Annotated in this window: 48 protein-coding genes and 1 riboswitch (2 of these 49 running past the window's edge); of the genes, 36 read left to right on the plus strand and 12 right to left on the minus strand. The window is 60.7% G+C overall.

Going from position 1 to position 57,671, the window contains the following annotated elements; all coding sequences use genetic code 11:
* Window positions 1-1,870, minus strand: partial view of a pyruvate dehydrogenase (acetyl-transferring), homodimeric type gene (aceE, locus tag HU806_RS13375; RefSeq protein ID WP_186611824.1) — the 5' portion only. Its footprint begins 776 nt before the window's first position; the window shows 1,870 of its 2,646 coding nt (coding positions 1-1,870); it begins with the start codon at window positions 1,868-1,870; its stop codon lies beyond the left edge, outside the window.
* A gap of 382 nt (window positions 1,871-2,252) precedes the next feature.
* On the opposite strand from aceE, the gene glnE reads away from it, so the two are divergent.
* From glnE to HU806_RS13455, 16 genes are all read left to right on the plus strand, one after another.
* Window positions 2,253-5,204 carry a bifunctional [glutamate--ammonia ligase]-adenylyl-L-tyrosine phosphorylase/[glutamate--ammonia-ligase] adenylyltransferase gene (glnE, locus tag HU806_RS13380; RefSeq protein WP_186611825.1) on the plus strand — a complete coding sequence of 984 codons (2,952 nt, stop codon included), beginning with the start codon at window positions 2,253-2,255 and terminating at the stop codon, window positions 5,202-5,204.
* Between the two features lie 169 nt (window positions 5,205-5,373).
* Window positions 5,374-6,408 (plus strand): lipopolysaccharide heptosyltransferase II, encoded by a 1,035-nt coding sequence (waaF, locus tag HU806_RS13385; protein ID WP_186611826.1) that lies wholly within the window; start codon window positions 5,374-5,376, stop codon window positions 6,406-6,408.
* A gap of 1 nt (window position 6,409) precedes the next feature.
* Window positions 6,410-7,468 (plus strand): lipopolysaccharide heptosyltransferase I, encoded by a 1,059-nt coding sequence (gene waaC, locus HU806_RS13390; RefSeq protein ID WP_186611827.1) that lies wholly within the window; start codon window positions 6,410-6,412, stop codon window positions 7,466-7,468.
* Window positions 7,468-8,592, plus strand: a complete 1,125-nt coding sequence (locus tag HU806_RS13395; RefSeq protein ID WP_186611828.1) for a glycosyltransferase family 4 protein — start codon at window positions 7,468-7,470, stop codon at window positions 8,590-8,592. The genes waaC and HU806_RS13395 overlap by 1 nt, the downstream gene beginning before the upstream one ends.
* Window positions 8,589-9,395, plus strand: a complete 807-nt coding sequence (gene rfaP, locus HU806_RS13400) for a lipopolysaccharide core heptose(I) kinase RfaP (protein WP_186611829.1) — start codon at window positions 8,589-8,591, stop codon at window positions 9,393-9,395. The genes HU806_RS13395 and rfaP overlap by 4 nt, the downstream gene beginning before the upstream one ends.
* Window positions 9,395-10,129, plus strand: a complete 735-nt coding sequence (locus HU806_RS13405) for a lipopolysaccharide kinase InaA family protein (protein ID WP_186611830.1) — start codon at window positions 9,395-9,397, stop codon at window positions 10,127-10,129. The genes rfaP and HU806_RS13405 overlap by 1 nt, the downstream gene beginning before the upstream one ends.
* A complete protein-coding gene (locus tag HU806_RS13410) occupies window positions 10,126-10,878 on the plus strand; it encodes a lipopolysaccharide kinase InaA family protein (protein WP_186611831.1) in 753 nt (250 codons plus the stop codon). The genes HU806_RS13405 and HU806_RS13410 overlap by 4 nt, the downstream gene beginning before the upstream one ends.
* Window positions 10,878-12,329 carry a lipopolysaccharide kinase InaA family protein gene (locus HU806_RS13415; RefSeq protein ID WP_186611832.1) on the plus strand — a complete coding sequence of 484 codons (1,452 nt, stop codon included), beginning with the start codon at window positions 10,878-10,880 and terminating at the stop codon, window positions 12,327-12,329. The genes HU806_RS13410 and HU806_RS13415 overlap by 1 nt, the downstream gene beginning before the upstream one ends.
* Before the next feature lie 88 nt (window positions 12,330-12,417).
* Window positions 12,418-13,290: a DUF3800 domain-containing protein gene (locus HU806_RS13420; protein WP_186611833.1), complete on the plus strand. Its 873-nt coding sequence runs from the start codon at window positions 12,418-12,420 to the stop codon at window positions 13,288-13,290.
* 249 nt (window positions 13,291-13,539) lie between these two features.
* On the plus strand, window positions 13,540-15,297 hold the full coding sequence (locus HU806_RS13425) for a carbamoyltransferase C-terminal domain-containing protein (RefSeq protein WP_186611834.1): 1,758 nt from the start codon (window positions 13,540-13,542) through the stop codon (window positions 15,295-15,297).
* Window positions 15,281-16,411: a glycosyltransferase gene (locus HU806_RS13430; RefSeq protein WP_186611835.1), complete on the plus strand. Its 1,131-nt coding sequence runs from the start codon at window positions 15,281-15,283 to the stop codon at window positions 16,409-16,411. The genes HU806_RS13425 and HU806_RS13430 overlap by 17 nt, the downstream gene beginning before the upstream one ends.
* On the plus strand, window positions 16,411-17,307 hold the full coding sequence (locus HU806_RS13435) for an antimicrobial resistance protein Mig-14 (RefSeq protein WP_186611836.1): 897 nt from the start codon (window positions 16,411-16,413) through the stop codon (window positions 17,305-17,307). The genes HU806_RS13430 and HU806_RS13435 overlap by 1 nt, the downstream gene beginning before the upstream one ends.
* An 8-nt stretch (window positions 17,308-17,315) precedes the next feature.
* Entirely contained in the window at window positions 17,316-18,719 is a 1,404-nt protein-coding gene (locus HU806_RS13440; protein ID WP_186611837.1) for a PIG-L family deacetylase, read from the plus strand.
* 63 nt (window positions 18,720-18,782) lie between these two features.
* Window positions 18,783-19,742 (plus strand): glycosyltransferase family protein, encoded by a 960-nt coding sequence (locus tag HU806_RS13445; protein ID WP_186611838.1) that lies wholly within the window; start codon window positions 18,783-18,785, stop codon window positions 19,740-19,742.
* Window positions 19,743-19,793: 51 nt separating this feature from the next.
* Window positions 19,794-20,558: a glycosyltransferase family protein gene (locus HU806_RS13450; protein WP_186611839.1), complete on the plus strand. Its 765-nt coding sequence runs from the start codon at window positions 19,794-19,796 to the stop codon at window positions 20,556-20,558.
* A 48-nt stretch (window positions 20,559-20,606) separates the two neighbouring features.
* Window positions 20,607-21,710 carry a glycosyltransferase gene (locus HU806_RS13455; RefSeq protein ID WP_186611840.1) on the plus strand — a complete coding sequence of 368 codons (1,104 nt, stop codon included), beginning with the start codon at window positions 20,607-20,609 and terminating at the stop codon, window positions 21,708-21,710.
* On the opposite strand, the gene HU806_RS13460 is transcribed toward HU806_RS13455, so the two are convergent.
* The gene (locus HU806_RS13460; RefSeq protein ID WP_186611841.1) at window positions 21,696-22,301 is read right to left on the minus strand and encodes a BUD32 family EKC/KEOPS complex subunit; all 606 of its coding nucleotides are present in this window, start codon (window positions 22,299-22,301) and stop codon (window positions 21,696-21,698) included. The genes HU806_RS13455 and HU806_RS13460 overlap by 15 nt on opposite strands.
* A 106-nt stretch (window positions 22,302-22,407) precedes the next feature.
* Between HU806_RS13460 and HU806_RS13465 the strand changes: the two genes are divergently transcribed.
* The 3 genes from HU806_RS13465 to hldE all read left to right on the plus strand — a co-directional run bounded on the left by HU806_RS13465 (window position 22,408) and on the right by hldE (window position 26,990).
* Window positions 22,408-23,580 carry an O-antigen ligase family protein gene (locus HU806_RS13465; protein WP_186611842.1) on the plus strand — a complete coding sequence of 391 codons (1,173 nt, stop codon included), beginning with the start codon at window positions 22,408-22,410 and terminating at the stop codon, window positions 23,578-23,580.
* Window positions 23,581-23,595: 15 nt separating this feature from the next.
* Complete coding sequence (msbA, locus tag HU806_RS13470) at window positions 23,596-25,401, plus strand: lipid A export permease/ATP-binding protein MsbA (RefSeq protein WP_186611843.1); 1,806 nt, start codon at window positions 23,596-23,598, stop codon at window positions 25,399-25,401.
* A 167-nt stretch (window positions 25,402-25,568) separates the two neighbouring features.
* Window positions 25,569-26,990 (plus strand): bifunctional D-glycero-beta-D-manno-heptose-7-phosphate kinase/D-glycero-beta-D-manno-heptose 1-phosphate adenylyltransferase HldE, encoded by a 1,422-nt coding sequence (hldE, locus tag HU806_RS13475; RefSeq protein WP_186611844.1) that lies wholly within the window; start codon window positions 25,569-25,571, stop codon window positions 26,988-26,990.
* Between the two features lie 155 nt (window positions 26,991-27,145).
* On the opposite strand, the gene HU806_RS13480 is transcribed toward hldE, so the two are convergent.
* The 4 genes from HU806_RS13480 to HU806_RS13495 all read right to left on the minus strand — a co-directional run bounded on the left by HU806_RS13480 (window position 27,146) and on the right by HU806_RS13495 (window position 30,572).
* Window positions 27,146-28,111 carry a metal ABC transporter ATPase gene (locus tag HU806_RS13480; protein ID WP_186611845.1) on the minus strand — a complete coding sequence of 322 codons (966 nt, stop codon included), beginning with the start codon at window positions 28,109-28,111 and terminating at the stop codon, window positions 27,146-27,148.
* A gap of 34 nt (window positions 28,112-28,145) precedes the next feature.
* Entirely contained in the window at window positions 28,146-28,958 is an 813-nt protein-coding gene (locus HU806_RS13485) for an aldo/keto reductase (RefSeq protein WP_186611846.1), read from the minus strand.
* On the minus strand, window positions 28,955-30,130 hold the full coding sequence (locus tag HU806_RS13490) for an NAD(P)/FAD-dependent oxidoreductase (protein ID WP_186611847.1): 1,176 nt from the start codon (window positions 30,128-30,130) through the stop codon (window positions 28,955-28,957). The genes HU806_RS13485 and HU806_RS13490 overlap by 4 nt, the downstream gene beginning before the upstream one ends.
* A 109-nt stretch (window positions 30,131-30,239) precedes the next feature.
* Complete coding sequence (locus tag HU806_RS13495) at window positions 30,240-30,572, minus strand: DMT family transporter (protein WP_186611848.1); 333 nt, start codon at window positions 30,570-30,572, stop codon at window positions 30,240-30,242.
* Window positions 30,573-30,674: 102 nt separating this feature from the next.
* On the opposite strand from HU806_RS13495, the gene HU806_RS13500 reads away from it, so the two are divergent.
* Window positions 30,675-31,565 carry a LysR family transcriptional regulator gene (locus HU806_RS13500; RefSeq protein WP_186611849.1) on the plus strand — a complete coding sequence of 297 codons (891 nt, stop codon included), beginning with the start codon at window positions 30,675-30,677 and terminating at the stop codon, window positions 31,563-31,565.
* Between the two features lie 22 nt (window positions 31,566-31,587).
* Window positions 31,588-32,868, plus strand: a complete 1,281-nt coding sequence (waaA, locus tag HU806_RS13505; protein WP_186611850.1) for a lipid IV(A) 3-deoxy-D-manno-octulosonic acid transferase — start codon at window positions 31,588-31,590, stop codon at window positions 32,866-32,868.
* 175 nt (window positions 32,869-33,043) lie between these two features.
* Here the strand turns inward: waaA and HU806_RS13510 are convergent, their stop codons facing one another.
* The gene (locus HU806_RS13510) at window positions 33,044-34,483 is read right to left on the minus strand and encodes a TolC family outer membrane protein (protein ID WP_186611851.1); all 1,440 of its coding nucleotides are present in this window, start codon (window positions 34,481-34,483) and stop codon (window positions 33,044-33,046) included.
* A 157-nt stretch (window positions 34,484-34,640) separates the two neighbouring features.
* Window positions 34,641-34,746, plus strand: a riboswitch (TPP riboswitch).
* Between the two features lie 176 nt (window positions 34,747-34,922).
* On the opposite strand from HU806_RS13510, the gene thiC reads away from it, so the two are divergent.
* Complete coding sequence (gene thiC / locus HU806_RS13515; RefSeq protein ID WP_186611852.1) at window positions 34,923-36,812, plus strand: phosphomethylpyrimidine synthase ThiC; 1,890 nt, start codon at window positions 34,923-34,925, stop codon at window positions 36,810-36,812.
* A gap of 191 nt (window positions 36,813-37,003) precedes the next feature.
* Complete coding sequence (cytX, locus tag HU806_RS13520; protein WP_186611853.1) at window positions 37,004-38,284, plus strand: putative hydroxymethylpyrimidine transporter CytX; 1,281 nt, start codon at window positions 37,004-37,006, stop codon at window positions 38,282-38,284.
* Here the strand turns inward: cytX and HU806_RS13525 are convergent.
* Window positions 38,253-38,999: a DUF3298 domain-containing protein gene (locus tag HU806_RS13525; RefSeq protein ID WP_186611854.1), complete on the minus strand. Its 747-nt coding sequence runs from the start codon at window positions 38,997-38,999 to the stop codon at window positions 38,253-38,255. The two genes, cytX and HU806_RS13525, sit on opposite strands and share 32 nt — an antisense overlap.
* Window positions 39,000-39,213: 214 nt before the next feature.
* Here HU806_RS13525 and HU806_RS13530 point away from each other — a divergent pair, with 214 nt between their 5' ends.
* The 5 genes from HU806_RS13530 to HU806_RS13550 all read left to right on the plus strand — a co-directional run bounded on the left by HU806_RS13530 (window position 39,214) and on the right by HU806_RS13550 (window position 43,534).
* Window positions 39,214-39,831, plus strand: coding sequence for an NUDIX domain-containing protein (locus HU806_RS13530; protein ID WP_186611855.1), 618 nt, complete (start codon window positions 39,214-39,216; stop codon window positions 39,829-39,831).
* Window positions 39,822-40,274, plus strand: coding sequence for a DUF1249 domain-containing protein (locus tag HU806_RS13535; RefSeq protein ID WP_003186471.1), 453 nt, complete (start codon window positions 39,822-39,824; stop codon window positions 40,272-40,274). The genes HU806_RS13530 and HU806_RS13535 overlap by 10 nt, the downstream gene beginning before the upstream one ends.
* Window positions 40,275-40,373: 99 nt before the next feature.
* A complete protein-coding gene (gene cpdA / locus HU806_RS13540) occupies window positions 40,374-41,189 on the plus strand; it encodes a 3',5'-cyclic-AMP phosphodiesterase (protein ID WP_186611856.1) in 816 nt (271 codons plus the stop codon).
* A 722-nt stretch (window positions 41,190-41,911) separates the two neighbouring features.
* Window positions 41,912-42,892, plus strand: coding sequence for an ImmA/IrrE family metallo-endopeptidase (locus HU806_RS13545; RefSeq protein ID WP_186611857.1), 981 nt, complete (start codon window positions 41,912-41,914; stop codon window positions 42,890-42,892).
* Window positions 42,893-43,534 carry a hypothetical protein gene (locus HU806_RS13550; RefSeq protein WP_186611858.1) on the plus strand — a complete coding sequence of 214 codons (642 nt, stop codon included), beginning with the start codon at window positions 42,893-42,895 and terminating at the stop codon, window positions 43,532-43,534.
* A 73-nt stretch (window positions 43,535-43,607) separates the two neighbouring features.
* On the opposite strand, the gene HU806_RS13555 is transcribed toward HU806_RS13550, so the two are convergent.
* Entirely contained in the window at window positions 43,608-43,817 is a 210-nt protein-coding gene (locus HU806_RS13555; RefSeq protein WP_186611859.1) for a DUF2158 domain-containing protein, read from the minus strand.
* Between the two features lie 355 nt (window positions 43,818-44,172).
* On the opposite strand from HU806_RS13555, the gene HU806_RS13560 reads away from it, so the two are divergent.
* From HU806_RS13560 to HU806_RS13590, 7 genes are all read left to right on the plus strand, one after another.
* A complete protein-coding gene (locus HU806_RS13560; RefSeq protein ID WP_186611860.1) occupies window positions 44,173-44,532 on the plus strand; it encodes a DUF6124 family protein in 360 nt (119 codons plus the stop codon).
* A gap of 566 nt (window positions 44,533-45,098) precedes the next feature.
* Complete coding sequence (locus HU806_RS13565) at window positions 45,099-45,707, plus strand: YqiA/YcfP family alpha/beta fold hydrolase (RefSeq protein WP_186611861.1); 609 nt, start codon at window positions 45,099-45,101, stop codon at window positions 45,705-45,707.
* Between the two features lie 41 nt (window positions 45,708-45,748).
* On the plus strand, window positions 45,749-47,653 hold the full coding sequence (gene parE, locus HU806_RS13570; RefSeq protein WP_053181455.1) for a DNA topoisomerase IV subunit B: 1,905 nt from the start codon (window positions 45,749-45,751) through the stop codon (window positions 47,651-47,653).
* The gene (locus HU806_RS13575) at window positions 47,653-48,639 is read left to right on the plus strand and encodes an esterase-like activity of phytase family protein (RefSeq protein ID WP_186611862.1); all 987 of its coding nucleotides are present in this window, start codon (window positions 47,653-47,655) and stop codon (window positions 48,637-48,639) included. Before parE ends, HU806_RS13575 begins: the two co-directional genes overlap by 1 nt.
* The gene (locus HU806_RS13580; protein ID WP_186611863.1) at window positions 48,636-49,157 is read left to right on the plus strand and encodes a retropepsin-like aspartic protease family protein; all 522 of its coding nucleotides are present in this window, start codon (window positions 48,636-48,638) and stop codon (window positions 49,155-49,157) included. The genes HU806_RS13575 and HU806_RS13580 overlap by 4 nt, the downstream gene beginning before the upstream one ends.
* Before the next feature lie 10 nt (window positions 49,158-49,167).
* On the plus strand, window positions 49,168-51,432 hold the full coding sequence (parC, locus tag HU806_RS13585) for a DNA topoisomerase IV subunit A (protein ID WP_186611864.1): 2,265 nt from the start codon (window positions 49,168-49,170) through the stop codon (window positions 51,430-51,432).
* Window positions 51,433-51,610: 178 nt separating this feature from the next.
* Window positions 51,611-52,315 carry a PqiC family protein gene (locus HU806_RS13590; protein WP_186611865.1) on the plus strand — a complete coding sequence of 235 codons (705 nt, stop codon included), beginning with the start codon at window positions 51,611-51,613 and terminating at the stop codon, window positions 52,313-52,315.
* Window positions 52,316-52,427: 112 nt separating this feature from the next.
* Here HU806_RS13590 and HU806_RS13595 read toward each other — a convergent pair whose 3' ends face one another.
* Entirely contained in the window at window positions 52,428-53,945 is a 1,518-nt protein-coding gene (locus HU806_RS13595) for an AhpA/YtjB family protein (RefSeq protein ID WP_186611866.1), read from the minus strand.
* Window positions 53,946-54,078: 133 nt separating this feature from the next.
* On the opposite strand from HU806_RS13595, the gene serB reads away from it, so the two are divergent.
* Complete coding sequence (gene serB, locus HU806_RS13600) at window positions 54,079-55,293, plus strand: phosphoserine phosphatase SerB (RefSeq protein WP_186611867.1); 1,215 nt, start codon at window positions 54,079-54,081, stop codon at window positions 55,291-55,293.
* 177 nt (window positions 55,294-55,470) lie between these two features.
* On the opposite strand, the gene HU806_RS13605 is transcribed toward serB, so the two are convergent.
* Complete coding sequence (locus tag HU806_RS13605) at window positions 55,471-57,234, minus strand: cyclic-di-GMP receptor FimW-related protein (protein WP_186611868.1); 1,764 nt, start codon at window positions 57,232-57,234, stop codon at window positions 55,471-55,473.
* A 125-nt stretch (window positions 57,235-57,359) separates the two neighbouring features.
* Window positions 57,360-57,671, minus strand: partial view of an archaetidylserine decarboxylase gene (gene asd, locus HU806_RS13610; protein WP_186611869.1) — the final stretch only. The gene runs 549 nt beyond the window's last position; only the last 312 of its 861 coding nucleotides appear in the window; its start codon lies off the right edge, out of view; the stop codon is at window positions 57,360-57,362.

Genomic DNA, 57,671 nt, shown 5'->3' on the forward strand with positions numbered 1-57,671 from the left:
TCCGGCCGGCTGTGCCGCCGATCAGGAAGCCACGGGTACGGCTGTCGCCAGCGGCCCAGGCCAGGTCGCCGATACGCTGGAAGCCGAACATCGAGTAGAAGATGTAGAACGGCAGCATCGGCTGGTTGTGGCTGGAGTACGAAGTACCGGCGGCAATGAAGGAGCTCATGGCGCCCGCTTCGTTGATGCCTTCCTCGAGGATCTGGCCCTTCTTGTCTTCGCGGTAGAACATTACCTGGTCTTTATCGACTGGCTCGTAGAGCTGGCCGACGGACGAGTAGATGCCCAGCTGGCGGAACATGCCTTCCATACCGAAGGTACGGGCTTCGTCCGGGATGATCGGGACGATGCGCGAGCCGATTTCCTTGTCCTTGACCAGTTGCGCGAGGATCCGCACGAAGGCCATGGTGGTGGAGATTTCACGGTCGCCCGAGCCGTCCAGGATTGCCTTGAGGGTTTCCAGTGGCGGGGTCGGGATGCTGAAGCTCTTGGCGCGGCGCTGTGGCACGAAACCGCCCAGTGCGGCACGGCGCTCAGCCAGGTAACGGGCTTCGGCGCTGCCTTCTTCGGGTTTGAAGAACGGCAGGTTTTCCAGCTCGCTGTCCTTGACCGGAATGTCGAAGCGGTCGCGGAACAACTTCAGGCTGTCGACGTCGACTTTCTTGGTGTTGTGCGCGGTGTTCTTCGCTTCGCCGGCACCGGTGCCATAACCCTTGATGGTCTTGGCCAGGATGACGGTCGGTTGCTCTTTGTGGTTGACCGCCTGGTGGTATGCCGCATAGACCTTGTACGGGTCGTGGCCGCCACGGTTGAGCTTCCAGATCTCGTCGTCGGACAGGTCGGCGACCATGGCCTTGAGTTCAGGCGAGTTGAAGAAGTGCTCGCGGACGAACGCGCCGTCCTTGGCCTTGTAGTTCTGATATTCGCCGTCGATGACTTCGTCCATGCGGCGTTGCAGGATACCGTCGACGTCCTTGGCCAGCAGTGGGTCCCAGAAACGGCCCCAGATGACTTTGTTGACGTTCCATTGGGCGCCACGGAACACGCCTTCGAGTTCCTGGATGATCTTGGCGTTGCCGCGAACCGGGCCGTCGAGGCGCTGCAGGTTGCAGTTGATGACGAAGATCAGGTTGTCCAGCTTCTCGCGGCCGGCCAGGGAGATCGCGCCCAGGGATTCCGGCTCGTCGCACTCGCCATCACCCATGAAGCACCAGACTTTCTGCTTGCCGGCCGGGATGAAGCCACGCGCTTCCAGGTATTTCATGAAGCGCGCCTGGTAGATCGCCTGGATCGGGCCCAGGCCCATGGATACGGTCGGGAACTGCCAGAAGTCCGGCATCAGCCAAGGGTGTGGGTACGAGGACAAGCCGTTGCCGTCCACTTCCTGGCGGAAGTTGTTCATCTGGTCTTCGGTGATGCGGCCTTCCATGAACGCACGGGCGTAGACGCCTGGCGATGCGTGGCCCTGGAAGTAGATCAGGTCGCCGCCGTGTTCGTCGGTCGGGGCCTGGAAGAAATAGTTGAAGCCGATGTCATACAGCGTCGCGCTGGAGGCGAAGCTGGAGATGTGACCGCCCAGGTCAGAATCTTTCAGGTTGGTACGCATGACCATGGCCAACGCGTTCCAGCGCACCAGCGAGCGAATGCGGCGTTCCATGAACAGGTCGCCAGGCATGCGTGCTTCGTGGGTAACGGGGATCGTGTTGCGGTACGGCGTGGTGATGGCGTAGGGCAGTTGCGAACCGCTGCGGGTTGCGAGTTCACCCATACGGGTCATCAGATAATGAGCACGGTCTTCGCCTTCTTTGTCGAGAACCGATTCCAGGGCGTCCAGCCATTCCTGGGTTTCGACGGGATCGAGGTCTTGCATGGCTTGCTCCAGGGCGGAAAGGCTACCAGAATCGGTTGCCTGAGTTTGCGACTGGCCTTGTGGGCAGACGATATAAATTCTTGGATTGCCGAAGGTTGTCTCGGCGGCGTGTAGTTTTACTACAAATCGTCGGCCGTTTCAGCCTTTCGAATGTATAGACGAGTAGTAAAACTACACCTGAGCGGCTCGTGGCCTCTCATTTCGTTGTGAGAATAATCGTTACTGTTGGTCTTTAGCCAACTCGAACAGGTAAAAACTTGATGCCGGCTGCCAATAAAATCAGATTTTCAGCTATTTATCATCTTTGTTCGACAGTCGATCAGGTAGTGTCTTTTGAAAAAACACTACATCCAGCCTTTCCCGCGCCGATCAAGGATAGACCATGAGCCTGCCCTCGCTAGCCCCAATATCGGAAACGGTACCGGCGATTCTCCAGTCATTGGTCAGTCGTGCCGAGCAGTCGTTCCGTGCGGCGGTCGCCTCTCTGGATCACGACCACGGGCTATCGGCCTGGACGGCGCAGCGTTGGGCCGAGTTCCACCGCATCGCCGCCGCCAGTGACTTTGTCATCGAGCAAAGTGTACGAGACCCTTCGATGCTATTGGAACTGGTGCGCAGCGGTGAACTGGACCGCAGCTTCGCCCCGGGTGAGATGCGCGCGCAGATTGCTGCCGCCGTGCAGGCCGCCGAGACCGAGGACGAACTGGGCCGCGTCCTGCGCCGCCAGCGAACCCGTCAACAGGTGCGGATCATCTGGCGCGACCTGATCCGCCAGGCGGACCTGGTCCAGACCTGTCGCGATCTTTCTGACATGGCCGATACCTGCATCGACCAGGCCTATCAATGGCTATACCAGCGCCTCAGCCAACAGTTCGGCACGCCCACCGGGCGACGCAGTGGCGAACCGCAGCACATGGTCATCCTGGGCATGGGCAAGCTCGGTGCGGTGGAGCTGAACCTGTCGTCGGACATCGACCTGATTTTCGCTTACCCCGAAGGGGGGGAAACCGCGGGCGTGAAGCGACCGCTGGATAACCAGGAGTTTTTTATTCGGGTCGGCCAGCGCCTGATAAAAGCCCTGGACCCGATGACGGTCGACGGTTTTGTGTTTCGCGTCGACATGCGCCTGCGTCCTTATGGTTCGGCCGGCGCGCTGGTGTTGAGCTTCAACGCGTTGGAACAGTATTACCAGGACCAGGGGCGCGACTGGGAGCGCTACGCCATGATCAAGGCGCGCGTCGTGGCCGGCGACCAAGTGGCCGGCGCGCAATTGCTCGACATGCTGCGCCCCTTCGTTTATCGCCGTTACCTGGATTTTTCCGCTATCGAAGCGCTGCGCACCATGAAGCAGCTGATCCAGCAGGAAGTGCGGCGCAAGGGTTTGGCCGACAACATCAAGCTGGGCTCGGGCGGCATTCGCGAAGTGGAGTTCATTGCCCAGGCGTTCCAGCTGATCCATGGCGGTCGCGACTTGAGCTTGCAGCAGCGCCCGCTGCTTAAAGTGCTGGGCACCCTGGAAGGCCAGGGCTATCTGCCGGCCAAGGTGGTTGACGAGCTGCGCCAGGGCTACGAATTCCTGCGTTATACCGAGCATGCGATCCAGGCCATCGCCGACCGCCAGACGCAGATGTTGCCGGACGGCCCGCAAGACCAGGCGCGCATCGCATTCATGCTGGGCTTCGCTGATTGGTCGACGTTCCATGAACAGTTGATGTACTGGCGCGGCCGCGTGGCGTGGCATTTCGGTCAGGTCATTGCCGACCCGGATGAGGAAGAGGGTAGCGAAGGCGAAGTCGCGGTGGGCGGCGAGTGGTTGCCGTTGTGGGAAGACAGCCAGGATGAAGAGGCAGCGTGTCGTCAATTGGAAGAGGGCGGCTTCGTCGATGCGCCCAAAGCCCTGAAGGCCCTGGCGGCCCTGCGTGCAAGTCCGCAACTGCGCGCCATGCAGCGCCTGGGGCGCGAGCGTCTGGATGCTTTCATTCCGCGCTTGCTGGCCCAGGCCGTGGAGCATGCGAATCCGGATCTGGTCCTTGAGCGAGTGTTGCCGCTGGTAGAGGCCGTGGCCCGCCGTTCGGCCTATTTGGTGTTGTTGACGGAAAACCCCGGCGCCCTGCGACGTTTGCTGACGCTGTGCGCGGCGAGCCCGTGGATCGCCGAGCAGATCACCCGTTTCCCACTGCTGCTCGACGAATTGCTCAATGAAGGTCGCTTGTTCAAGCCGCCCCTCGCGCCCGAGTTGGCAGCGGAATTGCGTGAGCGCCTGACGCGCATCCCCGAGGATGACCTCGAGCAACAAATGGAAGCCCTGCGCCATTTCAAACTGGCTCACCGCTTGCGGGTCGCGGCCTCGGAAATCGCCGGGAGCTTGCCGCTGATGAAGGTCAGCGATTACCTGACCTGGCTGGCCGAAGCGATCCTCGAACAAGTGCTGGCCTTGGCCTGGCGCCAAACTGTCGCCAAGCACGGCGTGCCATTACGCACCGACGGCAGCCTGTGCGATCCGGGGTTCATTATTGTCGGTTACGGGAAAGTCGGTGGCCTGGAACTGGGGCATGGTTCCGACCTGGACCTGGTGTTCATCCACGATGGCGATCCACAGGCGGAAACCGACGGCCCGAAACCCATCGACGGCGCCCAGTTCTTCACCCGGCTCGGTCAGCGGATCATTCACTTGCTGACGGCGCAGACCAACTCCGGGCAGTTGTATGAAGTGGACATGCGCCTGCGACCGTCGGGGGCGTCCGGGTTGCTGGTCAGTTCCCTTGGGGCGTTTGCCCGCTACCAGGAAAACGAAGCCTGGACTTGGGAGCACCAGGCGCTGGTGCGCGCCCGGGTTCTGGTGGGCAGCCAGGACGTCGGCCAGGCCTTCGAGAAAGTCCGCGTGCAGGTGCTGGGGCGCAAGCGTGATCTGGCGACGCTGCGCCAGGAGGTCAGCGAAATGCGCGCCAAGATGCGTGACAACCTCGGCAGCAAGGCCACCGCCGCCGGGACCGCGCCGAACGCCTTCGAGGCCACGGCGCCCTTCGACCTCAAGCAGGATGCCGGAGGTATCGTCGATATTGAATTTATGGTGCAATACGCGGCCCTGGCGTGGTCCGAGGAACACCCCACGCTGGTGCGCTACACCGATAACATCCGCATCCTGGACGGGTTGCAGGAGGTCGGGTTGATGCCGGCCGAAGATGCCACGCTGTTGCGCGAGGCCTACAAGGCCTACCGCTCCGCCGCTCACCGCCAGGCCTTGCAGAAAGACGCCGGGGTGATCACTGGCGACCAGTTCGTCGATGAGCGCCAGCAGGTGCTGCGGATCTGGCGTGAGCTGGGGCTGAGCTGAGCTGAGTATTGAATGTGGGAGCGCATGGTCGCGAGGGTGAAATGCGACGACATCGTTGAGCAGGGTCGCTCCCGCGGTTGTAGATTGAAGGCAGCAGGCAACGACCTAAGCCACAGTGATTCTCGAGGCGGGGAGGCGTAGGCCTCCCCGTATCGTTTTTGGAAAGCTCATGAATATTCTGATCGTTGGGCCCAGTTGGGTCGGTGACATGGTGATGGCGCAGACACTGTTCCAGTGCCTCAAGCAGCGTCACCCGCAGTGCGAAATCGATGTCCTGGCTCCGGAATGGAGTCGGCCGATCCTTGAGCGCATGCCCGAAGTGCGCAAGGCCTTGAGCTTTCCGCTCGGTCACGGCGTGCTGGAACTGGCGACCCGTCGACGCATCGGCAAGTCCCTGGCTGGCCAGTACGACCAGGCGATCCTGTTGCCCAACTCGCTGAAGTCGGCGCTGGTGCCGTTCTTTGCCGGCATTCCCAAGCGCACCGGCTGGCGTGGCGAGTTTCGCTACGGTCTGCTCAACGACGTGCGCACGTTGGACAAAGAACGTTATCCGCTGATGATCGAGCGCTTCATGGCGCTGGCCTACGAGCCTGGGGCGCAGTTGCCCATGCCCTACCCGCGACCGAGCCTTGCGATCGATCCAGTGACTCGCGAAGCGGCCCTGGCCAAGTTCGGCCTGACGCTGGACCGGCCGGTTTTGGCCCTGTGCCCAGGCGCCGAGTTCGGCGAATCCAAGCGCTGGCCGGCGGAGCATTACGCCCAGGTGGCCGAGGCGAAGATTCGTGAAGGCTGGCAGGTCTGGCTGTTCGGCTCGAAAAACGATCACTCGGTGGGCGAGGACATCCGCTCGCGACTGATCCCAGGCCTGCGAGAAGAATCGACCAATCTGAGCGGCGACACGTCCCTGGCCGAGGCCATTGATCTGTTGTCCTGCGCCGACTCCGTGGTCTCCAACGACTCCGGCCTGATGCACGTCGCGGCGGCGCTGAATCGCCCTCTGGTAGCGGTCTACGGCTCCACCTCGCCAGGTTTCACGCCGCCCTTGGCCGACAAGGTCGAAGTCGTGCGCCTGGGCATCGAGTGCAGCCCATGCTTCGATCGCACCTGTCGCTTCGGTCATTACAATTGCCTGCGCCAGCTCATGCCGCCGTCGGTAAACGATGCCCTGGAGCGTTTGCAGGGCACTCCCGTGGAGGTCCGTTAACTTGCGGGTATTGCTGATCAAGACCTCGTCGCTGGGGGATGTGGTCCACACCTTGCCGGCGCTGACTGATGCGGCGCGAGCGATTCCTGGTATCCGGTTCGATTGGGTGGTGGAAGAGGGTTTTGCCGAAATTGCTACCTGGCACCCGGCTGTGGGCAAGGTCATCCCGGTGGCGATCCGGCGCTGGCGCAAGAACCTCTGGCAAACCATCAAGAGTGGCGAATGGCGACGCTTCAAACAAAGCGTGCGCGCCGAAAAATATGACTTGGTGATCGATGCCCAGGGCCTGCTGAAAAGCGCCTGGCTGACTCGCTACGTCAAGGCACCGGTGGCCGGCCTGGATAAGCACTCGGCCCGTGAGCCAATGGCCGCGCGTTTTTACTCCCGGCGTCTGGCGGTGGCCCGTGGGCAACATGCGGTCGAGCGCGTGCGGCAGCTGTTCGCCCTGGCGCTGGGGTATGACCTGCCCAAGACCCAGGGCAGCTACGGCCTGAGTGTCGACCGGCTGGTGGAGTTGCCGCGCGCCTACCCTTACGTGGTATTCCTGCATGGCACGACCTGGGAGTCCAAGCACTGGCCCGAGCTTTACTGGCGCCAGCTCACCGAGCGCATGGGCCAGTTCGGCGTGGTGGTGAAATTGCCGTGGGGCAACCCTGCCGAGAAGGCCCGGGCCGAACGTATCGCCAGCGGGCTGCGCAACGCCCTGGTGTTGCCGAAACTGAACCTGGCCGGGATGGGCAAGGTGCTCGCCGGCGCCCAGGCGTGCGTGGCCGTGGATACGGGCCTCGGTCATCTGGCTGCCGCGTTGGACGTGCCGACCATTTCGCTACTCGGTCCCACTAACCCGGTGCTGACCGGGGCATATGGCAAGGGCCAGGTTCACCTCGCCAGCGACTTTCCCTGCGCGCCCTGCATGCAAAAACAATGTACGTATCCACCGACCGCCGAAGATGCCCGTCGGTTTGACCTGAAGCGCGAGCAGCCCCTGTGCTTCACCCGTGTAAACCCTGAGCGTGTTGCCAGCCACCTGAGCACGTTATTGGCTGAGGAGCCGCGCTGATGCAATTGGCTTTTGTCCTTTATAAATACTTCCCGTTCGGCGGCCTGCAGCGCGATTTCATGCGCATCGCCCTCGAATGCCAGCGACGCGGCCACCAGATCCGTGTCTACACGCTGATCTGGGAAGGTGACGTCCCGCCAGGCTTCGAAGTATTGGTGGCGCCGGTCAAGGCGCTGTTCAATCATCGCCGCAATGAGAAACTCAGTGCGTGGATGGAGGCCGACCTGGCCAAGCGCCCCGTGGACCGCTTGATCGGCTTCAACAAAATGCCCGGCCTTGACGTGTATTACGCCGCCGATGGCTGCTTTGAAGACAAGGCGCAGAACCTGCGCAACTCGTTGTACCGGCGTTGGGGCCGCTACCGGCATTTCGCCGAGTACGAGCGGGCCGTGTTCGCCAAGGATGCCAAGACCGAAGTGCTGATGATTTCCGAAGTGCAGCAACCGCTCTTCATCAAGCATTACGACACCCCGCTTGAACGCTTCCACCTGCTGCCGCCGGGCATTGCCCAGGACCGCCGCCGGCCTGCCGATGCCGATGAGATCCGCGCGGCGTTCCGGGCCGAATTCGGCCTGGCGGATGACGACTTGCTGCTGGTGCAGATCGGCTCGGGGTTCAAGACCAAGGGCGTGGATCGAAGCCTCAAGGCGCTGGCCGCATTGCCGGCGGAACTGAAAAAGCGCACCCGGCTGTTTGTAATCGGCCAGGACGACCCCAAAGTATTCCAACTACAGAGCGCTGCGCTGGGGCTCGGCGACAACGTACGGTTCCTCAAGGGCCGTAGCGACATCCCGCGTTTCCTGCTGGGCGCCGACCTGTTGATCCATCCGGCCTACAACGAAAACACCGGCACGGTACTGCTCGAAGCGCTGGTGGCCGGGTTGCCGGTGCTGGTCAGCGCGGTGTGTGGGTACGCCCATTACATCGCCGAGGCTGACAGTGGCCTGGTGCTGGACGAGCCGTTCGAACAAGCACAGCTCACCCAATACCTGGGCCGGATGTTGAGCGATGCTGGCGTGCGGGCGGCCTGGAGTCGCAACGGTCTGGCCTTTGCCGAGACGGCTGACCTCTACAGCATGCCGCAGCACGCGGCGGATGTGATATTGGCGGAGCACGCTGAATGAAACTGATGTTGGCCGAACCGTTCAAGACCCTTTGGGCTGGACGCGATGCGTTCGTCGAAGTCGAGGCGCTCAAAGGCGAGGTCTATCGTGAGCTGGAAGCCCGGCGCACCTTGCGCACGGAGGTGGACGGTCGCGGCTTTTTCGTGAAGATCCACCGCGGCATTGGTTGGGGCGAGATCTTCAAGAACCTCTTCACTGCCAAGCTGCCGGTACTCGGCGCAGGCCAGGAGTGGAAGGCGATCCAGCGTTTGCAGGAAGCCGGCGTACCCACCATGACCGCCGTTGCGTATGGCGAGAAGGGCAGCAACCCGGCGGACCAGCACTCGTTCATCGTCACCGAGGAGTTGGCGCCGACCATCAGTCTCGAAGACTTCAGCATCGACTGGCTCAAGCAGCCGCCGCAGCCGCCGCTCAAGCGTGCCCTGATCGCCGAAGTGGCGCGCATGACCGGCATGATGCACCGCGCCGGGGTCAATCATCGCGACTGCTACATCTGTCACTTTCTCCTGCACACCGACAAACCGGTGACGCCGGGGGATTTCAAGCTCTCGGTGATCGACCTGCACCGTGCCCAGACCCGGCCGGCCATCACCACCCGCTGGCGTAACAAGGACCTGGCGGCGCTGTACTTCTCGGCGTTGGACATCGGCCTGACCCGCCGCGACAAGCTGCGTTTCCTCAAGGGCTATTTCCAGCAGCCGCTGCGCCAGGTCCTGGCCGAAGAAGCGCCGTTGCTGGCCTGGCTCGAAGGCAAGGCCGACAAGCTGTATGCGCGCAAGCAGCGGTATGGGGATGCACTCTGATGTCGGGTTGGAATTTGGAGCCGGCCTACGCTGAGCTGGCAGAGGATTTCGGCAGTCTGGACGCAGTGTTCGCCCTTCAGGGGGAGCGCCTGACGCGCGATCCGCTGTCAGAGGTGATCCGCGTGCAGCGCAACGGCGTCAATTACTACGTCAAGCGCTACACGGGCGCCGGCAAGGGGCTGCGACGTTACCTGGGCAAGCCACGGGTCAAGTCTGAATGGCAGAACCTCAAGCGTTTCGCCAAGTGGGGCATTCCCACGGCCGAGATCGTCGCTTGGGGTCTGGAGCGGCGCGGTGCGGCCTATGATCGCGGGGCGATGATCACCCGAGAACTGCCACGCACCGAAGACCTTTCAGCCTTGGCCGAGCGACACGACCCGCGCCTGGCCGATCGCGCCTGGGTCGATGGCGTGAGCCGGCAACTGGCCGGATACACCCGGACCATGCACGGTCACCGCTTCACCCATAACGACTTGAAGTGGCGCAACCTGTTGATCGATGACCAGGCGCGGCTGTTCCTGATCGATTGCCCGAACGGTGATTTCTGGCGGGGCTTCTGGCTCAAGTACCGGATCACCAAGGACTTGGCCTGCCTGGACAAGGTGGGCAAATATCATTTGTCGGCCACCCAGCGCCTGCGTTTTTATCTTCAATACAGCCAGCGTGGTCGGCTCGATGCGTGTGACAAAAAACGCATTCGTCACGTGGTGAGATTTTTTGAGGGGCGTGAATGACCGATTACCTGGCCGCTGAAGATCGGGCCTTGCTGGAGCGCCATGGCCTGGACAGCTTCGAAGCCCTCTGGTCGCGCAAACTGGACGCGGTGGATGAGCCCAATACGCTGGGCGGGGGCTGGAGCAGCGTGTTCCGACTGGAGCTCGAAGGGCAGGGCTATTATCTCAAGCGCCAGAACAACTACCTGACCCGGACGTTATCGCACCCCTTTGGCGAACCCAGCTTTTCCAGGGAATTTCGCAACATCAGTCGATATCGCCAGCTGGGCATTCCGGCCTTGCAGGCGGTGTTCTACGGTCAGCGCAAAGTGGACGGTGAGGTGCGGGCGATCCTGTTGACCCGTGCCCTGGACGGATGGGATGACCTCGATTCGCTCCTGTTGCGCTGGTCGACCCTGACAGCGGCACAACGCACCACTATCCTTCAGGCCTGCGGGCATCTGGCGCGGCGCCTGCATGGCATGCGTCAGGTCCATGGCTGTTTTTATCCTAAGCATATTTTCTTGCAGGCCACCGAGAGCGGCTATCAGGCGCAGTTGATCGACCTGGAAAAAACTCGCCCGCTGGTGTTCGGACAGCGTGACCGGGTCAAGGATCTGGAGCCGTTGCTGCGCCGGGCCCGGGCCTGGAGTGAAGCCGATGTGCGCCTGCTGTTGTCTGCTTATCTGGGCCAGCCCGTTGACGGTGTGCTGGTTGATGAGTGGATAAACCGGCTAAGCGCGCGACGCACTCATAAGGAGGTTCGCTGATGCATTTATCCGAACTGAAAAGCGCCGGCCGCAGCCCGAGCCTGCCCCTGAGCCTGGAGCTGGCGGATGCCGCCGGCCCGGCGCAACTGCAGTTGTTGTCGCTGTTGCGGGTATTGCCAGGGCAACGCTACGTTGGCGCCGGCATCTGGCGTGGCCGGCCGGTGCTGGCCAAGTTGCTGGTGGGCAGCAAGGCGCCCCGGCATTTCCAGCGTGAACTGCAAGGCGTTCGCCTGCTGGCAGAGCAGGGACTGACGACGCCGTTGCTGTTGGCTGACGGCTTGAAGGAAGGCGAAGGCGGCTGGCTGCTGTTCGAGTTGCTGGAAGGCGCCGAGAGCCTGGGCGATGCCTGGAAGCAAGTCGAGCAGTTACCAATGCTGGCAGACGAACAAACGGCGGTACTGGCCGAGGCCTTGGGAGCGATAGCGCAACTGCACGGCAAAGGTCTGTGGCAAGAAGACCTGCACCTGGACAATCTGCTGCGTCATGGCGGCCAGCTCTATCTGATCGACGGGGCCGGTATTCGCGCCGAAACACCGGGGCAACCGTTGTCCCGGCAAAAAGTGCTGGAAAACCTGGGGATTTTTTTCGCCCAGCTTCCCAAAGCCCTCCAGCCGTTCAACGAAGAGCTGTTGGTGTATTACCTGCTGGGCAACGCCGAACACGCGCTGCCCATGGAAGCGCTGCAAAAACAGATCGATAAGGTGCAGGCCTGGCGCCTGAAGGACTTCCTCGAAAAAGTCGGGCGCGAGTGCAGCCTGTTCAGCGTGCGGCGCGGGGCGTTTGGCCTGCGGGCGATCCGGCGAGACGAAGAAACGGCCATGACGCCGGTGCTGGAGCAGGCCGATGCGTTGCTCGACCAAGGCCACCTGTACAAGACCGGCGGCGCGGCCAGCGTCGGCAAGGTCGAGGCGAGCGGCCGGGCCTTGGTGATCAAGCGCTACAACATCAAGAACTTCGCCCACTGGCTCAAGCGCTTCTGGCGCCCGAGCCGCGCCTGGCATTCCTGGCGCGAAGGCCATCGCCTGGCCTTCCTCGGCATCGCCACGCCCAAGCCGCTGGCGTTGCTGGAGAAACGCTTCCTGTGGCTGCGCCGCGGCGCTTACCTGGTCACCGAGCACTTGGCGGGGCCGGACATCATCGAGCGCTTCGGCCCCTACGTGGAAAGCGGTGAGGCGCCCGAACCTGAGTTGCTGGCGCTGGAACAATTGTTCGCCGACCTGATCCGCGAACGCATCAGCCATGGCGACTTCAAGGGCCACAACCTGTTCTGGCAACACGACCGCTGGGCGCTGATCGACCTCGACTCGATGTGCCAGCACCGCACCCAGGCCAGCTTCGCCCCGGCCTATGCGCGGGACCGGGCGCGATTCATGCGTAATTGGCCTGAGGGGAGTGCGTTGTATCGGGTGATTGATGAGCGGTTGCCTAGAGAGGTCGGGCATCAGCATTGAGCTAATGCGACACAATATTTAACGGATCAAAGTGTAGGTGTTCTGGTTTTGGTGTGTTCAGTACGCTTTGAGAAGGAGTCGTGACGCTATGCCAGATCATCCAGTGCCTGTTCAGCAATTTTCACTTTTTGAAATTGAGGCTGAAAAGATCGTTAGCGAGAATAAGCCTGCCGTCCCAGGTGGAAAATTCAGCGACTTCATCGTGTACGTGGATGAGAGTGGCGATCATGGAATGCAGACGCTGGATCCCAACTATCCGATGTTTGTACTGGCTTTTTGCGTTTTTCATAAGCGCCACTACTGCGAGAAGGTCATTCCTGCCCTGCAGAAGTTCAAGTTCAATCATATGGGGCATGATCTAATTGGGCTGCATGAGCTGGAAATCCGTAAGGAGAAAGGTGCTTTTTCCAGTCTTTTTGTATCCAGGCAGCACAAGCACGCCTTTCTTGATGAGCTGACCAGCATCATCGAAGAGAGCAATTTCATTCTGATCAGTTGCGTTATAGATAAGGCAAGGCTGCGTGATAGACAAGGCGGTGCGGATAATCCCTATCACGTTGCTTTGGGCTTCTGTCTGGAAACGCTTTACGAGTTTCTGAAGGAGAAGCTCCAGCACGAAGCATTGACCCATGTGATCGTCGAGCGAAGAGGGAAAAAAGAAGATAACGAGCTTGAACTGGAGTTTCGCCGTATGTGTGACGGTGCTAATCGTATGGGGATTCAACTTCCGTTTGATATTGTTTTCGCGACCAAGCAGGTTAATTCTACCGGCTTGCAACTGGCAGATCTCGTTGCAAGACCTATTGGCATGAGTGTCCTACGTGCCGGGCAGGAAAATCGGGCTTTTGATGTGCTCAAGCGTAAGTTTTATTGCAGCGGTGGGCGCGATAAGGCCGGAGAAGGTTTTGAAAACTGGGGATTGAAAATTTTCCCGCTTCCAGAAAGCGAAAAGCCCCGGTGAAACTCACCGAGGCTTAGACGCCGACCGGGATCCCCCAGTCCATTTGCGCGAAGTCTATGTTGGTAGTCATTAGCTGTCAATGGACATGCAATGGGTAACTCGCCACGAGCTTGCCGCTTGCAGCTAGAGGCTTGCCGCCGCTTTTAAGCTATAATCCCGCCCTTTAGCTGCCCCGCACCCCTGGCGCGTGGCACATCAATTTTTCGCGGCGCTTGTCGCCCGTATGTAGACATAAGAGGCTAGACCCCTGTGGCATTGACGATTCTTGGCCTGTCCGGCGCCCTTAGCCATGATCCTTCCGCAGCGCTGTACATCGACGGCAAGCTGATCGCGGCGGCCGAGGAAGAGCGCTTCGTACGCGATAAACATGCAAAGAACCGCATGCCCTACGAGTCGGCGAAGTTCTGTCTGGAACAGGCCGGCATCAAGCCTTCCGACGTCGACGTGGTGGCGATCCCCTTCGCCCCGATCAGCCTGTTCGGCGAAGCGCGCTGGCACTACGCCAAGCGTTACTGGTACGCCCCGGACCGCGCCCTTGACGCAATCCTGATGGGCAACCGTCGCTACAAGCGCTATCGCCGCAAGATCGTCTGGTGCCTGGAGCAACTGGGCTTCGATCCGAAGAAAATCAAGATCGAGCCGGTCGAGCACCATTTGGCTCACGCCTCCAGCGCCTACCACTGCTCGGGCTTCCAGGAAAAAACCGCGATCCTGGGCATCGACGGCAAGGGAGAATACGCCACGACCTTCTTTGGCTACGGTGAAAACGGCAAGATTCACAAGATCAAGGAGTTCTTCGACCCGGACTCCTTGGGCGGCCTGTACGGTGCGATCACCGAGTTCCTCGGCTTTGAAATGCTCGACGGCGAATTCAAGGTCATGGGCATGGCGCCTTATGGCGATGCCAGCAAGTACGATTTCTCGCGCCTGGCCTCGTTCGAAAACGGCGAGCTGGTGATCAACACCGACTATGCCAACGTGATCGGCCTGCGTCGCTATAAAGAGAAGGGCAAGGGCTTCTATTTCTCGCCGAAGCTGATCGAGTGGCTCGGTCCGAAACGTGAAGGCGACATTGCCGACGAACCGTACATCCACTATGCGGCGAGCATGCAGGCGCTGTTCGAGAAGCTCGCGCTGCAAATGATCGACCACTACCTGGGCGACGTGCTCAAGGAAACCGGCAAGCTGGCCTTCGCCGGCGGTTGCGCACTGAACGTCAAGCTGAACCAGAAAATCATTGCCCGCGACGACGTCAAGGAGCTGTTCGTGCAGCCGGCCTCTGGCGACGCCGGTACGGCGGTGGGCGCGGCGGCGTATGTGTCCCATGCCCGTGGCGTGCCAGTGGAGAAGATGGAACACGTCTACCTCGGCCCGGCCTACAGCAACGAAGACGTGATCGCCGCATGCGCCCGTCATCCGAGCAAGCCTGAATGGCGCAAGATCGACAACACCCCCGAGCGCATCGCCAAGATCATGGTCGACGGCAACCCGGTGGCCTGGTTCCAGGGCCGCATGGAGTTTGGCCCGCGTGCCTTGGGCGGTCGCTCGATCATCGGCTGCCCAAGCGCCAGCGGCGTGGCCGATCGGATCAACGAGCAGATCAAATTCCGCGAGCGCTGGAGGCCTTTCTGCCCGTCGATGCTCGACACCGTGGCGCCGCAGATGATCAAGGTCGATCACCCGGCACCGTTCATGACCTTCACCTTCGAAGTGGCCGAAGAATGGAAAACCCGCGTGCCGGAAGTCGTCCATGAAGACGGTACTTCCCGGGCCCAGGTGCTCAAGCGCGAATACAATCCGCGCTACTACGACATGATGAAGGCCCTGGAAGTCCTGACCGGTAATGGCGTGTCGCTGAACACTTCGCTCAATCGTCGTGGCGAACCGATGATCTGTTCGCCGACCGACGCGCTGAACATGTTCTTTGGCTCCGACCTGCAATACCTGATCATGGAAGACATCCTGGTGGTCAAAGACGGCGTGGACGCTTATGACACGCTCGGCTGAGCGACATGTGCTGCAGTTCTGCCACGGTTATGACGGGCCGTTCCTGGACTGCGCCCGTCAGTACGCCAGCCTGTTCGCAGGCACTGGCTATCGCGTGACGACGGTGTTTCTCACCGGGGCGGCGGATGCGCAAGTCGCCGCCGCGTGCGCCTCGGACGAGGTGCTGTTCATGGAGTACAGCTCCAGCGCCGTTCGCGGCCTGAAGCTGGGCGCCATCGGCGATCTGCGCAAGATCGCCGCTTCGCGCAATTTCAGTTTCTGCATCGCCCATCGCTTCAAGCCAATCTACATCGCCCTGCTGGGTACTCGCCTGCCGGTGATCGGCGTGCACCATGCTTTTGGTGACTATCAGCGGCGTACCCGCCGGCTGTTCGCCCATGTCTTTCGCAAGCGCCTGAGCCTGCTCGGGGTGTCTGATGCAGTGCGTGACGACATGCGTCGTTGCCTGCCGAAATGGCCTGCTGCCAAGATCCAGACCCTCTACAACCGCATCGATCTCGACGCCCTGCAAGCCAGTCAGGTGTCCCGGGACGAGGCGCGACATACACTTGGGCTTCAGTCGAATGCCTGGATTGTCGGCAACGTCGGGCGGCTGCATCCGGACAAGGACCAGGCCACCCTGCTACGTGGTTTTGCCGCTGCACTGGAATATCTGCCGACCAATAGCCAGCTGGCGATCCTGGGCAAGGGACGCCTGGAGCAGGACCTCAAAGAGCTCGCCTTGGAGCTGGGCATAGCTGACCGCGTTCTGTTTCTTGGTCAAGTGCCCGAGGCACGTCGCTATTTTAGCGCCTTCGACGCATTTGCCCTGAGCTCCGACCACGAACCGTTCGGCATGGTGCTGCTCGAGGCGATGGCGGCCGGCGTTCCGTTGCTGGCCACCGCTTGCGGCGGCGCGAAAGAGGTGGTCGAGGGCGTCGGGATTCTGTTTCCGCTCGGTGACGCCGAGCACATGGCTCAAGGGCTGCAGCATCTGGCAGCGATGGGCGATCTGCAACGCCGACAATGCGCCGAATTGATGCTTGATCGCCTGCGTGAACGCTTTTCGGATCGCGCCGTACGCGAAGCATTCTGGCGTTTGCCCCAAGTGACCGAACTGGCACCGAGGAACTGATGCTCAACCGATTCCAAGGCTGGCGCGAGCGCGGCTGGTCAACCACCGACGCCTCGACCTACGCACAGGCGTGGGAACGTTTCGGCGGCAGCGTGGCGACGCATCCCCTGGTAGTCGAACGGCTGGCCGCGCTGGCCGACATCCCCGTGCGCTACTTGGCGTTCGAGCAGGACGGCGAGCTCAAGGCGGCAATACCGACCTGGGGCCGCGACCTGGCCTTGTCCAAGGACGTGCTCAAGCGCAGCGGCAAAAAAGGCTTGTTCGACTTGGGCAATGCCGAATTGATCCTACCCGCGGCACCTGGCGCCCAGGCACCGTTGCGTCATCAGGGGCGTTATCTGTCGGCGCTCAACGAGGGCCGTTTCAGCGGCTTGAAGCCGCAGAAAGAACAGCTGGCCATGGCGCGCCTTCCTGAAGAACTGTCGAAAAAATTTCGCTATAACCAACGCCGCGAGCTTCGGTTGCTGGAAGAGGCGGGCGGATTGGTGCGGCCGGTTGGCGAACTCTCCAGCGCTGAACTGGCGTCGATCTACTGCGACCTGTTCCAGCGCCGCTGGGGCTTCGCTGCCACCGGCGCCGAGCGCATGGAGGAGGTGATCGAACTGCTGCGCGAACTGCTGATCGGTTCGGTGGTTTTCCTTCACGATGCACCGATTGCCATTCAACTGGTCTATCGCGTCGAAGCGCCCGATTGGATCAGTGTCGAATACGTCAATGGCGGTGTCGACCCGCAGACCCGCGAGTTCAGCCCTGGAAGTGTGTTGAGCTTCCTCAACACCCAAAGCGCCTGGGAGCATGCCCGCGCCGCCGGCAAGCCCTTGCGTTTTTCGTTCGGCCGGGCGGATCGTGAATACAAAGACCGTTGGTGCAACCCCGTGCCGGTGTTTACCGTATGAACCCGCCCGTGAATCGAAAACAACAGTTGCTCAAGCGCCATCGTCGCAACAAGCGCCTGGGATTGCTATGCGCGCTCGTTGTGCTGGTGGTAATCGGCGTCTTGGTGGCTTGGTGGTTGCCCTTGGTGTTGGCGCTGTTGGGCTGGATCGCCCACGAGGCATGGTTCGCCGATCATCTGTTCTATTCGCCCCAGGACGATTACCAGTACAACTTCCCGCCGTTCACCCAGCAACCCAAGGTGCACCTGAATGCCGGACGGCTGCGGCTGGATGAGGGCGTGATACTGGACGACGGCGCGACGCTGGTCCTGGCGCTGCGAATCAGAAGTACCTGGCTGGGACGATTCATCGACCCGGTTGTCGAGTTATTGGGCAACGAAAGTCCGGAACGGCAAACCTTCGAACGCGGAGTCAATGGCCTGCGCTACCTCAACCTCAGCGAGCAGGGCGCCGTGCTGTCCCAGGGTGAGCTGCGCTTGCGTGGGCGTTTTTGCCGCGTGTCGGGTGAACCGATGCTCTGGTCATTCGCGCCCGTGGACATACAGCACTCGCGCACGATGGTCATCGCGCCCCACGCCGACGATGCTGAGCTGGCCGCTTATGGGCTCTACAGCCAGGCGGACGAAGCGTGGATCGTGACCCTCACCGCTGGCGAAATCGAAGCGGGACATTACCAGCGCATGGGCCTGGGGCGCGCAGACGCCGCACGGCTCAAGGGTCGGCTGCGGGCCTGGGACAGCATCGCCGTGCCGCGCTGGGCCGGCGTACCGCAGGAGCACTGCGTGCAGTTGGGCTACTTTTGCCTGCAACTGGCCGCCATGCAAGCTGCGCCCGGCCAGCCCCAGGGTTCCCGCGAGGCGGACCTGAGCGACATCCGTCTGTTTCGCCAATTGAACCCGTTTGCCCTGCCCGGCGATGCCGATGGCGCCCCGACCTGGAACAACCTGTTGGCGGACCTGCGGGAACTGATACTCAAGGCGCGTCCCGAAGTGATTGTATTGCCGCATCCGGCTCTCGATCCGCACCCCGACCATCTTTGCGCCCACCATGCTGTCCTGCAGGCGCTTGAGGGGTTGGAGTGGCAACCTACCCTGCTGCTGGGCTATGCCAACCACCTGCACGATAACGATCGCTGGCCCATGGGCGACTCGGGCAGCGGCATCGCGTTGCCACCGCATTTCGATCCGGCCCGGCCAATGCATCCTCTCAGCCTGCCGCTGACACTGGCATGCCTGCATGACAAGGCGATGGCGCTGGGCATGATGCACGACCTGCAGCCGCCTGCCCCGTTCAAGCGCCGCCTGCGTCGTGGCATCCAGCGCCTGCTGGCCGGGCGTAGGGAATCGCCCTATGGCGAGAATGAATTCTTTCGCAAGGCTGTGCGCCGCCATGAACTGTTCTGGCGGCTTTAAGGGCCCAGGGGGCAACACCGCCTCGGGCTATCTATCAAGTCGTTCGGTGCCGCAAGGAAGACGATGAAAGTTCTATTTCTGGTGCAGAAAGAACAACGGGCCATTCTGGATCGGCTCTATGAAGGCGTGGCCGCTCATTGCGAGTGCGATCTGCGTTGGCTCGACAGTGGGGAACAACGCAATCTGCGAGGCTATTTCCGGCGTCACGTGGATGTATCGAGCTACGACCGGATCGTATTTTTCCTGCGCTTCAAACAGGAAATCCGCCAGGCCAGCTTCATTCGCACGATCCCCAACCTGGTGATCCTTGAACATGACGCCTACCAGAACTACATTGCGTGCAAATACACGGGCAAGTTCAGTGCCCATTACCGTCGTCTGCCGTGGGTGAGGGTCATCAGCTCCGGTTTCATGGTGACGGAACGCCTGCGCGCGGAAGGATTCGATGCGGTTTTCGTTCCCAAGGGCTACGATCAATCGTTGTTGCAGGACCGGCACCGCGAACGGGACATCGAACTGGCTTTTGTCGGCAGCACCAATAGCGTCGCCTATAGTGGTCGCAAGGCGCTGTTGGATGAATTGGGGCGCGTTGAGCCGTTGGTGGTAACCCGTACCAAGTCCGGCGAAGAGTATTGCGAGACGCTCAATCGGATTCGTTTTTTCGTCAGTGCCGACGTGGGCATGGGCGAGTTCATGATCAAGAATTTCGAGGCGATGGCCTGCGGCTGTGTACTGCTGGCGTTTGACCAAGGCGCCGAGGAAGCGCGGGCGCTGGGGCTGCAGGACATGTATAACGTGGTGTTGTATCGGGATATCCCGCAACTTCAGGAAAAACTTTCCCGGCTGCGTGCGGACCCCGAACTGGCGCACAGTATCGCCCGCAACGGCCAGAGGCTGGCGCTGGAACAGTTCAGCTTCGCGCGTATCGGACACAAGATCGTGGAAGCGCTGGAGCCACCCTTGCGGCCGCGCGGACCCTTGAGTCTGTTGGAGCGATTGCGCCAGAAACTGGGCATTCAATAAAACCGTTATGCCATCCAACGACAGGGTGGCAATTGACTAAATGGTATTTCAGTGCAGTTTTCCGACGATAGTGACATCACTCTAGTGGTCACCAGTTGCGGCCGGCTCGATCTGCTCAAGCGGACACTCGAGAGTTTTGACCGTTTCAATACGGCGTCTATTCGCGAAGTGTTCATTACTGAAGACGCAGGCGATGAAGGCGTGCACGCGGTAATTCCCGATCATTGGAAGGAGCGCTGCACGGTATTCGTCAACCAGCCGAAGCTGGGACAGCTGGCGTCAATCGACCTGGCCTACGGACACGTCAAGACGCCCTACGTTTTCCACTGCGAGGATGACTGGGAGTTCTACCGCCCGGGGTTCGTGGAAGACTCGCTGACGATCCTGAAATTGCGTCCCGAGATTCTTCAGGTATGGCTGCGCAATTATGTCTATGACCTGTGCGTACACAGTCCCTATATCCGCTTGGGCGAGCGTGAGCTGATCGGCGGCGTACCGTGCTATCCCCTGATCTCGGATAAGCCTGAGTGGCAGAGTTTCTCTCTCAATCCTGGCTTGCGGCGGCTGAAGGAATATCAGCTCTGCGCGCCATTTGCCGGTTTCGGTGGTGAAAAAGCCCTGTCGCTCCGCTACGCGCAACTGAACTTGACCGCAGTGACGCTCGAAGGGGATGCTGTTTTACATACCGGATTCGGTGTTCATGTCGAAGTTCCTGTCGAACGCCAGCGAAAGGCGCGTCGCAGGCGCCGTGAGCAAATCAAACTTTTCCTGATCCTTTTGCTCGGAGTGTGCGTTGGCTGGCTTATCAATTATTGAGCTTCTCGAAGCACGAGTCCGGGTCCGCGATCATAGGTTTGCCGCTCGATGAGCATCATCAATGTCATGTGGGCAGGCGGTTCGCCATTCGCTTCGGTGCATAAAGTCCATCGCCAGATCCTTTCGCAGATCGATCCCGCCGTGCCCGTCAAGACATGGCTCCTGCAAGGCTCGCAATCCGCTTGCCAAGACAATGTGGGCCCGGCACGGGAGTGGAATCTGACGTCGGCGCGTCTCAAGGGGCGCCACTTCTGGCGCCTTTTCAGGCCCTGGATGCACAGCCGTTTCCGTCAGGCCCTGCTCGACAGCGCTGCCCGAGTGGTATTGCTCGATGGTCTCGGTGTGGCGCGTACGCTGTTGCCCGTCTTGAAGGACATGCCGCAGATCCGCGTGGTCGTGATATTCCATGGTGCGACACGGCTCAACGCCATGGGTAGGGAATTGTTATGTGGCTTCCCGTCGTCACGCCTTGCTTTGGCAGCGGTCTCCGAGACGCTGGCTGCATCGCTGCAGGAGGAGCTGGGCATCCAGGTCACTGCGTTGCGCAGTGCGTTCGATCCTGTCGCATTTCAATCGTGCCTCGTCCCTCGTGAAGAAGCTCGCGTTCGGCTGGGGGGGGCTGCGACGGTCACGCATATATTCGGCGCGGTAGGACGGCTGGTAGACAAAAAAGGTTTCGGCAATCTGTTGGAGGGCTTTGCCCGGGCCGCAACCGATCAGCCTGGCTGGCGCCTGGTGATTGTCGGCGAGGGGCCGGCCCGGGCGGCATTGGAGGCACGGATCGCCCAGCCAGACCTGGCCGGGAAGGTGTTGTTGGCTGGGCATCTGGAGGACGTTGCGACGCTCTATAAAGCGTTCGACTGGGTGCTGATTCCCTCGTTCGAAGAGGGGCTTGGCCTGATTCTCCAGGAAGCGATCCTGGCCGGCACTCCGGTGCTGGCCAGTGACCTGGCCGTGTTCCGCGAGCAGGTAGGCGATGACGGCTGGTATGCGCCTGCTGGTGACGAAGCCGCGTGGAGCGAGGCCATTACCCGGGCCTCACAGGCTTCGGCCGAGGCGATTGCGGCGGCGCAGTACCAGGCTTTGGCACCAGAGGCGGCCTGGACGAGTTTCTGCCAAACCGCCCGGGCGTTGATTTCAGGCAGCGATTAAGGCGTTTTCCAATGCCTGCATTGGAAAGCTCCCGTTCAGGTTTTCCCGCGCAATATAACGAGCGAAATGCTGCAGGTTCCGGCGTGCCAGATAGCGCGGCAATGGGGAGCGTAAAAACCGCATGTCAGCCACATCGATCAGCCCCAGGGTGTTTTCCGGGGTGACAACGATGTTGCCCAAGTGCAACGAGCGAAAATAAATACCACTGGCATGGAGGCTGCGGATCAGTTCGATCAGGTCTGGAAGACGCTGTTGCCAGCTGAAATCTTCTTGATTCGATAATTGGCGCAGGGTTTTTCCGGGAAGCGGTCGATAAAGTACAGCGGTCATGCCGGGCTTCTGCAGTTTGTAGTAGGCCAGCACTTCGAGGGTCGGTACGCCGAGTTCCTTCAAACGGGCCGCGTTGTTGATGAACCGCGTCGAGTAGGGCCTTAGAAGGGCCGAGGAAAAAAACCGCTTGCGGCGAAACATTTTCAGGATGTTCCCATCCTGCAACAGATAGACTTTTGGGCCGTAGCTGTCGGCCTCCAGAATGCTGGCGCCTTCAATCATTTGATTCAAAGCGGCTTGGGGAAGCCGTGAGGATTGCATCGTAGGGAAACCTTGTTGAAAGAACGGTGCCGTGGCGGGCCATGATGCCCAAAAGTTTTTGTTTTCACCATGCCGGTTTGGCTGGTACACCGTTTAGGAGCGTTAGATGCAAGCAACACGTTGGGCGCAGGGCTGGATGGCCCTTGGCTTGTTCTGGTTTTTGTTGGCGATAGCCTTGGCACCTTCCAATAAGGTTTATCAGCAAGGGTTGATCGCTTTCGTCTGGTTGCCGGCGATCGTGTTTGCCTGGCCGGCGCGACACAGGTTGTTGGAGCTGTGGCGCGCCCAGCGCTTGATTTATGGGGCGCTGTTGGCATTGATGGCGTGGGCGCTGGTGACGCTGCTCTGGGCCGAGGCGCCGGAACCCGCCCGCGAAGCCAAGCGGCTGCTCTACATCCTGGTGTTCCTGTTGTTCTTCCCGGTTTTCGCCAATGGCCAGCCGGAGCGCGTGATCCGTGTCATGCAGTGGGGCGGATTGGGGCTGGCCCTGACGGCCCTGATGGCCATCGTTCAGTTCTACATTGTCCAAGATCATCGCTGGGTGGCGCGTCTCGAAGGGCTGGGTGAATTGTCGCATCCGATCCTAGGCGGATACGTGATTGGCTTGGCGGCGATCTGGATGCTGCACTGGGTGCCGCGTCGTATCGGGCTCCAGGCTCTTTGGGCGGTGGCCCTGGTCCTGCTGGGGTTATTTGTGGTGATGAGTCAAAGCCGCGGCGCGGCGCTGGCCTTGTTGCTCAGCGTGCTGGCAATGCCGCTTTATTGCCGGGACGGGCGTACTCGTGTGATAGCCGCTACGGCCCTGGTGCTGGCGATGCTGACCTTCTGGCTGCTGGAACCCTTGGTGATGGCCCGTGGTGCCTCCTATCGTCCTGAGATTTTCATGTCGAGCATGCACATCATTGGCGAGCGTCCTTGGGGCGGTCTCGGATTGGCGGGGGATTATCGCATCCCCGTTAACGGTCGTTTTTTTGACCATGCTCATAATCTGTTCAGCCATGTTGCCATCCAGTTGGGCCTGCCGGGGCTGCTGCTGTGGTGCGTTGTCTGGTTCGCGGTGCTGCGCGAGGCCTGGCGTGCCCGGGACACCTTGCTGGGCCGAGGCGTATTGGGCATGTGGGTGTTTTCGTTCCTGGCGATGCAATTCGACGCCGCGAGCCTGACGGGGACTCCCCGCGCCGAATGGTTCATCAGCTGGTTGCCGATCGGCCTGGCCAGTGTTTTGGCCTGGGCGCGGGCCAAGCCCGGTGGCTGTGATAAAATCCCGCGCTCTTCCTAACCAGTGAGCTCGACGATGAGTGACGCACCGCCCAAAGCGGAACAGGATTCCAGCCTGAAAATCTATTTCAGGCTGCTGGGATACGTCAGACCCTACGCGGGCATTTTCCTGCTGAGTATCGTGGGTTTCGTGATATTTGCATCCACCCAGCCCATGCTGGCCGGGATTCTCAAGTATTTCGTCGATGGCTTGAGCAATCCCGATGCGGTGCTTTTTCCTACCGTGCCGTACCTTCAGGATTTGAAGCTGCTGATGGCCGTGCCGCTGTTGATCATTCTGATCGCGGCCTGGCAGGGCCTGGGCTCATTCCTGGGTAACTACTATCTGGCGAGGGTCTCGCTGGGGTTGGTGCATGACCTGCGGGTCGAGTTGTTCAACAAGCTACTGGTCCTGCCCAACCGCTATTTCGACACTCACAACTCCGGCCACCTGATTTCCCGGATCACGTTCAACGTGACCATGGTCACCGGTGCTGCCACGGACGCCATCAAAGTGGTGATCCGCGAAGGCCTCACCGTGGTGTTTCTTTTTGCCTACCTGGTGTGGATGAACTGGAAGCTGACATTGGTGATGCTGGCGATCCTGCCGCTGATCGCGGTGATGGTCAGCAGCACCAGCAAGAAATTCCGCAAGCAAAGCAAAAAGATCCAGGTGGCCATGGGCGACGTGACCCATGTAGCGTCCGAGACCATCCAGGGCTATCGCGTGGTGCGCAGCTTCGGCGGCGAGGCCTACGAAGAACAGCGTTTTGCCAGCGCCAGCCAGGGCAATACCGACAAACAATTGCGCATGACACGCACTGGCGCGGTTTATACGCCGATGCTGCAGTTGGTGATCTACACCGCCATGGCGGCCCTGATGTTTCTGGTGCTGTTCCTGCGCGGCGACGCGACGGCTGGCGACCTGGTCGCCTACATCACTGCGGCGGGCTTGTTGCCCAAGCCGATTCGCCAGCTCTCCGAGGTCAGCTCTACCATCCAGAAAGGGGTCGCGGGTGCCGAAAGCATCTTCGAACAACTGGACGTCGAGCCTGAGGTCGACAACGGGACGGTAGAGCAGGAACGCGTCAGTGGCCGTCTCGATGTACGCAACCTGAGCTTTACCTACCCCGGCTCCGATCGGGAAGTGCTCAAGGACATCAGCTTCACCGCAGCTCCCGGGCAGATGATCGCCTTGGTTGGACGCTCGGGCAGCGGCAAGTCCACCCTGGCCAGCCTCATCCCGCGTTTCTATCATCACGACATGGGTCAGATCCTGCTCGACGATGTGGAGATCGAAGACTATCGACTGCGTAATTTGCGTCGCCACGTCGCCCAGGTGACCCAGCACGTCACACTCTTCAATGACACCGTGGCCAACAATATCGCCTATGGCGACCTGGCCGGAGCACCCCGGGCAGATATCGAAAAAGCCGCCCAGGACGCCTACGCCATGGACTTCATCGCGCAGCTCCCTCACGGCCTCGACACCGAGGTGGGTGAGAACGGTGTGTTGTTGTCCGGCGGCCAGCGCCAGCGCCTGGCAATTGCCCGGGCCTTGCTGAAAAACGCGCCATTGTTGATCCTCGACGAGGCCACCTCAGCGCTGGACACCGAGTCCGAGCGGCATATCCAGGCCGCGCTGGATCAAGTCATGAAGGGCCGCACTACCCTCGTTATCGCTCACCGCTTGTCGACGATCGAAAAAGCCGACCTGATCCTGGTCATGGACCAGGGGCGTATCGTGGAGCGCGGCACCCACGGCGAACTCCTCGCTCAGAACGGCTATTACGCTCGTCTCCACGCCATGGGGCTGGATGCCCCCTCTCAGGACATCGCCTGACGCCAGGGCATGCTGCAAGAGGTTGAGCTGCCCCGGGCCTGCGAGCAGATAATTGCGCTGCCGCAGGAGCCATAAAGGGGCAGCGCTTCGGGTTACAGCCATGGACGAGCCTTTCTCAACCCTGTGCTAATATCGCGCCCCTGTTCATTTTGTATGTGGGATGCTCCATGAAGTTGTCCATGCCGCGATTCGATCAAGCCCCTGTATTGGTGGTCGGCGATGTCATGCTCGACCGCTACTGGCATGGCGGTACATCACGGATTTCCCCCGAGGCGCCGGTACCGGTGGTCAGGGTCGAGCACATCGAGGATCGTCCCGGCGGTGCCGCCAACGTTGCCTTGAACATCGCCGCCCTTGGCGCGCCGGCCTCCCTGGTGGGCGTGACCGGCGACGACGAAGCTGCCAACAGCTTGGCCAACAGCCTGGAAGGCGCAGGCGTGCGGGCGATATTCCAGCGCATCGCGCATCAGCCGACCATCGTCAAGCTGCGGGTAATCAGCCGTCACCAACAACTGTTGCGGATCGATTTCGAAGAGCCGTTCGCCACCGATCCCCTGTCCCTTGGCGCGGAAGTCGACAAGCTGCTCGAAGGTATCAAGGTGCTGGTGTTGTCGGACTACGGCAAAGGCGCATTGAAAAACCATCAGGTGCTGATCCAGGCCGCCCGTGCCCGTGGCATTCCGGTCCTGGCCGACCCCAAGGGCAAGGATTTTTCCATCTACCGCGGTGCGAGCCTGATTACCCCGAACCTCAGCGAGTTCGAAACCATCGTCGGTGGTTGCGCGGATGAGCATGAATTGGTGAGCAAAGGCGCGCAGCTGATGCACGACCTCGAGCTCGGTGCGCTGCTGGTCACCCGTGGCGAGCACGGCATGACTCTGTTGCGTCCAGATCACCCGGCCTTGCACCTGCCGGCCCGTGCCCGTGAAGTGTTTGACGTGACGGGTGCCGGCGACACGGTAATTTCCACGCTGGCCGCCGCAATCGCTGCTGGCGAGGAACTGCCCCATGCGGTCGCCCTGGCGAACCTGGCGGCGGGCATCGTCGTCGGCAAGCTCGGTACTGCGGCGATCAGCGCCCCGGAGCTGCGTCGCGCCATCCAGCGCGAAGAGGGTTCCGAGCGCGGCGTGTTGGGGCTGGAGCAATTGTTGTTGGCCGTCGACGATGCGCGTGCGCACAACGAGCGAATCGTCTTCACCAACGGTTGCTTCGACATCCTGCATGCTGGCCACGTGACCTACCTTGAGCAGGCCAGGGCCCAGGGCGATCGTTTGATCGTCGCGGTCAATGACGATGCTTCCGTGAGCCGCCTGAAAGGGCCAGGTCGTCCGATCAACAGTGTCGACCGACGCATGGCGGTCCTTGCCGGCCTTGGCGCGGTGGACTGGGTGATCTGCTTCAGCGAAGGCACGCCGGAAAACCTGCTGCGCCAGGTCAAGCCGGATGTGCTGGTCAAGGGCGGCGATTACGGGATCGACCAGGTCGTGGGCGCCGATATCGTCGCGGCCTATGGCGGCACGGTGAAGGTGTTGGGGCTGGTGGAAAACAGCTCGACGACGGCGATTGTGGAAAAGATCCGCAATAACTGAGCCTTTGCGCAAGAGCCAGCTCCTGTGGCTGGGGAGCTTTCGTGGCGAGGGAGCTTGCTCCCGCTTGGGTGCGCAGCGCCCATAAAAATGGGGTCGCTGCGCAACCCAGCGGGAGCAAGCTCCCTCGCCACAAGAGCATTTTCAGATCGCTGTGACTAACGCACCGCCTTGCGCGGCACGATCTTCTTGAGCAACTGCCGGGCCTTGCCCTTCAAACGGGTCAGCCCGGACTCCTTCCCGGGCGGTGTCAGCCCTTGCTGTCTCAGCCAATCCTTCCAGCGAATCCGCTCATCGCGCACCAGCCACCCGTCCTGCCGCGCGAAGCTCTCCGCCAGGTACAAGCCGCGGGTACTGGCTGGGTACAGTTGATCCTTCTTCAGCGTGTACAGCTCGGGCAGCGGTTGTCCGTCCTGCAGCGGCATCAGGTAAAGGTCGGGACGCTTGCGGTCCAGGCGCGCCACCAGTTGGTCGCCTTCCAGACGCTCATCGACATGAAACAGGCTCAGGGATTTGGCTTCCTTGGGCACGTCCAGGCGCAAGTCATAAATCAACTGCAGCGATGCCGTAGGCAAATGCACGTAGGCCCTCGGGCGTTCGATCAATTGCAGATTGGCACAACGCACTGGGCGGGCCGAACCGGAAAGCGGAGCCAGGCGAAACGGCAAGGCTTCACGGTAATGCAGGGCGCTTGAATACGGCGCGGGCAACCAAGTGTCGTTGAAACGTCCGCCGAGCCAGCCCTCAGGGGTTTCCAGCAGGCACTCTTCGGCAATTTCGTTGATAGCGGTAAGCAGTGGCAGGTTCAATTCATGGGCCGGGACGTAACCAGAAATCAACTTGAGGACCACATCGCCGCGATCCTGGCGGCGTTGACGCACGAGCACCCAATAATCGCGATTTTGCCAATGCAGGGTCAGGCGCACCGAGACGCCCAGGTTCGCCAGCTCCAGGGTAAAACGCTCGGCGTCGTCCACCGTGACGGGTTTGCGGCGTTGCAAGGTCTGGGCGAAATTGAGCGGCATCCCCACGCTCTGGTACGTCAGGCCTTCAGGCGTTGCTTCGACGAAAAGGGGCAGGGTCTTGAAGTTGCTCGGGTTCTTTCTGATGAGCGTACGCGGCATGTCGGCTCCTTCCTTATGGCCGCGCGAGGCGGCTTCAGTTTTGACGCAGGACGCGGGCTACGGTCGCGACGTTATGGGCGAGGTGCAGCGGATCAATCGTGCCGACAATAGCACTGGCAACCCCAGGGTGCTCAAACAACAATTCGAAGCTCGCCCGAACCGGGTCCTCCCCGGGGCTCAGGCAGACGTGACCGCTGGCCAGGGCTTTTTTCACCAGGATCGCCTTGCCGTGCTCGCTGGCGTAGTCAATGACAGCCTTTTCGCTTCGTTCGTTCAGATTGTAGGTGACCATCGCACAGTCGCCTTGCTCCAAGGCTTTCAAACCACCGTCCACGGTCTTGCCGGAAAACCCGTAGCCGCCGATCTTGCCCTCGCGCTTGAGCGCCGCCAGGGTTGGGTAGACTTCGCTGTCGTTGAGTATCGCCAGGTCATTGCCGTCCGAGTGCACCAGCACGAGATCGATATACTCAGTTTCCAGGCGCTTGAGGCTGCGCTCTACCGAGAACCGCGTATGGGCCGCGCTGAAGTCATGGCGCGATTGGCCGTCGCTGAACTCTTCGCCGACCTTGCTGACGATCACCCAGTCGTGACGCTGGTCGCGCAGCAGCGGCCCAAGACGTTCTTCGCTGCGGCCATAGGCCGGCGCGGTATCGATCAGGTTGATACCAAGGTCGCGCGCCAGCTTGAGCAACATGCGCGCTTCGCTGTCATCCGGAATTCGAAAGCCGTTTGGGTATTTGACGCCTTGGTCGCGTCCGAGCTTGACCGTGCCCAGGCCCAGGGGCGAAACCATCGGGCCGTTATGGCCCAGCGGACGACGCAGGTCGTGCAGTGTCGGTTGGCTCATGGCAGCAATTGCTCCCACGCAGGTATTCCCATCGGGGGCTTTGGCAGCTCCGGGAGCGGGGCGGGGTGGCTGGGTTGGATGCCATCGCGTTGCAGCGCGGTAATCACCCTATCAGCGAAATCCGGGGCCAGGGCCAGCTTGGTCGGCCAGCCCACCAGCAAGCGATCCTGTTCGGCGAGAAAAGCGTTGTCCGGTCGGGTCAGGCCCGATTGCAGCGGTTCGGCGCGGTCGACCCGCAACGTTGCCCATTGCGCGGTGCTGAGGTCGATCCACGGCAATAATTGGCCGAGTTCTTTCTGGGCCACGGCAATCTGCGCGGCGGGCTCGCGGGCGACGGCATCGCCTTCAGCGAGATCGCCACCCAAGTACCAGACCCACTGGCCATCGGCGGCCGGATGGGTGGTCACGGTGACGCGCGGCTTCGGTCCGCCGCCCAGGCAATGGGCATAAAGCGGCTTGAGGCCCGGCCCCTTGGCCAGGACCATGTGCAGCGGCCGGGTTTGCATGGCTGGCTGGTCAAGGCCGAGGGCGGCGAGCAGGTTGGCGGTGCCACCTCCAGCGCTGAGCACGATGCGTTGGGCGCGGATCTCGCGATCATCGACCTTCAGTCCGACCAACTGGCTTTCTTTGCGCAGCGGCTCGATGTGCTGTCCGGCCAGCAGGCTATCGCCGGCCAACTCCGCCAGGCGTGCGATCAGGCTGGGAACATCCACCACCAGCTCGGCCAGGCGATAGACCTTGCCCTTGAAGCGCTTGTCTTGCAGGGCTGGCGGCAGTTGCTCGCCCTTGACTTGGTCGACGCGTCCACGCACGGCCTTGCTGGCGAAGAAACTCGTGAGGTTGCCAGCCAGGGTGCCGGGAGACCAGAGGTAATGGGCGTCGGACAACAGACGCACGCCGGACAGGTCCAGCTCGCCGTCGCCCTTCAAGGCCTCGCGCCAGCGCAGCGGCATATCGGCGATGGCTTCCGAGGCACCGGTCAGGGCTCCGTGCAATGCGTACTTCGCGCCGCCATGAATGATGCCCTGGGATTTGACGCTCTGCCCGCCGCCGAGGCTGGCGCTTTCCACCAGCACGGTTGAAAATCCCAGGCGGCGCAAGCGCGCGTTCAGCCAGAGGCCGGCGACTCCGGCGCCGACAATCAGGATGTCGGTGGAAATAACGGATGGCATGCAGCGACCTCGAAGGGAATGAAGCGGCAAGTTTCAAGCTTCAAGCTGCAAGTTACAAGCGAGAGGGTATCGCTTTGCTCGCAGCTTAAAGCTTGGAGCTTGTGCTGCTTCAGTGCCCGGCGGTCTTGGAAAACAGCTGGATCACCACCACTCCCAGCACAATCAACGCCATCCCCAGAATGGCCGGCACGTCCAGTTTCTGCCCATAGATGAACAGCGCTGCGACGCTGACCATGACGATGCCCATCCCGGCCCAGACCGCGTAGGCCACGCCCACCGGTACGGTGCGCACCACCAGCGTCAGCATCCAGAACGCGATGCCGTAACCGGCGACGACCAGCAGCAAGGGCAGCGGGGTGCTCAGGCCTTTGACCGCTTTCATTGAAACGGTGGCGATCACTTCGGCACAAATGGCGATGGCCAGGTAGTAGTAGGCGTTCATAGGCTGTTCCTGTTTGACTGTTACGTGTTTCGTTGCGGCCATTCTAGAGATCGCGCAGATGCGGTAAAGTCATTACCTATCTGCAATAGAGATAGGTCGACCATGAACGTTCAATGGAATCTTGAACAACTGCGGCTGTTCGTCGAGGTCGCCGAGAAGCGCTCGTTTTCCGCCGTGGCCCGGGACCAGCGCAAGGCCCAGTCGGCCGTCAGCAGCGCCATTGCGTTGTTGGAGGCCGATCTGGGGGTGAGCCTGTTCGAGCGCAGCAGTGGCCGCCAGCCCAGGCTCACCGAGACTGGCGAAGCGCTGCTGGAAGAGGCCAGGGAAGTCTTGCGCCAGTGTGAACGCCTGAATGGTCGTGCCCTGGCGCTGATGCGCGGACAGGAAGCGTCGCTACGCCTGGCCCAGGACGAGGCCATGCCTTATCAACCGGTCATCGACAGCCTGGCGGCACTCGCCAAACAATTTCCTACGCTCGAAGTGCAACTGGCCAGCGCCGCCCAAGGCGATGTGGCGCGAAAACTGGTGGAACGTCGCGCCGATCTCGGGCTGCTGTTCTACCACGACCAAATCCCCGAGGCGCTGGAGCGCCGGGTACTCGGCAGCGTCGAGATGGTCACCGTATGCGGAAGGAATCATCCACTGGCGCACCACGGTTATGTCACCTGCCGGGAAATGGCCCGGCACCGCCAGTTGTTGATGGCGACCCAGTCGAGCGTTTATCCGGGCAGTGAGCAGGCCAGCCCGCAGGTCTGGCGGGCCGACAGCTTTTATGTGCTGGCCGAATGGCTGAGGTGTGGCCTGGGCTGGGCGTGGTTGCCACGGCATGTGGTGCAATACCCGGCCTACTTGGGGGAGATGGTTGAACTCAGCAGCGAATGGACCCCACCGGCATTGGTGGTGGAACTGGTCTGGCGCCGCGACGAACCCTTGGGGCCAGCCGCGCGTTGGTTGGCGGAACGTTTTGCCGTGCAGTTGCAGGCGATCGGCTGAAAAACCGATAAACTCCGCCGCCATGAACAGAACTCTCTATAGCGCATTGTTTTATCTGGGGCTGCCACTGGTAGCGATTCGGCTCTGGCTGCGGGCTCGCAAGGCGCCGGCCTATGCCCGCCGTATTGGCGAGCGCTTCGCTTGGGGCTTGCCGGCGATGATGCCGGGCGGCGTCTGGGTCCACGCGGTGTCGGTGGGCGAAAGCATTGCCGCCGCGCCGATGATCCGCGCCTTGCTGCAACGTTATCCACAGCTGCCGATCACCGTGACCTGCATGACGCCCACCGGTTCGGAACGAATCAAGGCGCTGTTCGCCGATGAGCCGCGGGTCCAGCACTGTTACCTGCCTTATGACTTGCCTTGCGCGGCCAAGCGTTTTCTCGAGCAGGCTCGCCCGAAACTGGCGGTGATCATGGAAACCGAACTGTGGCCCAATCATATTCACCAATGCGCCAGGCGCGGCATTCCCGTGGCCCTGGCCAACGCGCGGTTGTCGGAGCGTTCGGCGCGGGGTTATGCACGGTTTCCCAAGCTGACCCGGCCGATGCTCGCTGAAATGAGCCTGTTTGCTGTCCAGACCGAAGCCGAGGCCGAGCGCTTTCGTCAGCTGGGCGCCCGCGCGCAAACCGTCGAAGTGACTGGCTCCATCAAGTTCGACCTGACCGTCGACTCGCAACTGCTTGAAAGCGCCAGTACTTTGCGCCAGCAATGGCAAGCGGTAGATCGCCCGGTATGGATCGCCGCCAGCACTCACGAGGGTGAGGATGAAGTGGTGCTCGACGCTCACCGGCGGTTACTAGCCAGTTATCCCGATGCGCTGTTGATCCTGGTGCCGCGTCATCCGGAGCGTTTCGACTCGGTCCATCAGCTTTGTGAAAACGAAGGGTTTGCCACGGTCCGGCGTTCCAGTGCACAACCGGTCACCGCGCAAACCTCGGTGCTGCTGGGAGACACCATGGGCGAACTGCTGTTTCTCTACGCGTTGGCCGACAGCGCTTTTGTCGGCGGCAGCCTGGTGTCCAACGGCGGGCACAATCTGCTCGAACCGGCGGCGTTGGCAAAACCGGTGCTCAGTGGACCGCACCTGTTCAACTTCCTCGAAATCGCCGCGCAACTGCGTACGGCCGGGGCGTTGCAGGAAGTCGACGATGCCGAAAGCCTGGCCCTGGCGGTACAGCGTCTGTTCGAACTGCCCCGCGACGCCCAGCGCATGGCCGAGGCTGGGCTGAAGGTGATGCGCCGCAACCAGGGCGCTTTGCAGCGGTTGCTGGACGGGTTGGGGCGGTTGCTCGACGGACGCTGATCGCTGCACATGCGGCGAGCGCTTTGGTGGCGAGGGAGCTTGCTCCCGCTCGGCTGCGAAGCAGCCGCAAATCGGCACCGCATTTCTGACTGGCAGAACGCGGTGACTGGTTCTGGGCCTGCTTCGCAGGCCAGCGGGAGCAAGCGCCCTCGCCACGGGATTCGTCGCCGGTGTGTTATTGCGCCGGCCGCGAGCGCAGTTGCTCCGCTGCTGCCTGGGCCAAGTCTGGCGGCAAAAAGTCCTTGTCCGGGTTGTAATCAGGCTTGAGGTAGCGTGACAGGGCCTGCAAGTCTTCCGGGCTCAAGGTGCCGGCGGCCTGCTTGAGGCGCAGGTTATCGAGGATGTAGTCATACCGGGCGTTGTTGTAGTTGCGCACCGAGGTGTACAGCTGACGCTGGGCATCCAGCACATCGACGATGTTGCGGGTGCCGACCTGGTAGCCGATTTCCGTGGCCTCCACCGCGCTCTGGTTGGAGATGATCGACTGGCGCCGGGCCTGGACCTGCTCCACGTCGGTGTTCACCGCACGGTGCAGGTTACGGGTGTTCTCCACCACCTGCCGGCGCAGGCTTTCGCGTTGCTGCTCGGTCTGGGTGAGCTGCGAGTAGGACTCGCGCACCTGGGAGCTGGTCAACCCACCGCTGTAGATCGGGATGCTCAGTTGCAGGGCCAGCGTGCGCTGTTCGACGTCGCCGCTATAGGGCCGGCCAAATGCGTTCGGGTTGCTGAAGCCCAGAGCGTCGTTGTCACCTTTTTCGTACCTCGCCACCGCATCCAGCGTCGGCGCATGCCCGGCTTTGCGTTGGCGCAAGGTGTCTTCGGCGGCCGTCACAGCATAGTTGCTGGCCAACAGATTCAGGTTTTGCTTGGCGGCGGTGTCGACCCAGGCCTTGGCGTCATTAGGCGCCGGCGGCAGAATCGGCAGGGTGTGGACGACGCCCTGGAGCGAGTTGTACTGGCGATTGGTCAAGGTGATCAGCGCTTCGAACGCATCGTCGACCTGGCGCTGCGCCAGGGTCCGGTTGGCGCGCGCGGTGTCGTAGCTGGCCTGGGATTGCAGCACATCGGTCTTGTCCGACAGCCCGACGTCGAAGCGTTCGTTGGATTGGTCGAGCTGGCGCTTGAACGCCGCTTCCTCGGCCTTGGTCGAGGCCAGGTTGTCCTGGCTGCGCAGCACATTGAAATAGCTTTCGGCGCTTTGCAGGATCAGGTTCTGTTCGGTCGCCGACAATTGCAGCGAGGCTTGTTCGTTCACCGATTTCGCGGCTTGGAACTGGAACCAGCGGTCGGCACGAAACAGCGGTTGCGAGAGGGTGGCCTGATACGAGCGGGCGCTGCGATTGGCTACCGCCGCAGGCTGGTCGATATCGGTGCGCACGTTGGCGACTTCAGCTCCGCCGGACAAGTTCGGCAGCAACCCGGCGCGGGCCTGGGGCACCACTTCCTTCTGGGCGCCATACTGGGCGCGGGCAGCGGCCAGGTCGGCGTTGTTGTCCACCGCTTCCTGATACACGCTTACCAGGTCAGTTTTGGTGGTTAAAGGCGCTTCGGCGGCCCAGGCCATTGCGTTGGACGCACAAGACACGGCCAGGGCCAGTGAAAGTTTGCGCAGCATGAGGCTATCCCTAATTCACAATGAGAGTGCGCATAAGTGGCGCGCGGCGTAGCGAGTGTAGTTGCGCCTGGGCATGGCAACAATCCTGTATATGCGCCATTCATCACGCCTTTTGCCCTGGCGATGGCGTTCTCTCGTGGTTGTGTCTAGACTGGCCACGTTCTTGTCGGGGTGCCTTGCTATGAGGCTGAGATCGAATAATTTCGGATCCCGTTGAACCTGATCAGGTTAGCGCCTGCGTAGGGAACAAGATTTCTCGTCACCCGGCGAGTCCTCTTGTGCTTCGTCCGGGATGTTGTTCGACAATCGACTTTCGATCTTCGAACATGCTCGAGCAGCAAGCACAGCGTCCGCACTTTCGTGCAGGGACGCGTCCATTCGTTACAGGTTCGCTCCGACAAAAAATCCACTGCCTGGATGTGTGTCTGGAGAGCCCGTGATGACGACAAAATCAAAAAACGCGACCAACCTCAGTGAATCGGCCCAGGTCGATCAGCAATCGGTCCAACCGTTTACCCGCTCGCAAAAAATCTACGTCCAGGGCAGTCGCCCGGATATCCGCGTGCCCATGCGCGAAATCAGCCTCGACGTGACCCCCACCGATTTTGGCGGCGAAATCAATGCGCCGGTAGTGGTCTATGACACGTCGGGCCCATACACCGACCCGAACGTGATCATCGACGTACGCAAAGGCCTGGCCGACGTGCGTTCGCCGTGGATCGAAGCCCGTGGCGACACCGAGCGCCTTGCCGGCCTGAGCTCCAACTTCGGCCAGGAACGCCTGGCCGACCCCGAACTGACCAAGCTGCGCTTCGCCCACGTGAACAACCCGCGTCGCGCCAAGCCAGGTGCCAACGTCAGCCAGATGCACTACGCGCGCAAAGGCATCATCACCGCTGAGATGGAATACGTCGCCATCCGCGAAAACATGAAGCTGGAAGTCGCCCGTGCCGCCGGCCTGCTGGACCAGCAACACGCCGGCCACAGCTTCGGCGCCAGCGTACCGAAGATCATCACCCCGGAATTCGTGCGCGATGAAATCGCCCGTGGCCGCGCGATCATCCCGGCCAACATCAACCACACCGAACTGGAACCGATGATCATCGGCCGTAACTTCCTGGTGAAGATCAACGGCAACATTGGCAACAGCGCCCTGGGTTCGTCCATCGAAGAAGAAGTGGCGAAGCTGACCTGGGGCATTCGCTGGGGTTCGGACACGGTCATGGACCTGTCCACCGGCAAGCACATCCACGAAACCCGCGAGTGGATCATCCGCAACTCGCCCGTGCCGATCGGCACCGTGCCGATCTACCAGGCCCTGGAAAAAGTCGGCGGCGCCGCCGAAGACCTGACCTGGGAGCTGTTCCGCGACACGCTGATCGAGCAGGCCGAGCAGGGCGTCGATTACTTCACCATCCACGCCGGCGTGCTGTTGCGCTATGTGCCGCTGACCGCCAAACGCGTGACCGGTATCGTGTCCCGTGGCGGCTCGATCATGGCCAAGTGGTGCCTGGCGCACCACAAGGAAAATTTCCTCTACACCCACTTCGAAGACATCTGCGAAATCATGAAGGCCTACGACGTCAGCTTCTCGCTGGGCGATGGCCTGCGTCCGGGTTCGATTGCCGACGCCAACGACGAAGCGCAATTCGGTGAGCTGGAAACCCTCGGCGAGCTGACCAAGATCGCCTGGAAGCACGACGTGCAATGCATGATCGAAGGCCCCGGCCACGTGCCGATGCAGTTGATCAAAGAGAACATGGACAAGCAGCTCGAGTGTTGCGACGAAGCGCCGTTCTACACCCTCGGGCCACTGACCACCGACATCGCGCCGGGCTACGACCACATCACCTCCGGTATCGGTGCGGCGATGATCGGCTGGTTCGGTTGCGCCATGCTTTGCTACGTCACGCCGAAGGAACACCTCGGCTTGCCGAACAAGGATGACGTCAAGACCGGGATCATCACCTACAAGATCGCCGCCCACGCAGCCGACCTTGCCAAGGGCCACCCGGGCGCGCAGATCCGCGACAACGCCTTGAGCAAGGCGCGTTTCGAGTTTCGCTGGGAAGACCAGTTCAACCTCGGACTGGACCCGGACACGGCCCGCTCGTACCACGACGAAACCCTGCCGAAGGACTCGGCCAAAGTCGCGCATTTCTGCTCGATGTGCGGGCCGAAATTCTGCTCGATGAAAATCACTCAGGAAGTGCGCGAGTACGCCGCCAACCAACGCATCGAAGCGGTGGATGTGGACGTTGCCCAAGGCCTGGCGGAGCAGGCGGAGCGGTTCAAGAAGGAAGGTAGTCAGCTTTATAAGAAAGTTTAAGCGGCAAGCTCCAAGCGGCAAGCTGCAAGTTAGAAGCAAAAGCGCGATCTGCTTTTTCTTGAGGCTTGCAGCTTGCAGCTTGTAACCCTTTTTTAAGCGGCAAGCTGCAAGTTAGAAGCAAAAGCGCGATCTGCTTTTTCTTGAGGCTTGCAGCTTAAAGCTTGCAACCCGTTCTCACCGAGATCCTTCTCTTGAACACCTATTCCCCCGACATCGCGATTCCCACCGACAAACGTGTCTTCGGCGCCCGCGATCTGTTTTCCCTGTGGTTTTCCCTCGGCATCGGCCTGATGGTCTTGCAGGTCGGTGCCTTGCTCGCGCCGGGCCTGGGCCTGAGCGGTTCGTTGCTGGCAATTTTCCTTGGCACGCTGGTGGGCGTCCTGCTGCTGGCGGCCGTCGGGGTGATCGGCAGCGACACCGGTCTGTCGGCCATGACCGCCCTCAAGCTCAGCCTTGGCGGCAAGGGCGCGAGCGTGCCAGCGGTGTTGAACCTGCTGCAACTGATCGGTTGGGGCTCGTTCGAAATCATCGTCATGCGCGACGCCGCCAGCCTGCTCGGCGCCCGGGCCTTCAGCGAAGGCAGCCTGGGCTCGAATCCGCTGCTGTGGACATTGTTTTTCGGCGCACTGGCAACCCTGCTTGCCGTGAGCGGGCCGCTGACCTTCGTGCGTAAGGTCCTGCGCAAATGGGGCATCTGGCTGTTGCTGGCCGCGTGCATCTGGTTGACCTGGAACCTTTTCGCCAAGGCTGACCTGGCGGCGCTGTGGGCCCAGGCGGGCGATGGCTCGATGCCGCTGGCGGTGGGGTTTGATATCGCTATTGCGATGCCGCTGTCGTGGTTGCCGCTGATCGCCGACTACTCGCGCTTCGGCAAACGCGCCAGGAACGTCTTCGGCGGTACGGCCGTAGGCTTTTTCATCGGTAACTTCTGGCTGATGAGCCTGGGCGTGGCCTACACCCTGGCGTTCGCGCCAAGCGGTGAGGTCAACGCATTGCTGCTGGCCCTGGCGGGTGCTGGATTGGGAATTCCGCTGCTGCTGATTCTGCTGGATGAGTCGGAAAATGCCTTCGCCGACATCCACTCGGCGGCGGTGTCCAGCGGCATGCTGTCGGGGTTGAAGGTCGAGCACCTGGCCTTGGCGATTGGCGTCATCTGCACCTTGATCGCCTGCTTTGCGCCGTTGGCGCAGTACCAGAACTTCCTGTTGCTGATCGGCTCAGTGTTCGCGCCGCTGTTCGGCGTGGTGCTGGTGGACCACTTTATCCTGCGCAAACGCAGCAGCCAGGTCGTGTCAGCCGCGTTGCGCTGGCCGGCCCTGTTGGCCTGGTTGGGTGGGGTGAGCACGTATCACCTGCTGGCCAACTTCTACCCGGACATCGGCGCAACCCTGCCATCGTTGATTCTGGCCGGGTTGCTGCAGCTGTTGCTGGGCCGGGCTTTCAGCTACGGCCAGGGAACAGCTCGGGCTTGAGGATGCCGTTGAGGCGTGGGTAGGCGATCTTCAGTTCGATGTGGCCCAGGGCGTACGGCGCGATGGTGCTCACTTCGTACTTGAGGATCACCCCGCCATAGGTCAGCGCGATGTGTGGGGTTTTCTGGAAGGACCACTGTTTCAGGAACTCGGGTTCCTGATCCAGCTTGGTGCTGATCAGCCAGCTGTTGTGGGCCACCTGGGCGGCTTTCCAGAAGGCTTCTTCCTGGCCCGGCAGCAACATGTCCGAGAGCGTCAGCACCTTGTGTTGCTGGCGTGAATAATTGATGAAACCGCGACCCGGCGTGCCGTGGGCGCCGCCAGTGTCCAGGTAGCTGGACAGTTCGATGATCACCAGGCCGTCATGTTGCTCGCGTACCTTGGCCTGCAAATAGCTGCTGTTGCGTGGTGCGGCGCTGCGCAAAAACTGTTCGCGATAGGCCGCCAGCGTCGGCGCTGCCGGGGCATCCGGTGAGGTGCGGGTCATTTGCAGCAGGCGCTTTTCGATGATGCCGTCCAGGGCTGGTTCGGCAGGAAAGTGCAGGGTATCGATGTTCACCAACGGGCAATCGGCACTGGCGCAACCTGGTTGCAGTTGTTCCGAAGCGTCGCGAGTGGTCTCCAACGGCGCGCGATAATTGGGCTGGAACAGGCTCTGGCAAGCACCCAAGGTCAGGGCAATGGCGGCCAGCGAAGCAATCTTGAAAAGCGACATGGGCGTCCTTCGTGAAACAGGGAAAGGCAAAAAGTTACCCGCTTCGACTGTCAGCAGGGCAATCAGTTCGCCACTAAGCTCATTAGAGTGAGTTTGCAGGCAGCCGTCTATCCCGATGACCGGAAAGGGGCTGCATCAAACGGTACGGGCGCGTTAGGATGGCGCGAAGCCGAGGCCGGAACCTCGCATCGATCCACTGTAAACGAGGACTGTCATGACTGATTTTGCCAATGCCACACCGAACGCCGTAGAGGTCGTCAAGCGCGAGAGCTGCTTCCAGGGTTTCTACAAGCTCGACCGCGTGCACCTGCGCCACGAGTTGTTCGCCGGTGGCATGAGCCGTGAAATCAGCCGCGAGCTGTTCGTGCGCCATGACGCGGTGTGCGTGCTGCCCTATGACCCGCAGCGCGACGAAGTGGTGCTCATCGAGCAGTTTCGCGTCGGCGCCATGGGCAAGAGCGTCAATCCGTGGCTGGTGGAACTGGTGGCAGGCCTGATCGACAAGGACGAGCAACCGGAAGAAGTTGCTCATCGCGAAGCGCAGGAGGAAGCTGGGCTTGTCTTCGCGGCGCTCTGGCCGATGACCAAATATTTTCCCTCGCCGGGCGGCAGCGATGAGTTCGTGCACCTTTACCTGGGGCGTTGCGACAGCGCTGGAGCAAGTGGCCTGCATGGGCTGGAGGACGAAGGCGAAGATATCCGCGTAAAGACCTGGGCTTTCGAAGACGCGCTGCAAGCAGTGCGCGACGGGCGTATCTGCAACGCGGCCAGCATTATTGCCTTGCAATGGCTGGCCTTGAATCGCGATGAAGTGAGGGGGCTATGGTCCTGAACAAGCTGCGCGACCGCTATCGCGTCGATCTGGTGGGGTTGCAGGCCGCCTGCGAGGCTAACTACGCCCGCTTGATGCGCTTGTTGCCAGACATGCGCAACGACCCGGCGCCGCGCCGAATCGCCGTGACCCACGGCGACCAGATGCTCGGCGTGCTGGCCCTGGAAGTGCTACAGACCTGTCCCTACACCACCACCTTGCAGGTCCGTCAGGAGCACAGCCTGCCTTGGTTGCCGGTGCCGCAACTGGAAGTGCAGGTCTATCACGACGCGCGCATGGCCGAAGTCGTCAGCGCCGAACATGCACGACGCTTTCGTGGCATCTATCCTTATCCCAATGCGTCAATGCACCAGCCGGACGAAAAAGCCCAGTTGAACCTGTTCCTGGGTGAGTGGCTGAGTCATTGCCTGGCGCTGGGCCACGAGTTCGAAGTCGTACGGTAGTTGTGAACCGGTTCCGGTTCGCGGGTTTCCCCTTTCGATCGTCCCCCAGCATAATTGCGGCTTCATGCAACGGCGTGATTGCGCCTGGGAGAAAGCGATTTGCCGAGCGTATCCAGCTTGACCACGGCCGATGCGGTGTTGTTGGTCCAACTGTCCGACAGCCATTTGTTCGCCGAGGCCGATGCCTCGTTGCTGGGCATGAACACCCGTGACAGTTTGCGGGCAGTCGTTGACTTGGTGCTCCAGCAACAACCGAATCTTGATTTGATGCTCGCCACGGGCGATTTGTCCCAGGACGGCACGCTGCAATCCTATGAGGCGTTTCGGCAACTGACTGCGCGAATCGATGCGCCGGCGCGGTGGATTCCCGGCAACCATGATGAGCCGCAGGTGATGCTTGAGGCGGCGGTCAAGAGCACTTTGCTCGATCCGGTGGTGGACATTGGCAATTGGCGGGTGACGATGCTCGACTCCGCCGTGCCAGGTTCGGTGCCGGGGTTTTTGGCCGAGGAGCAGTTGATTCTGTTGGCCAATGCCTTGAGCGAGGCGCCGGAGCGGCATCATCTGGTGTGTCTGCATCATCATCCGGTGTCGATTGGGTGTGTGTGGATGGAGCCGATCGGGTTGCGTAATCCGGAGGCGTTGTTTGCGGTGTTGGATCGGTTTCCCCAGGTGCGCGCGGTGTTATGGGGGCATGTGCATCAGGAGATCGACCAGATGCGCGAGGGGGTTCGGTTGTTGGCTTCGCCTTCGACGTGTATTCAGTTTGAGCCGGGGAGTGAGGATTTTGCGGTGGGCTCGCAGGCGCCGGGGTATCGGTGGTTGCGGCTCTTGCCGGATGGGCGGTTGGAGACGGGGGTTGAGCGGTTGGTTGGGTTTGCTTTTACTCCGGACTATGGGTCTAACGGGTACTGAGTTTTGGTCGGCCTTTCGCTTGTTACCGGCCCGGGTACATATCCATTGCTGCGGTAATGGCGGCTTATGGTTCCGCCCTGACGGCGTCTCACTTTGAGAAGCCCGGAAGCCGGCCCAGTCAAAAGTGAGCAAAACGCTTTTGCCCCACCACTCGGTGCCTCGCCTAGGCTCGGCATGCCCTCACTCCGGCATTGCTCCGTGGGCCCGCCGCGAAGGGCCATCCATGGTCCAGCGCGGCTATCCCGGCATCCATGCCGGGATGCCCACTCCACAATGCCTGCGTTCGGCCATCGTGGTTAACGGGGCGCCGAGATCAACGTCCACCGCGAGGCGGCCTTAGGGCCGACCTGGTTTTTGGGGGAGTGTTCCTTCATTGAGGTTGTTTGCGATGGCTGACAGCCGAACAAGCTTTGTGGGAATGGTCGGACACACTTTCTGATTCAGGTAGATTTTTCCGACGAGTTCTGGCGGTTGCCGGGTGGGAAGGGTTCTCGCTAACCTCTTCGCGTCGTTGCGAATTCTGCGATATTGAACCGCTTGAGGGAGCGGTCTTCCGAAGTTTTTCGGGATGACTCCGACGAGCAGCATGGTCCTTGCCTGTGGATAACTTGCAACAGCTACAAAGAATCTATACTGTCCCGTGACTTTTGCGGCAAGACATGAGGTCCAACCGCTTGAGCTACCTTTTTATCATGTGATGCCGTTCTAGGGAGGAAGGGTCTATGACTACAGTTCAGAATCTTTACTCCGCCTTAGACAAGCAGGGCATTTCGAAAAGAAAGCTCGCTCTTCTGCTGCCCGACTGGTGGACAGATGAGATAGAAACGTCACCGTCGGGCGCGCAGCAAGCCAAGATTTATTTGGCCAAAGCGTTAAGCCTACGGATGCGTCCATTCAGCGAGACACCTCCCCGGGTTGAGTTTGATTTGCCGGCGGATAAACGATTTAAAAAATCTGCCAAAACCTCTGAGGCAGATGTGAACTTAGCGGTAGCTTTGGCTCGTAGTGCTTCGCGTCTGGCACTGTCTGCTCTCGATACTCAATTTGTTCCGCCTCCCCCGGATGCCTCTGCGATTCGCGAGAACCTGCTTTCGTCAGGGGCTCCTTGGGTGGGGTTGTCCGTATTGCTCGACTATTGCTGGAGTGTTGGTATTCCAGTCATTCATTTGGCTACGCCTCTGCTCGGTCGAAAAATGGATGGTATCGCGATGGCCATCAATGGCCGGCCATCTATAGTACTTTCTAATAATCGGAAAAGCGGTTTTTTACTTTTCCATTTGGCGCACGAACTTGGGCATATTGCCTTGGGGCATGTCGGTGCAAATGGAACGATTGTTGATGACGAAATCAAAAAAGATAATGATCAAGATAAAGACGCCGACGAGCTTGCAGCGGATCGGTTTGCTATCCAGCTATTGACTGGTAATGCTCACGGAAATCTAACGCTTCAGCAGTTGATCAAAGCGCCTGCGCTGGCGCGGCAAGCCATCCAGTATGGCAGCGAGCATAGAATTGATCCTACCCATATTGTTTTGAATTGCGCCCATAACAACAAGCGCCTTTTTCCATTGTGTGTGTCTGCTGCAAATCTTATTGCAGGAGAAAGTACTGATCAGGCTATGGTTTCAGATTTTGTCTTTCGACAGCTTCAAGATAACCTCAAAGATGATAGTGAGCACCTGCTGCGGAAATTGATCGCATAAATGATCTTGCTCACTGATAATGACATACTAGTGAAGCTTTCTCAGTGCGATTTAATTGAGGAAGCTTTGGCAGTGTTTCAGAGCGGGTTAGGTGATTGTTACGTTCTAGATAGTGCTAAGCATTCTTTATATTTGAATGACGTAGAGAAATGCGTATCCAAGCGGGTCGGCTGTTACAAATCCTATGATCGGCTTTGCAATCTCGTTCAGTCATGTCGCGTACTTGGAGCGGCGGAAGAGGACTTGGATTTCTTAGACGAATTGCTTCAAATTGATAGCGTTGATGATGGCGAGCTTTTGCTGTTGATGCATGCATTTGCACTCTATCAAAATCAACAACCCTACTTGTTTAGCACGGGTGACAAGCGTGCGCTTGTGGGTATCTTGATGTCGCAATCAGAAAGAGCAAAACAGATACTTACGCAGCGCGTGGAATGTGTCGAATCGATCATTTTGAAGGCGATTAAAATATATGGCTTCTCACACATCAATACGAAGCTCGTACGGGCGCAGGTCCATGTGGCTGCAGAAAAATATGACAAGGTTCTAAGGATGGCTTTCGGTATGGGGCGTGATGAGTGCCATTCTCTCGCGTGTCTTTCTCACTACTTGGCGCCAATTGTTCAATTCATAAAGCCTTAATAACCTGCGGGTGCGGCAATCCTTAAGAGAACTATTAAGTATTCAAAAGGATTACTTGGTTTATATACTCGCTTTAAACAGAGAATGGCATTGGTGGTCCTGAAGGCTTCTCAATCATGTTTTCGCCAAATATCGCATGCTGTAGTTCTTTTGATTTGTCGAACCATGTGCATGTGATCTGAACACCTATTACGTCCCCTAAGTCCTCTTCCATGTGCTTAATTGTCATGTTCGGTCCGCCGCTTTTCAATGTAACGACGTCGCCGCTCGCAAATTTCGACATTGTCCTGCTCCTGAGAGTGTTAATGAAATATCATCATAGCTTAGGATTGGTATTTCAACATGCCGCTAGGCTTTTTGGTAAGGCTTATTACTATGCGCTGGTCTGCTGAGTGGCTCCGTTGTTTTTCAGTATCATTTTAATTTAAGCGCTTATGAGGCGGGGTCAGGCAGCCGACAAGAAATTGTAGGAATGCTCGGACACGCTTTCTGAATCAAGCTGACTTTTCCGACGAGCTCTGGCGGTTGCCGGGTGGGAAGGGTTATCGCTAGTATTTTCCCGTCGCTGAAAATTCAGCGGCCGGGCCTGGAAACCCGAAAGTAGAAGGGCGTTATTTCAATCCTAGTGGAGCGCCAACATGTCTGAAGATAACTCTGGGCCAACAAAAAACGATTCCATTTCTCCCGAAGCCAGCCAGATTCCCCCGATCCTCGATGAAGCCGCCAAGCGCGCCATCGACCACTATCTTGACCCCAAACCTCAAGCCAAAAAGAAAAAGCCCTCAGGTCAACTGTTCACCGTCGTGGACGGCGTCGACACCGAAAGCCTGCTGGCCAACCTCAGCGAAACCCTGGCCTCAGCCGATGCCATGGTCAGCGACCTAGCCTTCGACCTGAAAGGCTCGCGACGCCATGTTGCCCTTGGCATTCAGCAACTGATCGAGCTGGGCGCTTTATTGGCGAATCGGATGCTGGACAACGTCAATACACAACCCTGATCACACCGCGTGCAGAAGCGAGCAAGCTCGCACAGGAGAAACGCAATCCCACCAAAACCAGGTCGGCTATAAGGCCGCCTCGCGGTGGACGTTGATCTCGGCGCCCCGTTAACCACGCTGGCCGAACGCAGGCATTGCGCAGTGGGCATCCCGGCATGGATGCCGGGATAGCCGCGCTGGACCATGGATGGTCCTTCGCGGCGGGCCCACGGAGCAATGCCGGAGTGAGGGCACACCGAGCCTAGGCGAGGTGCCGAGTGGTGGGGCAGAGCGTTTTTGGTTACTTTTGGCGCTCTTTCCAAAAGTGACCCGCCGTCAGGGCGGAACCCTAAGTGGCCGTTACCGCAGCAACGGATATGTATGCCGTCAACAAAATACTGGCCGGCTGTCAGGCCGCCATCGCGAGCAAGCTCGCACAATAGGTTCGGGGTACGACCGGAGGAGAACGGGGATAAATCCCCTCGCCACAGGGTTTTGTGTTTATCCCAATGCCAGTCATATCATCCCCAAACCTCCACAAACTCCCTGTAAACTCCGGCCTTTGCCCAACACCCAGGGAGTCGGCAATGTCGGGTTCGATCCTTTATATCCACGGCTTCAACAGCGCCCCAGCGTCGACCAAAGCCTGCCAACTGGTCGACGTGATGGCACGCCTTGGCCTCAGCAACCAGTTGCGGGTGCCCGCCTTGCACCACCACCCCCGCCAAGCCATCGGTCAGCTGGAACAGGCGATTGCAGAACTGGAGCGGCCGCTGCTGGTCGGCAGCTCGCTCGGCGGCTACTATGCGACTCACTTGGCCGAGCGCCACGGGCTCAAAGCCCTGTTGGTCAATCCTGCCGTGAGCCCGCATCGGATGTTCGACGGCTACCTGGGCACGCAGAAGAATTTATACACCGACGAAACCTGGGAATTGACCCACGACCACGTGACGGCCCTGGCCGAGCTGGAAGTGCCGGCGCCCCAGGATCCGCAGCGGTTTCAGGTATGGTTGCAAACCGGTGACGAAACGCTGGATTATCGCCACGCCCAGCAGTATTACCGCGCCTGTGCCTTGCGCATCCAGGCCGGCGGCGACCACAGTTTCCAAGGGTTTGCCCAGCAGTTGCCGGCACTGTTGAGTTTTGCCGGCATTGGCGCCGATTTGTACCAGGCGATCGACTTCACGTCGCTGTGAGCCATCGCCCCTTTTTCATTGAACACTGACGACGAGACCCCATGGCCACTCCCAGCGCTAGCTCTTATAACGCAGACGCCATCGAAGTCCTCTCGGGCCTCGACCCGGTGCGCAAGCGCCCCGGCATGTACACCGACACCAGTCGGCCGAACCACCTCGCCCAGGAAGTCATCGACAACAGTGTCGACGAAGCCTTGGCCGGGCATGCGAAGTCGGTGCAGGTCATCCTGCACGCCGATCATTCCCTGGAAGTCAGCGATGACGGTCGCGGCATGCCGGTGGACATTCACCCTGAAGAAGGCGTGTCGGGCGTCGAGCTGATCCTCACCAAGCTCCACGCCGGCGGCAAGTTTTCCAACAAGAACTACCAGTTCTCCGGCGGTTTGCACGGGGTGGGTATCTCCGTGGTCAACGCCTTGTCGACCCAGGTGCGGGTGCGGGTCAAGCGTGACGGCAATGAATACCAGATGACGTTCGCCGACGGCTACAAGGCCACCGAGCTGGAAGTGGTAGGCACTGTCGGTAAGCGCAACACCGGGACCAGCGTGTATTTCGCTCCGGACCCGAAGTATTTCGATTCACCGAAGTTTTCTGTCAGCCGCCTCAAGCATGTGCTCAAGGCCAAGGCGGTATTGTGCCCGGGGCTGCTGGTCAGTTTCGAGGACAAGGCCACCGGCGAGAAAGTCGAATGGCATTACGAAGACGGCCTGCGCTCCTACTTGGTGGACGCGGTCAGCGGTTTCGAGCGCCTGCCCGACGAGCCGTTCTGCGGCAGTCTGGCCGGTAACAAGGAGGCGGTGGACTGGGCGCTGTTGTGGCTGCCTGAAGGCGGCGAAAGCGTTCAGGAAAGCTACGTCAACCTGATCCCCACGGCCCAGGGCGGCACTCACGTCAATGGCTTGCGCCAGGGCTTGCTCGATGCCATGCGCGAGTTCTGCGAGTTCCGCAACCTGCTGCCCCGTGGTGTGAAGCTGGCGCCGGAAGATGTCTGGGAACGCATCGCCTTCGTCCTGTCGATGAAGATGCAGGAACCGCAGTTCTCCGGCCAGACCAAGGAGCGCCTGTCGTCCCGTGAAGCGGCGGCGTTTGTTTCCGGGGTGGTCAAGGACGCGTTCAGCCTGTGGCTCAACGCCAATCCGGAAACCGGACTGGCCCTGGCGGAGCTGGCGATCAACAACGCCGGACGTCGTCTCAAGGCCAGCAAGAAGGTCGAGCGCAAGCGCATCACCCAAGGGCCGGCATTGCCGGGCAAGCTCGCCGATTGCGCCGGGCAGGACCCGATGCGTTCCGAGCTGTTCCTGGTGGAAGGTGACTCCGCCGGCGGTTCGGCCAAGCAGGCGCGGGACAAGGAGTTCCAGGCGATCCTGCCGCTGCGGGGCAAGATCCTCAACACCTGGGAAGTGGACGGCAGCGAAGTGCTGGCCAGCCAGGAAGTGCACAACATCGCGGTGGCCATTGGCGTCGATCCGGGCGCTGAGGACATGAGCCAGCTGCGCTACGGCAAGATCTGCATCCTCGCCGACGCTGACTCCGACGGCCTGCACATCGCCACGTTGCTGTGTGCGTTGTTCGTCCAGCATTTCCGTCCGCTGGTGGACGCCGGTCACGTCTATGTAGCGATGCCGCCGCTGTATCGCATCGATTTGGGCAAGGAAATCTACTACGCCCTGGACGAAGCCGAGCGCGACGGTATCCTCGATCGCCTGGTGGCCGAGAAGAAACGTGGCAAGCCGCAGGTCACCCGATTCAAGGGCCTGGGCGAGATGAACCCGCCGCAGTTGCGCGAAACCACCATGGACCCGAACACCCGCCGCCTGGTGCAGTTGACCTTGGATGATTTCGAGGCGACCTCGGAAATGATGGATATGTTGTTGGCGAAGAAACGCGCCGGCGACCGCAAGTCCTGGCTCGAATCCAAAGGGGACCTGGCCGAGGTCCTGGCCTGATGCGCAACGGGTTCGCCCTGGGATTGTTGCTGTGGACGGGGGTAGTAGTTGCAGGGCCCGCGCCGGAATTGAAGCTGGTGTCCGAGCACGTCGTCGATGGCCTGCGCGGCGGCAACCTGTCCGGGCTTGCGCTGTGCGGCAGCGAGATGTGGACCGTGTCCGATCGCGACGATGACCAAATCTACCGCCTGAAACCCGACGATAGGTCGGTTTGGCAGGCTGAAGCGGTGGCTATCGAAGTGCCGCAGGTGCCGGAAAGCGGCTTGCCCTGGGGCTTGAGCTCGCGGACGTGGGCGGCATCTTTTCTGCGCGGTGGCGAGCTGGATTTCGAAGGCATCAGTTGCGACAGCGCCGGCAATCGCTACTTGGTCAGCGAGTCCCATGCCGCCGTGCTACTCGTGCCGCCAATTGGAGCGGCGTCCTGGCTGAAAATCGCCCCGACCTTGATCCGTCAGGCCCGGGGCAGCGGTATGCTATTGCATTTCAACGCACTGTTCGAAGGCCTGGCCGTGAACCCCGCCGGTGACCAGCTTTGGCTGGCGGCCGAACGCGAGCGTCGGGGCCTGTCATTGATCAAGCGTCAGCAGACGGTATGGGATTGCGATGGCAATTGTGTGTTGCTGAGCGAAGCGGGAAAGGAAATGCAGCCCGAGCAGTTTTCCAAGCCGAAGGCGGTGTCGCGGGATTTCGCCGATCTGTCGTTGTTCGACGGCAAGCTGTTTACCCTGGAGCGAAATGCCTATCAGGTCTGTCGGCGTGACCCGCAGACTGCCAAGGTTGAGCGTTGTTGGTCCTTCGCCGCAGAGGCATTGCAGGAAAACCGTCGGTTCTCGCAACCCTTCGGGCTGGCCGAAGCACTCGTGGTGGACGCCAACGGCGCATGGATCGGGCTGGACAACAACGATGGTGTGCGGGCCGATGGCGAAGAGCGGCCGATCATCTGGCGCTTCGCCGCGCCGGACGATGGCTGGAGTGCCACGCCATGAACCAGCAACCGCCGGGCAAGCGCGCCGGCCGGGTGCTGATGATCGTGGCTTGGTGCGCGGCGCTGTTTCTGGCGACGCGGTTTTTCGCCCAGTGGGAGCAGCGCGAGCACAATCCCAACACAGAGGTGTATTCGCAAAAGGGCGAAGGGTTTATCGAGGTGAAGCTGGTCGGCAACAAACAGGGGCATTTCGTCGCCAGCGGCCAGATCAACGGCCAGCCGGTGGACTTCATGCTCGACACCGGGGCCACCGATGTGGCGGTCCCGCAGGAACTGGCCGAGCGGCTGAAGCTGGAAAAAGGTTTTGGCGTGACATTGAGCACCGCCAACGGTTTGAGCGAAGGTTATCGCACCCGCATCGACCGGCTGCAATTGGGTGACATCGTCTTGCGCGATGTCCGCGCCCTGGTGGCGCCAGGCCTGGGTGGCACGCAGGTGCTACTGGGCATGAGCGCCCTGAACAAACTTGAATATACCCAGCGCGACGGCACCATGCTGTTGCGCCAGACAACGAACTGATGAGGCCCGCATGAGCGACATTCTTGCAGACAGCTTAGACGGCGTAGAACGCCGGTCGCTGGCTGACTTCACCGAAAATGCCTACCTCAATTACTCCATGTACGTGATCATGGACCGCGCCTTGCCGCACATCGGCGACGGACTCAAGCCGGTTCAGCGGCGGATCATCTACGCCATGAGTGAGTTGGGGCTGGACGCTGACTCCAAGCACAAGAAGTCGGCACGGACCGTCGGTGACGTGCTCGGTAAATTCCACCCCCACGGCGATTCGGCTTGCTACGAAGCCATGGTGCTGATGGCCCAGCCGTTCAGCTATCGCTACACCTTGGTGGATGGGCAAGGCAACTGGGGTGCGCCGGACGATCCCAAGTCCTTCGCGGCCATGCGTTACACCGAGGCGCGGCTGTCGCGTTATTCCGAAGTGCTGCTCAGCGAACTGGGCCAGGGCACCGCGGACTGGGGACCGAACTTCGACGGTACCCTCGACGAACCCTTGGTGTTGCCGGCACGTTTGCCGAATATCCTCCTCAATGGCACCACCGGTATCGCCGTGGGTATGGCCACTGATGTGCCGCCCCACAACCTGCGGGAAGTGGCCACGGCGTGCGTGCGTCTGCTGGACGAGCCGAAAGCCACGGTTGAGCAGCTCTGCGAGCATATCCAAGGCCCGGACTACCCGACCGAAGCGGAAATCATCACTCCCCGCGCCGATCTACTGAAGATCTACGAGACCGGCCGTGGTTCGGTGCGCATGCGTGCCGTTTATCACATCGAAGACGGCGACATCATTGTCACGGCGCTGCCGCATCAGGTGTCCGGGGCCAAGGTCTTGGAACAGATTGCCGCAATGATGCAGGCAAAACCGTCGAAAGCGCCGCAGGTGGCCGACTTGCGCGATGAATCCGACCACGAGAACCCGTGCCGCATCGTCATCATTCCGGTCAACAGCCGGGTCGACCACGACGCGCTGATGCAGCATCTGTTCGCCAGCACTGATCTTGAGTCCAGCTACCGGGTCAACATCAACATCATCGGCCTGGACGGCAAGCCGCAGCTGAAAAACCTGCGGGCCTTGCTGGTGGAATGGCTGGAATTCCGGGTCAAGACCGTGCGCCGGCGCTTGCAATTTCGCCTGGACAAAGTCGAGCGTCGCTTGCACCTGTTGGACGGCTTGCTGATTGCCTACCTCAACCTGGATGAAGTGATCCACATCATCCGTACCGAGGAGCACCCCAAGGCCAGTCTGATCGCCCGTTTCGCCCTGAGCGAAATCCAGGCCGACTACATTCTCGATACCCGCCTGCGGCAGTTGGCGCGCCTGGAAGAAATGAAGTTGCGCGCCGAGCAGGATGAATTGCTCAAGGAGCAGGCCAAGCTGCAAGCCCTGCTGGGCAGCGAAGCCAAGCTCAAGAAACTGGTACGCACCGAACTGCTCAAGGACGCCGAAACCTACGGCGACGACCGCCGCTCGCCTATTGTCGAGCGCGCCGAAGCCAAGGCGCTGACCGAACATGATCTGTTGCCCAACGAGAAAGTGACGGTTGTGTTGTCGGAAAAAGGCTGGGTGCGCTCGGCCAAGGGGCACGACATCGACGCTGCCGGGCTTTCCTACAAGGCCGGGGACAACTTCAAGGCCCTGGCGCCGGGACGTTCCAACCAGTTCGCGGTGTTCATCGACTCAACCGGGCGCAGTTATTCGGTGCCGGCCCATACCTTGCCTTCGGCTCGCGGCCAGGGCGAACCGCTTACCGGACGATTAACTCCGCCGCCGGGTGCAACTTTTGAATGCGTGCTGATGCCTGATGATGACGGGCTGTACGTTATCGCGTCGGACGCCGGTTACGGGTTCGTCGTGAAGGGTGAGGACCTGCAAGCCAAGAACAAGGCGGGCAAGGCGTTGTTGAGCCTGCCGAACAACGCCAAGGTCATTGCGCCTCGCCCAGTCATCGATCGGGAGAACAATTGGCTGGCGTCGGTGACGACAGAAGGCCGGCTGCTGGTGTTCAAGATCAGCGACCTGCCACAGCTCGGTAAAGGGAAGGGCAACAAGATAATCGGTATTTCCGGCGAACGGGTGGCGAGTCGCGAGGAATATGTCACGGATATTGCAGTGATACCGGAGGGTGCCACGCTTGTGCTGCAGGCTGGAAAGCGTACGCTTTCACTGAAAGCGGACGATCTTGAGCATTACAAAGGTGAACGCGGTCGGCGGGGCAACAAGCTTCCAAGGGGTTTTCAGCGGGTGGATGCACTGCTCGTCGAAAACCTCAATTAAGCGTGCTAGAGGGCTTGGTCTGCGATTAAAAGCCGCAGACCGGCACTTTGGCGCTGGAGTCGGAACGCATATTCACGGATGATAGGCCCTTTCAAGCGCCGGCGTGGCCGAGCGTTCTTCATAATGACCGAGTATTTTTCACTGTGGTAAGCCTTGTGGCCGCCACCTGGACGAGACGATGACTGCTCTGCGCCTTCCTATTTTGTGGCTTGCCGGCCTGCTTGGCCTGGCGGGCTGCAGCATGAACCAGCCGGTGTCGCTGTACCAACTGGACAGCGGCACCCCGGCCCAGCCTGCGCAAAGCACAGGCATGGCCGTATTGCTCGGCCCGGTGCTGATTGCTGATTACCTTCAGCGTGAAACCCTATTGCAACGCCAGCCAGACGGCAGCCTGCAGGCCGCCACCGATGGACGCTGGGCTGGCAGCTTGTCTTCCGACATCGATCAGTTGTTGCTGCGCCAGGTTGCGGGCCATTTGGACAGTCAGCGCGTAGTGCTGGCCCCGGCTACCCAGGGATTCTCCCCAGATGTTCAGGTCTTGCTGTCGATCACCCGGCTGGACTCAGGCGAATCCCAGCCAGCGGTCCTCGATGCCCAGTGGCGACTGATCGACCGTCGCGGCAAGGTTCGCGAAAACCGCATAGTTCATCTGCAAGAACAGCACGCTGGCTCCACCGCTGCGCAGGTCCAGGCACAAGGCGTGCTCTTGCAGCGCCTGGCCGAGCAATTGTCCGTGTCGCTCAAGCCGCTGGCCAACCAGCCGCCTATCGCAGAGGTCCCACGCAAGGCTGCTCCCGCCCCAGCAAAACCGGTTGAGAAGGAAAAGGACAAGATTCCCATGGCCTTGCCGATTCGTACGGACATGGAAGTGTTCCGGTTCTGATAGCCGGACCGGATACAGAGCAAGGCCCGCATTGATGCGGGCTTTGTTGTTTATATAAAAAGCCCGCTGGCGATCACTCGTCAGCGGGCTTCGTTATTTCAGATGCCGAGGCTCAGGCCTGACGCTCATGCATTCGTGCCAGTTGCCGCTCGAGCATCGACGGATACGGCTCCATCAATCGCTCTACACAGCAGGCGCCTTCGGGGCTGGCGATGGGGCGGATGCGCGCACGCTGGCGGATCAGGGCGTCGTCGTTGATCTTGCGCTCCACCAGCAGCAGGTTGCGGCTGTGTTGGGAGAGGGCCAGTGCGTCCTGGGCTGTTTCGGTCAACAGCAGGTCGATCTGGCTCAGGCCGAACAAGCCATCGCCCAGGGTCAGGCCCAATTGCAGTTGCAAGGTGATGCCGCTGTCGGCAACCTCGATCTGCAACTGATGACCCAATGCCCGCAGCAATTCACCGCAGCAGATCGCGTTGGTCAGGTAGTCGTCGCCGCTGTCCTCGGTGTGGAACAGCATCAGCGTGCTGCCGTCGTTCAAGGTGTGCAGTTCGCCCTGATAAAGCGATGCCGCCTGGTCGAGGCAGTCGCGATAACGTTCGAGCAGCTCCTTCAGGCGGGCCTGGGGCAGGCGTCGCAATTGATCCTGGGCGCCCAGTTGAACGGCCAGTACGGCGCTGTGCTGTGGCAGGTTCGAGGCGACAGGGCGGGCGATCGGTTGAGGCGCGTCGGCGACCGTTTCGTCTCGCAAGTCGGCGAAGGCATCGTCGTCTTCATCGTCTTCAACCGTACGCACCACATGACGCGGCACAGGGCGGGAAGCAGGCATCGGCGCACTTTCGTCAAAGCCAGGGTCCCGCAGGTTGCGCACTTCAAATCCCGGCTCGGCATCGTCCTCATCGACGTAGTCGAGGTCTTCGGGCTCCGGCACGGGCTCAGGCTCCGGCGCGAAACTGGCGTGAAGTTGCCGGGCCAGGTCGCCAATTTCGTCCTGGCGCTGGGTGGCGGGCGTGTGTTCGTCGATGTCCCGCAGCCAGACGCGCAGTTGCAGCAGCGGCGTGGAAATATGCCGTCCCAGGCGCAGGCTCAAGGCCAGTGCCAGTGCCAACAATATCGCACTGAGAATGCCCATGCTCTGCAGGCTGATGGTCATCGGTTGCTGGAACTGATCCATGTCCAGGCTGATGCGCAGCTGACCGGCGGTCACGTCCTGGAACGTGATCTTGCTCTGGTACATGCCACCGGTTTCACCCAGCAAGCCCGGTTTGGGACGCTGGCCGGCCTCCGCCAGGATGCGATTGTCCACGCTGTAGATGGCGGCGTGGGCGACCAGTTTGTTCTTGGTCAGGTTGTTGAGCAGCACGTTGAGGCTGAGGATGTCGTTGGACACCAGCAACTCGGTGGCAGACGTGGCGGTCTGGGTGGTCAGGCTTTCGCCCAGGGCATCAGCCTGCTCGTGCATGGCCTGCTTGAACTGCAAACCCATCACGCAGGCATAGATGACCAGGGCCAGGGCGACCAGGATCACGTTATGGCTGGCAATGCGTAATGCAATCGGCACGCGACGATGGCGCAGTGCACGGAAGATCAGCAGGAAGAAATTGTCGGTTTTGACTGGCGTGGGCCGGTTCACTGAGCTCGGCTCTTTGTCCGTGAAATTGACGCGCAGTATAGCGATAGCCCCATGACCGGCAAAGCACTGGCGGTGCCCGATGGTCACTGAATGTGGGTAGAATGCGGTTTTTTTCCACCTGCGGGGGTGCGCCTTGCGCGAAATCGTCCTGATAAACATCACTGGCAGCGACCGTCCGGGTCTGACTGCGGCCATTACCGGCGTCCTGGCCCAGGGTGGTGTGAACATTCTCGACATTGGTCAGGCGGTGATCCACGACACGCTGTCGTTCGGCATCCTGGTTGAAATCCCGGACACCGAGCTGGGCAAGTCGGTGCTCAAGGACATTCTGTTTACCGCCTACAAGCTTGACCAGCAGGTACGTTTCACACCGGTATCGGAAGCCGATTACCAGAGCTGGGTGGCCGGGCAGGGCAAGAAACGGCACATCGTGACGCTGTTGACTCGCAAAGTCACCGCCGAGCAATTGCAGCGCGTCAGTTCGATCACGGCGAAATATGGCCTGAACATCGACCACATCGACCGGCTGTCCGGGCGCATGCCGCTCGACACCCCGGCCGACCAAGGCAAGGGCTGTATCGAATTTTCCGTGCGCGGCGAACCTGCCGATCCCCAGGCGTTGCGTGCTGAATTCCTCAGCGTGGCCCAGGAGCTCAACGTCGATATCGCGTTCCAGGAAGATTCGCTGTTTCGCCGTAACCGCCGCCTGGCGGTGTTCGACATGGACTCGACGCTGATCGAAGCCGAAGTGATCGACGAATTGGCCAAGGCTGCCGGCGTCGGCGACAAGGTGTCGGCCATTACTGAGCGGGCCATGGCTGGCGAGCTGGATTTCCGGGCCAGCTTCAAGGAGCGCCTGGCGCTGCTGCAAGGTTTGGATGTGAGCGTGCTGGATTCCATCGGCGCTTCCCTGCGCCTGACCGAAGGCGCTGAAACCCTGTTCGCCGAACTCAAGCGCCTGGGCTACAAGACCGCGATTCTGTCGGGCGGCTTCACGTATTTTGCCAAGCAATTGCAGGCCAAGCTCGGTATCGACTACGTGTTTGCCAACGAGCTGGAAGTGATGGATGGCAAGGTGACCGGCGTGGCGGTCGAGCCGATCGTCGATGCGCAGCGCAAGGCGGATCTGCTGCGTGAACTGGCCGCCAAAGAGGGCCTGCGCCTGGAGCAGACCATCGCCGTAGGCGACGGAGCCAACGATCTGCCGATGCTGGCCATCGCCGGGCTCGGCGTGGCGTTCCGGGCCAAGCCGCTGGTCAAGCAGTCGGCCAGGCAGGCAATTTCAACCTTGGGGTTGGATGGGGTGCTGTATCTGCTGGGCTTCAGGGACCGCGACGGGCAGGTTTGAGCCCGGCATCAATTTCCAGGGCATACGCTCTTGTGGCGAGGGCGCTTGCTCCCGCTCGACGGCGAAGCAGTCGTAATCCAGGCGACGCGTTACTTCAGGTATACCGTGTCGCTCGGTTTGGGGCCGCTGCGCAGCCCAGCGGGAGCAAGCTCCCTCGCCACGGGAGCTGGTCGCTTTCTAGAGCGACTTCCACAACGAATCGAAATCCCCTTCTTGTGCGCCGCCATCCCCGGCCGTGCCCGAATCCTCCTGGCGGTAGGCAAACTGGTTGAAGCTGTGGGTGCTGGTGACTCGGCGATCCAGGCCGGCACGACGTGCCTGCCCGTCGGTATTGATCAATACTTGCTGGCCTTCCTGGAAAGGCAGGCGTGGGGCAATAACGGTGGGCGGCAGGTCGATGGCGCTGATTTCGGGCAGTAACAATCCTCGCAGGTAATGTCCCTGGTCGCTCTGTTCGCGGAGCAGTTGCAACCCACAAGGCTGGGCGTGGGGCGCGACCAGCTCGATGCCCATCTGCATGGCGCCATTGCGTACCTGGCGAATCCAGCGCACCACGGCGATGCTCCAGGTCTGGTCGTTGGCGTCACGAATGCCGACCATCTCCCCTGCCTGCAATTGTTCCGGCACCTCTTTCGGCCAGCCAAGGCAGTAACCGCCCGGGCTGTGATTGATGATGGGCAGGTCGTAGGTTGGAAAGTGATGCTGATTGTCGGAGCTGGTGCTGTCGTCATCGGCCGGATTGACCGGGTACTCGATTTCTTCGTAGGGCAGCAGCTCGCTGTCACCGGCTGGCGCGGCGTCGAAGGCCTGGCTCCAAGTGTCGTTTTTCCTGGTCGGCGAGGCCTCGAACCGGGCCTTGCGTGTCGCTGGATTCTTGAGGATTTCGCTGAAGGAACGCTCTCCTCCAAGGTAGTAATGCAGCGCGCTCATGCCCACGCACAACGTCAGCGTTCCGTTGCCCTCGGTGCGCTGGAAGCTGCGCTCGACGGCCTCGCCCCAGGCGGCTTGCAGGTGGTGCAGGGTGTCGGCACTCATGCCGGAAGGTACTGGCAGCGATGATTCGACAGGGTGCGCCAGATGGGTGGTAATCGCGCGTACCAACGGCTCAAGATCGAAACCTTGCAGGCTAGGTTGCTGCTCGGCGCGGAATTTGGAGCGATACCGCGGTCCGATATCGAGTTGCGGCGCGACGGCGAAAAGGCTGGTGGCAGCGCTGGCGGGCGGGTCCAGCTTGACCCACTGGCTCCACGATTCCAGTACCTCGGCCAGTCGCGCGATCTGGCTCTGGCGCAACTGATTGCTGCGCGAGGCGCCTAGCAGCAGGGCGACGACGTAGGTCTGTTCGGCGTTCAACTGATGAACCTGGCTGGCCAGCTCATCGCTGACGCTCAGGTGTTGCAACTTGTGCTGGCAGGCAATCCGGTACAGCTGGTGCAAATCAAGCCAAAGTCCCTCGGGCACCGGGCTGTACAGCTGGCCGGCGCGCAGCAGGTTGCCGTCGAGGGCGTGTAGCGCTCGTTGCAGTGCGGTGCCGAGCACGCGCGCCCGATCCTTGGTGAACTTGGGCGAGAGGCGTACGACTATTTGCTTGTAACCCATCGCCAGATGGGTTTGCAGGGCCTGGCACAGGTTGACGATCTTGCGCGAGCGGTCGTCCAGCACAATGGCCTGCTGCAGGAAGTGTCGCTCCAGGTGCTTGCAGACGTAATAAACCTCGGGCCGCAGCAGTTCGAGCAGTTGCAGGCGGTTTTCGCTGGGGGTGAGCAGCTGGTTCAGCTCGCCGAGCGCCTGATACAACAGGCGGGCGGTTTCGCCGATGTTGGCCTTGGGCAGGTTGGCAATCCAACGCTTGAGGTCGCGAGGCGTGGCATCGCAAAAGGACAGGCGCGACTGGGTCGGTGTCGAAACACGCAGTAGCTGGAGAGGGCTGGTCTCATTCATGCCGTGGGCTGACTCCGGCGGGAAATGAAGGGGATGTTTCAACTCTAGCAGCTATGGGCGAAAAGGCGCGTCCGATGTCGGGTGCCAGGTGGGAGCGACAGGCCTAGCCCCCACCTGGTCGATGATCAGGCCTTGGGCAGCGCCAAGCCTTGGCCCATCTGCACCGGCGAGCCGGCAACCAGGTCTTCGGCCCATTTCACCTGGTCCGGGCCAAACAGCACGATAGCGGTGGAACCCAGTTTGAATCGGCCCAGTTCGGCACCCTTCTCCAAGTGGATCGGTGCACGGGCGGCTTCGTCGTAACGGAAGGTTTTCAACTCGCGCTTGGGTGGCGTTACCAGCCCGGCCCAAACGGTTTCGATAGAAGCCACGATCATTGCGCCCACCAGCACTACGGCCATCGGGCCGCGTTCAGTGTCGAAAATGCAGGCTACGCG

Origin of the sequence: Pseudomonas sp. SWRI154 (assembly GCF_014268645.1) — a bacterium.
Taxonomy (GTDB): domain Bacteria; phylum Pseudomonadota; class Gammaproteobacteria; order Pseudomonadales; family Pseudomonadaceae; genus Aquipseudomonas; species Aquipseudomonas marvdashtae.

Excerpts from the sequence above, each read along its gene's own strand:
- parE (WP_053181455.1), top strand. The coding sequence starts at position 45,749 with ATGGCCACTCCCAGCGCTAGCTCTTATAACGCAGACGCCATCGAAGTC.
- parC (WP_186611864.1), top strand. The coding sequence starts at position 49,168 with ATGAGCGACATTCTTGCAGACAGCTTAGACGGCGTAGAACGCCGGTCG.
- HU806_RS13605 (WP_186611868.1), bottom strand. The coding sequence starts at position 57,234 with ATGAATGAGACCAGCCCTCTCCAGCTACTGCGTGTTTCGACACCGACC.
- glnE (WP_186611825.1), top strand. The coding sequence starts at position 2,253 with ATGAGCCTGCCCTCGCTAGCCCCAATATCGGAAACGGTACCGGCGATT.
- HU806_RS13500 (WP_186611849.1), top strand. The coding sequence starts at position 30,675 with ATGAACGTTCAATGGAATCTTGAACAACTGCGGCTGTTCGTCGAGGTC.
- HU806_RS13480 (WP_186611845.1), bottom strand. The coding sequence starts at position 28,111 with ATGCCGCGTACGCTCATCAGAAAGAACCCGAGCAACTTCAAGACCCTG.
- HU806_RS13430 (WP_186611835.1), top strand. The coding sequence starts at position 15,281 with ATGACACGCTCGGCTGAGCGACATGTGCTGCAGTTCTGCCACGGTTAT.
- HU806_RS13460 (WP_186611841.1), bottom strand. The coding sequence starts at position 22,301 with ATGCAATCCTCACGGCTTCCCCAAGCCGCTTTGAATCAAATGATTGAA.
- HU806_RS13490 (WP_186611847.1), bottom strand. The coding sequence starts at position 30,130 with ATGCCATCCGTTATTTCCACCGACATCCTGATTGTCGGCGCCGGAGTC.
- HU806_RS13580 (WP_186611863.1), top strand. The coding sequence starts at position 48,636 with ATGAACCAGCAACCGCCGGGCAAGCGCGCCGGCCGGGTGCTGATGATC.
- HU806_RS13495 (WP_186611848.1), bottom strand. The coding sequence starts at position 30,572 with ATGAACGCCTACTACTACCTGGCCATCGCCATTTGTGCCGAAGTGATC.
- HU806_RS13555 (WP_186611859.1), bottom strand. The coding sequence starts at position 43,817 with ATGTCGAAATTTGCGAGCGGCGACGTCGTTACATTGAAAAGCGGCGGA.
- HU806_RS13590 (WP_186611865.1), top strand. The coding sequence starts at position 51,611 with ATGACTGCTCTGCGCCTTCCTATTTTGTGGCTTGCCGGCCTGCTTGGC.
- HU806_RS13510 (WP_186611851.1), bottom strand. The coding sequence starts at position 34,483 with ATGCTGCGCAAACTTTCACTGGCCCTGGCCGTGTCTTGTGCGTCCAAC.
- rfaP (WP_186611829.1), top strand. The coding sequence starts at position 8,589 with ATGAAACTGATGTTGGCCGAACCGTTCAAGACCCTTTGGGCTGGACGC.
- HU806_RS13435 (WP_186611836.1), top strand. The coding sequence starts at position 16,411 with ATGCTCAACCGATTCCAAGGCTGGCGCGAGCGCGGCTGGTCAACCACC.
- HU806_RS13535 (WP_003186471.1), top strand. The coding sequence starts at position 39,822 with ATGGTCCTGAACAAGCTGCGCGACCGCTATCGCGTCGATCTGGTGGGG.
- HU806_RS13525 (WP_186611854.1), bottom strand. The coding sequence starts at position 38,999 with ATGTCGCTTTTCAAGATTGCTTCGCTGGCCGCCATTGCCCTGACCTTG.
- HU806_RS13565 (WP_186611861.1), top strand. The coding sequence starts at position 45,099 with ATGTCGGGTTCGATCCTTTATATCCACGGCTTCAACAGCGCCCCAGCG.
- HU806_RS13545 (WP_186611857.1), top strand. The coding sequence starts at position 41,912 with ATGACTACAGTTCAGAATCTTTACTCCGCCTTAGACAAGCAGGGCATT.
- waaA (WP_186611850.1), top strand. The coding sequence starts at position 31,588 with ATGAACAGAACTCTCTATAGCGCATTGTTTTATCTGGGGCTGCCACTG.
- msbA (WP_186611843.1), top strand. The coding sequence starts at position 23,596 with ATGAGTGACGCACCGCCCAAAGCGGAACAGGATTCCAGCCTGAAAATC.
- HU806_RS13550 (WP_186611858.1), top strand. The coding sequence starts at position 42,893 with ATGATCTTGCTCACTGATAATGACATACTAGTGAAGCTTTCTCAGTGC.
- HU806_RS13420 (WP_186611833.1), top strand. The coding sequence starts at position 12,418 with ATGCCAGATCATCCAGTGCCTGTTCAGCAATTTTCACTTTTTGAAATT.
- HU806_RS13405 (WP_186611830.1), top strand. The coding sequence starts at position 9,395 with ATGTCGGGTTGGAATTTGGAGCCGGCCTACGCTGAGCTGGCAGAGGAT.
- HU806_RS13455 (WP_186611840.1), top strand. The coding sequence starts at position 20,607 with ATGAGCATCATCAATGTCATGTGGGCAGGCGGTTCGCCATTCGCTTCG.
- HU806_RS13410 (WP_186611831.1), top strand. The coding sequence starts at position 10,126 with ATGACCGATTACCTGGCCGCTGAAGATCGGGCCTTGCTGGAGCGCCAT.
- HU806_RS13560 (WP_186611860.1), top strand. The coding sequence starts at position 44,173 with ATGTCTGAAGATAACTCTGGGCCAACAAAAAACGATTCCATTTCTCCC.
- HU806_RS13415 (WP_186611832.1), top strand. The coding sequence starts at position 10,878 with ATGCATTTATCCGAACTGAAAAGCGCCGGCCGCAGCCCGAGCCTGCCC.
- hldE (WP_186611844.1), top strand. The coding sequence starts at position 25,569 with ATGAAGTTGTCCATGCCGCGATTCGATCAAGCCCCTGTATTGGTGGTC.
- HU806_RS13445 (WP_186611838.1), top strand. The coding sequence starts at position 18,783 with ATGAAAGTTCTATTTCTGGTGCAGAAAGAACAACGGGCCATTCTGGAT.
- HU806_RS13575 (WP_186611862.1), top strand. The coding sequence starts at position 47,653 with ATGCGCAACGGGTTCGCCCTGGGATTGTTGCTGTGGACGGGGGTAGTA.
- thiC (WP_186611852.1), top strand. The coding sequence starts at position 34,923 with ATGACGACAAAATCAAAAAACGCGACCAACCTCAGTGAATCGGCCCAG.
- HU806_RS13530 (WP_186611855.1), top strand. The coding sequence starts at position 39,214 with ATGACTGATTTTGCCAATGCCACACCGAACGCCGTAGAGGTCGTCAAG.
- HU806_RS13485 (WP_186611846.1), bottom strand. The coding sequence starts at position 28,958 with ATGAGCCAACCGACACTGCACGACCTGCGTCGTCCGCTGGGCCATAAC.
- waaF (WP_186611826.1), top strand. The coding sequence starts at position 5,374 with ATGAATATTCTGATCGTTGGGCCCAGTTGGGTCGGTGACATGGTGATG.
- HU806_RS13395 (WP_186611828.1), top strand. The coding sequence starts at position 7,468 with ATGCAATTGGCTTTTGTCCTTTATAAATACTTCCCGTTCGGCGGCCTG.
- HU806_RS13465 (WP_186611842.1), top strand. The coding sequence starts at position 22,408 with ATGCAAGCAACACGTTGGGCGCAGGGCTGGATGGCCCTTGGCTTGTTC.